Origin of the sequence: Lactonifactor longoviformis DSM 17459 (assembly GCF_900129135.1) — a bacterium.
GTDB lineage: Bacteria > Bacillota > Clostridia > Lachnospirales > Lachnospiraceae > Lactonifactor > Lactonifactor longoviformis.
In genome coordinates this window covers 114,624-172,294 of record NZ_FQVI01000007.1, presented here as the reverse complement: position 1 = coordinate 172,294, position 57,671 = coordinate 114,624, and the positions used below count along the sequence as shown (strand labels likewise).

39 protein-coding genes, 1 other RNA gene, 1 pseudogene and 1 other annotated feature (1 of these 42 only partly in view) are annotated in these 57,671 nt (G+C 47.0%); of the genes and pseudogenes, 6 read left to right on the top strand and 35 right to left on the bottom strand.

The features are described from left to right. Positions 1-10: 10 nt before the first annotated feature. From BUA56_RS09075 to BUA56_RS09060, 4 genes are all read right to left on the bottom strand, one after another. Entirely contained in the window at positions 11-1,120 is a 1,110-nt protein-coding gene (locus tag BUA56_RS09075; RefSeq protein WP_072851086.1) for a sensor histidine kinase, read from the bottom strand. 1 nt (position 1,121) lies between these two features. Next, positions 1,122-1,775 carry a response regulator transcription factor gene (locus tag BUA56_RS09070; protein ID WP_072851085.1) on the bottom strand — a complete coding sequence of 218 codons (654 nt, stop codon included), beginning with the start codon at positions 1,773-1,775 and terminating at the stop codon, positions 1,122-1,124. Between the two features lie 31 nt (positions 1,776-1,806). Beyond that, a complete protein-coding gene (locus BUA56_RS09065) occupies positions 1,807-2,373 on the bottom strand; it encodes a hypothetical protein (protein WP_072851083.1) in 567 nt (188 codons plus the stop codon). A gap of 96 nt (positions 2,374-2,469) precedes the next feature. Next, positions 2,470-3,981, bottom strand: a complete 1,512-nt coding sequence (locus BUA56_RS09060) for a PucR family transcriptional regulator (protein ID WP_072851081.1) — start codon at positions 3,979-3,981, stop codon at positions 2,470-2,472. Positions 3,982-4,166: 185 nt separating this feature from the next. On the opposite strand from BUA56_RS09060, the gene BUA56_RS09055 reads away from it, so the two are divergent. Then, the gene (locus tag BUA56_RS09055) at positions 4,167-5,108 is read left to right on the top strand and encodes a uroporphyrinogen decarboxylase family protein (protein ID WP_072851080.1); all 942 of its coding nucleotides are present in this window, start codon (positions 4,167-4,169) and stop codon (positions 5,106-5,108) included. A 119-nt stretch (positions 5,109-5,227) separates the two neighbouring features. On the opposite strand, the gene BUA56_RS09050 is transcribed toward BUA56_RS09055, so the two are convergent. The 4 genes from BUA56_RS09050 to BUA56_RS09035 form a co-directional block, all read right to left on the bottom strand. Next, positions 5,228-6,193 (bottom strand): IS3 family transposase, encoded by a 966-nt coding sequence (locus BUA56_RS09050; protein WP_072851078.1) that lies wholly within the window; start codon positions 6,191-6,193, stop codon positions 5,228-5,230. Next, on the bottom strand, positions 6,190-6,867 hold the full coding sequence (locus tag BUA56_RS09045; RefSeq protein ID WP_072851076.1) for a helix-turn-helix domain-containing protein: 678 nt from the start codon (positions 6,865-6,867) through the stop codon (positions 6,190-6,192). The genes BUA56_RS09050 and BUA56_RS09045 overlap by 4 nt, the downstream gene beginning before the upstream one ends. Positions 6,868-6,947: 80 nt before the next feature. After that, the gene (locus tag BUA56_RS09040) at positions 6,948-8,549 is read right to left on the bottom strand and encodes a hypothetical protein (RefSeq protein ID WP_072851074.1); all 1,602 of its coding nucleotides are present in this window, start codon (positions 8,547-8,549) and stop codon (positions 6,948-6,950) included. Between the two features lie 149 nt (positions 8,550-8,698). After that, positions 8,699-10,792 carry an elongation factor G gene (locus BUA56_RS09035; protein WP_072851072.1) on the bottom strand — a complete coding sequence of 698 codons (2,094 nt, stop codon included), beginning with the start codon at positions 10,790-10,792 and terminating at the stop codon, positions 8,699-8,701. Between the two features lie 322 nt (positions 10,793-11,114). On the opposite strand from BUA56_RS09035, the gene aroF reads away from it, so the two are divergent. The 3 genes from aroF to aroA are packed head-to-tail and all read left to right on the top strand — an operon-like array spanning position 11,115 to position 14,527. After that, positions 11,115-12,128, top strand: a complete 1,014-nt coding sequence (aroF, locus tag BUA56_RS09030; protein WP_072851070.1) for a 3-deoxy-7-phosphoheptulonate synthase — start codon at positions 11,115-11,117, stop codon at positions 12,126-12,128. Further along, positions 12,128-13,225 (top strand): prephenate dehydrogenase, encoded by a 1,098-nt coding sequence (locus tag BUA56_RS09025; protein ID WP_072851068.1) that lies wholly within the window; start codon positions 12,128-12,130, stop codon positions 13,223-13,225. The genes aroF and BUA56_RS09025 overlap by 1 nt, the downstream gene beginning before the upstream one ends. Before the next feature lie 21 nt (positions 13,226-13,246). Further along, complete coding sequence (gene aroA / locus BUA56_RS09020; RefSeq protein WP_072851066.1) at positions 13,247-14,527, top strand: 3-phosphoshikimate 1-carboxyvinyltransferase; 1,281 nt, start codon at positions 13,247-13,249, stop codon at positions 14,525-14,527. Positions 14,528-14,533: 6 nt separating this feature from the next. Here aroA and BUA56_RS09015 read toward each other — a convergent pair whose 3' ends face one another. The 6 genes from BUA56_RS09015 to BUA56_RS08990 all read right to left on the bottom strand — a co-directional run bounded on the left by BUA56_RS09015 (position 14,534) and on the right by BUA56_RS08990 (position 27,263). After that, positions 14,534-17,980 carry a GGDEF/HDGYP domain-containing response regulator gene (locus tag BUA56_RS09015; protein ID WP_139249480.1) on the bottom strand — a complete coding sequence of 1,149 codons (3,447 nt, stop codon included), beginning with the start codon at positions 17,978-17,980 and terminating at the stop codon, positions 14,534-14,536. A 47-nt stretch (positions 17,981-18,027) separates the two neighbouring features. Then, entirely contained in the window at positions 18,028-22,671 is a 4,644-nt protein-coding gene (locus tag BUA56_RS09010) for a hybrid sensor histidine kinase/response regulator (RefSeq protein WP_084067802.1), read from the bottom strand. Positions 22,672-22,824: 153 nt separating this feature from the next. Further along, positions 22,825-23,592, bottom strand: coding sequence for an SDR family NAD(P)-dependent oxidoreductase (locus tag BUA56_RS09005; RefSeq protein ID WP_072851062.1), 768 nt, complete (start codon positions 23,590-23,592; stop codon positions 22,825-22,827). A 144-nt stretch (positions 23,593-23,736) separates the two neighbouring features. Next, entirely contained in the window at positions 23,737-25,734 is a 1,998-nt protein-coding gene (locus tag BUA56_RS09000; RefSeq protein WP_072851060.1) for an oxidoreductase, read from the bottom strand. A gap of 118 nt (positions 25,735-25,852) precedes the next feature. After that, complete coding sequence (locus tag BUA56_RS08995) at positions 25,853-26,647, bottom strand: MerR family transcriptional regulator (RefSeq protein ID WP_072851058.1); 795 nt, start codon at positions 26,645-26,647, stop codon at positions 25,853-25,855. A 52-nt stretch (positions 26,648-26,699) separates the two neighbouring features. Then, a complete protein-coding gene (locus tag BUA56_RS08990) occupies positions 26,700-27,263 on the bottom strand; it encodes a TetR/AcrR family transcriptional regulator (RefSeq protein ID WP_072851108.1) in 564 nt (187 codons plus the stop codon). A 176-nt stretch (positions 27,264-27,439) separates the two neighbouring features. Between BUA56_RS08990 and BUA56_RS08985 the strand changes: the two genes are divergently transcribed. Next, positions 27,440-29,335: a heavy metal translocating P-type ATPase gene (locus BUA56_RS08985; protein ID WP_072851057.1), complete on the top strand. Its 1,896-nt coding sequence runs from the start codon at positions 27,440-27,442 to the stop codon at positions 29,333-29,335. Positions 29,336-29,366: 31 nt separating this feature from the next. Here BUA56_RS08985 and BUA56_RS08980 read toward each other — a convergent pair whose 3' ends face one another. The 8 genes and pseudogenes from BUA56_RS08980 to BUA56_RS08945 form a co-directional block, all read right to left on the bottom strand. Continuing rightward, positions 29,367-31,376 carry an EAL domain-containing protein gene (locus BUA56_RS08980; protein WP_341443412.1) on the bottom strand — a complete coding sequence of 670 codons (2,010 nt, stop codon included), beginning with the start codon at positions 31,374-31,376 and terminating at the stop codon, positions 29,367-29,369. 103 nt (positions 31,377-31,479) lie between these two features. Continuing rightward, on the bottom strand, positions 31,480-32,586 hold the full coding sequence (locus BUA56_RS08975; RefSeq protein ID WP_207650926.1) for a hypothetical protein: 1,107 nt from the start codon (positions 32,584-32,586) through the stop codon (positions 31,480-31,482). A gap of 112 nt (positions 32,587-32,698) precedes the next feature. Next, positions 32,699-33,340: pseudogene (locus BUA56_RS08970) on the bottom strand (ABC transporter ATP-binding protein); the annotation flags it as partial. Further along, positions 33,325-34,041, bottom strand: a complete 717-nt coding sequence (locus BUA56_RS08965; RefSeq protein WP_072851049.1) for a hypothetical protein — start codon at positions 34,039-34,041, stop codon at positions 33,325-33,327. The pseudogene BUA56_RS08970 and the gene BUA56_RS08965, both read right to left, overlap by 16 nt. Continuing rightward, positions 34,038-34,493, bottom strand: a complete 456-nt coding sequence (locus BUA56_RS08960) for an RNA polymerase sigma factor (RefSeq protein ID WP_072851106.1) — start codon at positions 34,491-34,493, stop codon at positions 34,038-34,040. Before BUA56_RS08960 ends, BUA56_RS08965 begins: the two co-directional genes overlap by 4 nt. 372 nt (positions 34,494-34,865) lie before the next feature. Then, the gene (locus BUA56_RS08955) at positions 34,866-36,647 is read right to left on the bottom strand and encodes an extracellular solute-binding protein (RefSeq protein ID WP_072851048.1); all 1,782 of its coding nucleotides are present in this window, start codon (positions 36,645-36,647) and stop codon (positions 34,866-34,868) included. A 1-nt stretch (position 36,648) separates the two neighbouring features. Continuing rightward, complete coding sequence (locus tag BUA56_RS08950) at positions 36,649-38,799, bottom strand: ATP-binding protein (protein ID WP_072851046.1); 2,151 nt, start codon at positions 38,797-38,799, stop codon at positions 36,649-36,651. Then, positions 38,792-41,554, bottom strand: coding sequence for an EAL domain-containing protein (locus BUA56_RS08945; protein WP_423241192.1), 2,763 nt, complete (start codon positions 41,552-41,554; stop codon positions 38,792-38,794). The genes BUA56_RS08950 and BUA56_RS08945 overlap by 8 nt, the downstream gene beginning before the upstream one ends. Before the next feature lie 160 nt (positions 41,555-41,714). On the opposite strand from BUA56_RS08945, the gene BUA56_RS08940 reads away from it, so the two are divergent. After that, positions 41,715-43,193 carry a GntR family transcriptional regulator gene (locus BUA56_RS08940; RefSeq protein WP_072851044.1) on the top strand — a complete coding sequence of 493 codons (1,479 nt, stop codon included), beginning with the start codon at positions 41,715-41,717 and terminating at the stop codon, positions 43,191-43,193. Between the two features lie 142 nt (positions 43,194-43,335). Here BUA56_RS08940 and queA read toward each other — a convergent pair whose 3' ends face one another. The 13 genes from queA to BUA56_RS08875 all read right to left on the bottom strand — a co-directional run. Then, positions 43,336-44,361 carry a tRNA preQ1(34) S-adenosylmethionine ribosyltransferase-isomerase QueA gene (queA, locus tag BUA56_RS08935; protein ID WP_072851042.1) on the bottom strand — a complete coding sequence of 342 codons (1,026 nt, stop codon included), beginning with the start codon at positions 44,359-44,361 and terminating at the stop codon, positions 43,336-43,338. A gap of 106 nt (positions 44,362-44,467) precedes the next feature. Continuing rightward, positions 44,468-44,968, bottom strand: a complete 501-nt coding sequence (locus BUA56_RS08930) for a YgjV family protein (RefSeq protein ID WP_072851040.1) — start codon at positions 44,966-44,968, stop codon at positions 44,468-44,470. A 20-nt stretch (positions 44,969-44,988) separates the two neighbouring features. Beyond that, positions 44,989-46,329, bottom strand: a complete 1,341-nt coding sequence (locus BUA56_RS08925) for a D-serine ammonia-lyase (RefSeq protein WP_072851038.1) — start codon at positions 46,327-46,329, stop codon at positions 44,989-44,991. Beyond that, complete coding sequence (locus BUA56_RS08920; protein ID WP_072851035.1) at positions 46,322-47,035, bottom strand: response regulator transcription factor; 714 nt, start codon at positions 47,033-47,035, stop codon at positions 46,322-46,324. Before BUA56_RS08920 ends, BUA56_RS08925 begins: the two co-directional genes overlap by 8 nt. Continuing rightward, positions 47,032-48,537 carry a histidine kinase gene (locus BUA56_RS08915; RefSeq protein WP_072851033.1) on the bottom strand — a complete coding sequence of 502 codons (1,506 nt, stop codon included), beginning with the start codon at positions 48,535-48,537 and terminating at the stop codon, positions 47,032-47,034. The genes BUA56_RS08920 and BUA56_RS08915 overlap by 4 nt, the downstream gene beginning before the upstream one ends. Positions 48,538-48,783: 246 nt before the next feature. Beyond that, the gene (locus BUA56_RS08910; RefSeq protein WP_072851031.1) at positions 48,784-49,392 is read right to left on the bottom strand and encodes a histidine phosphatase family protein; all 609 of its coding nucleotides are present in this window, start codon (positions 49,390-49,392) and stop codon (positions 48,784-48,786) included. A 9-nt stretch (positions 49,393-49,401) separates the two neighbouring features. Further along, the gene (gene pheT, locus BUA56_RS08905) at positions 49,402-51,819 is read right to left on the bottom strand and encodes a phenylalanine--tRNA ligase subunit beta (RefSeq protein WP_072851029.1); all 2,418 of its coding nucleotides are present in this window, start codon (positions 51,817-51,819) and stop codon (positions 49,402-49,404) included. A 14-nt stretch (positions 51,820-51,833) separates the two neighbouring features. After that, positions 51,834-52,853, bottom strand: a complete 1,020-nt coding sequence (pheS, locus tag BUA56_RS08900; RefSeq protein ID WP_072851027.1) for a phenylalanine--tRNA ligase subunit alpha — start codon at positions 52,851-52,853, stop codon at positions 51,834-51,836. A 36-nt stretch (positions 52,854-52,889) separates the two neighbouring features. Further along, positions 52,890-53,118 (bottom strand) — a binding site (T-box leader). Between the two features lie 55 nt (positions 53,119-53,173). Next, complete coding sequence (locus tag BUA56_RS08895; protein WP_242946748.1) at positions 53,174-54,091, bottom strand: YihY/virulence factor BrkB family protein; 918 nt, start codon at positions 54,089-54,091, stop codon at positions 53,174-53,176. Positions 54,092-54,152: 61 nt separating this feature from the next. Continuing rightward, positions 54,153-55,553, bottom strand: a complete 1,401-nt coding sequence (locus BUA56_RS08890; RefSeq protein ID WP_242946747.1) for a SpoIID/LytB domain-containing protein — start codon at positions 55,551-55,553, stop codon at positions 54,153-54,155. An 85-nt stretch (positions 55,554-55,638) separates the two neighbouring features. After that, positions 55,639-56,694 carry an aldose epimerase family protein gene (locus BUA56_RS08885; RefSeq protein WP_072851023.1) on the bottom strand — a complete coding sequence of 352 codons (1,056 nt, stop codon included), beginning with the start codon at positions 56,692-56,694 and terminating at the stop codon, positions 55,639-55,641. A gap of 85 nt (positions 56,695-56,779) precedes the next feature. Next, positions 56,780-56,962: non-coding RNA, 6S RNA (gene ssrS, locus BUA56_RS08880), on the bottom strand. Positions 56,963-57,115: 153 nt separating this feature from the next. Further along, positions 57,116-57,671, bottom strand: partial view of a phosphoenolpyruvate carboxykinase (ATP) gene (locus tag BUA56_RS08875; RefSeq protein WP_072851021.1) — the final stretch only. The gene runs 1,136 nt beyond the window's last position; only the last 556 of its 1,692 coding nucleotides appear in the window; the start codon falls outside the window, past its right edge; its stop codon occupies positions 57,116-57,118.

Here is a 57,671-nt window from a genome sequence, read left to right as displayed (position 1 = left end):
ATTCTCTGTTTTACTCCATAATTTGAATGGTAACCGTCGTGCCCTCTTCCCTGGAGGATGCATAACTCATCTTCCATCTGTGCAGTTTGATTATATCATAACACAGGGCTATGCCAAACCCATTGTTCTTGACTGTCTCCCGGGGCCACCGATGGTTTTTATTCAGATACCTGAGCTCTTCTTCCCCTATCTCTTTTCCGTCATTCCAGACTGTAATGTATTTGCCCTTTCCGGTGAGTTTCACCCGTTCGCCTGCTCTCTTCCCATTGGAAATCAAGTTTTGAAACAGACATTTTATTAGATTCGGATCCCCTGTGATCGAAATAATATCATTCTCTGTCTCCAGTCCCTCATAACTTTCTTTCAGCTCCTGAAATAAAGTATCTGCATTTATCTCCAAACAGCGGATGGTGCCTTCTCTAAGGTTTCCCATGATCAAAAGTCTGTCTACCCGTTCCGCCAGCGTGCGGGCTTCTTTTACAATCTGCTGGCCTGCAAAAAAGCAATCCTCCCCGCATATGTTTCCCATCTGGACATACTGCCCATAACCCTGGATCACGGTAAGAGGATTTCTCAGCTCATGAGCAATATGATTGACCGGCTTATAAATTTTTTTCATTGTTATATACAGCATTGTACCAATAATGGCTGCAAGCATAAGACTGACACAGGCAAGACCGGCGAGACGCTCTTTTTGTTCTTTATATACCTGACTGATATCCTCCATGTAAATAATTTCATAAAATTTCCCCTGAATCTCTTCTGTATCATGGAGCAGAACATATTTGCGGCCGCTGTACGTTACAATATCCGCACTGTATGAAAACTTCAGATCCGCGGGAACATAGTTTACAATGCTCTCACCATTTGCTAAGACAGTCATCCTGGCATTCCCTGTGTAATATCCTCTGCAGATATATTTGATCTGTTCATTGATATCCGATGTATCCTCAAACTCTGATACTGCATAGGCAAACCGCTGTTCTCCCATAAGGGCCATCTCCATCCACCGCTCCAGGTCATTTTGAAACAGCACCTGGGACAGGCAGAAAAGACCTGTATTCAGTACCAGTAAAAATAACAGGAAGGTAATCAGATAGTTTTTTTTCCATAGCTGCATCCTATACCTCCAGACGGTATCCATACTTAAAGATGGTTTTTATCTGCTGTTCCAGTCCCAATTTTCTTCTGATGCGCTGAATATGTACGTCTACAGTTCTGTCGTCACCGAAGTAATCCATTCCCCAGGCCAGATCAAGAAGCTGGGATCTGGAGAGTGCTATATTTTTATTGACAATTAAAGCCTGCAGAAGCCGAAACTCTCTGTTGGTCAGCACCACTTCTTTCCCCCTTCGATATACCACATGTTCTTCTAGGTTAACCTGAAGATCCTTCAGATAAAATAGTTTCTCTTCTTTATGAAATCTCCGCAAAACCACCTGTACCCGTGCAATCAGCTCTTCCATAGCAAATGGCTTTACAATATAGTCCTCTGCTCCGCTGTTCAGTCCCCGCACCCGGTCAGGTACCTGGTCCCTCGCCGTCACATAGATGACAGGCAGATCCCTCATCTCTTTGATCACCTGAAATCCATCCATATCCGGCAGATTGATATCCAATAATACCAAGTCTATCCTGCACCCGTTGTCCTGTGCCAGCTGCACCCCTTCCCGCCCTGTGTATGCCTGCAGGCAATGGTGCCCTGTCATTGTCAGAGTCCGTCGGATTAATTCATTAATCCCGCTCTCGTCTTCTACAATTAATATTTCTGCCACATTGGTTACCTTTCCGCACTGTCTTTTTCTTTTATTTGGGATGATCTGAGGTCTCGTAAGCCAATTCCCCGATCTTGATCAGGTCTTCCAGGGATAAATCCGATACTTTCAGCAGTGACGCATCCAGCCCCAGGGTCTCACAGTATTTTTTGATTACCTGTCCGCCTCCGTCAAAGGCATAGACATCGCTGATATACACCTCCAAAGTAAAGACTCCTTCTTTTGCATTCTCCGAAAGAAGGGGGTTGTCCCCCAAATCCTTTTTCAGATTCAGCGCCTCCTCATAATTTCTCATATCTTTGGTGATATCTTTCATCGTAACTGTCTCGTAGTCCAGTCCAAAATGGGTGCATACCTCTTTTACAATCTCCTGGTCCTCTACCGCATCCCGGTACAGAGTACTGTCATTCCAGCCCCGATAATAGGGAATCTCCTCTATTACGCCCTCGGTCAGCGATTCCGAAGCTTCTTCCGCCACTCTGCGCTCCGCAAGATTCTGGCCATATACAGCCAGGATACCCGCTGTTCCTGTCACTCCCAGAGCTGCTGCCGCTGCAATAATAATTACTTTATGCTTTCTCCATCTTTCATTCCTCATAAACAGTCCTCCTTATATCCTATCTGGTTTCCTTCTTCTCTTTCAGTGTAAGGAAGACTTATTGCAGACTTATTACAGGAGAGGAAAAACATACACTTAATTATCATTTTTCAGAACCTCCATGGATAAGATCAGATAGATTCTGTTTTTAGGATCATCCAAATCCATACATAAAAAACGCCGGATCCGCCTGAGCCGTTCCAAAAAGGTTGTCCGGTGAATAAACAGGACTTCTGCAGCTCTGCTTGTATTGCACTTTTCCCTGTAATACGTTTCCAGGGTCTGCAGATAAAAGGTCTTGTTCTGCCTGTCATATTCCTTCATGCGCAGAAGGCCTTCCGGCACCAGTTCCTTCGGGGAAAGACTGCCTGTACAGTTGTAAATCATATAGTCCAGACAGTATTCCTCAAAGTCATAATACCATTTGGTAGGGTCTTTCTTTTCTCCCGTCTCAAGCGCTGCGACCGCTTGAAGATAAGAGGCTCTGATATTGCGGATTCCCGCCGCAGCCCTCCCTTTACCTGTCTTCAGATAGTTCTCCCGAATAAAGATCCGCAATTGTTCCTCTGCCGATTCCCTGCCGCGGCCCAGAAGTGTTTGATTTACTATTGTTACAAGACAGTCTTCATATTCCAGCCCGTACGCATGCTGAAATACGTGTTCCACCTGCGTGCACTGGCTCCCCACAAAGCGGTACTTTTTTTCCAGCTCTGTAATCTTCAAGCAGTAAACCTGATAGCTGTGATCCTCCTCCCATTGCAGAGCGTCCAGCACAAGCTGAAGGCTCTCCCGATGTGTTTCTTTCCCTGTTATCAAACCTTTCAGGACAGCCGTTTTCTCCTCCTGATTCTGACACAGCTGCATATAGTTTTGGTCATAATACAGGCGGATATATTCTCCCAGATATTCTAACAAAAAGCGGTCACTCTCACGAAACAAAACCCGGCTTTCCTGGAGATTGAGACCAAGGGTATAATTTCCCCCGCACCGCACTCTGTAGCTGAGATTACGGTACGGCAGAAATTTACTTTGATACAGGAAAGCCGAGCTGCTGTTCCATAATTTTTGAAATTCTGTCTCAAAGCGGAAGCTGCACATAACATCCTGGCTGACGGTATCTGTCTCCTTTTCTCCTGATTCCAAACCGGTTAATGCTAAAAAGCGGTAATCCTGATCGCACAGAAACAAAGGATTCTCAAAAATTCCTCTGCACGCATCTATCATACTTTGTATATTTTTGCGCTTATTGATACAATTCTGCATTTCCTCTTCCCAGGCGCTGTATTTTTCAAAAATCTCCAGGATATAGTTCAGGTATGCCTCTGTCCCCTGTTCCATGACTGCCAGAACCGTCCCCTCCCGGGAATTGTAAGAGAGAGGAAGTTCCTCCAGTCTGCCTGGATAAAGCAGACAGCTTCCTTTTTTCATCTCCGGCATCTCTTCCAGTGTTTCCTTTGAAGCTATATACAAATATCCGGCTTCCAGAAAATGCTCTCCCTGGTACATACGTACCTTTGAGAGAAGAGGCTTGTGATAGCCTTCTCCTTCCACAACGCCGGCCAGCCGGCCTTCCAGCTCTTCCTTTATTAAACATGCACTTAGTCTCATCCGTATTCTCACCTTATCTTATATCTTTCTCAATTATACTTCCTGATGCCAAAGCTTTCAACGTTTTTACTTTTGAATACTACAAATTGATGTGCCGTTCATCAAAATCCGCTCTGTTTTGCGGATAGAAAAAATGGCGAAAAGCTTCTACTATTATAATAAAAAACAGATAGGGAGGCAGCTGCATGAATGCAAAAGAAAACCTGATTCGTACACTTACCGTAGACCATCCTCAATGGGTTCCTGATATGCTGAAAGATTTTCGTTATCTGATTGGTCAGGCTGAAATTGGAGAAATGGAAGAAAATGATTATGACTGGTTCGGGGTTCATTGGACCTCATCCGCCGACGGACCCGGTATGCCGGCCCCCACTCCGGGCAGAGAAGTTTTAACGGATATCACCGATTGGAAAAATACTGTTAAATTTCCGGATCTGGATGCTGTAGACTGGGATTTCATTGCTGAAAAGTGGGGTGTTCTGAAGGATCGGGACACGGTGGCGAATTACTATCTCATTCCCCAGGGTATCTTTGAACGGACCCACGCGCTGATGGGCTTTGAGCAGGCATTGATTGCCTTATATGAAGAACCCGAAGCATATGAAGAACTTGTGGAAGCCATCACCTGTTATAAAATCAAGCTATACCAGAAGCTTATAGATCATATGGGCGCGGACGCCATTGCACACAGCGATGATTTTGGCACACAAATCAGTACTTTTATATCCCCGGCAATCTTCCGCAGACTTTTCAAACCCCGTCTGAAACGGATTGCAGATGCGATCCATGAGAAGGGATGTATTGCTATTATGCACAGCTGCGGAAAAGTGGATACTTTGGTGGATGATTTTGTAGAGTGCGGTTTTGACGGCTGGGAGCCCTGTATGGTATGCAATGATCTGGACAGTCTTGTAGAAAAGCACGGGCAGCACTTTTCCTTCAGCGGAGGGCTGAATTCCCAGGCACTGAATGTTCCATCCACTGCAGAGGAAGACATACGGGAAGAGCTTCAAAGGCGGATCGGGCAGCTGGGCCGTTTTGGGGGCTATGTACCCGCATATGTATTGCTGGAGCCCAGATTCTACGACGTCTGCTCTGAGGAACTAAAAAAATATAAAATAAGGTAAGGTAAAACCGGCGATATGCCCTCTTTTAGAAGTGATATGCCCCTTGTCAAGTAGACAAGTAAAATATCTAAAATTAAGTGCTGATGAATGGCCACACCGTTTCAAGTGTGGTCATTTTTCTATGCACACCATTTCTCTTTATATTTCTCAATTCGCTTGTTCTTTGCTATAGGATACTCTGTTGGTTCATCCGAAGTTAATGCTTCAATCCGTACCTCCAATGGTGACTTGCACTGATATCTGTCCTGGGGGCGTTCTTTACTGTAAAATCGTATATAGTCCTTAATTGCAAAGCGTAAGGACGTTTCATCTGTTATCTCATACATTTGATACATCTCGGTCTTGAGGATACCCCAGAATCCCTCTGTGGGGCCATTATCAATGCAATGCCCTACTCTTGTCATCGACTGTTCCATTTTCTGTTCTTTCAGTTTTCTTTGAAATAACCTACTTGTATACTGGAATCCTCTGTCGCTGTGAAAGAGCGGCCTTGCACCTGGATTGGCAGCAATTGCTTTATCAAATGTTTTAAATACCAGTTGATTGTTATTCTTGCAGCTGATCACATAGGAAACCGGGTATCGGTCATATAGATCCAAGATCGCACTTAAATATAGTTTCTTCTTCTTTCCCGGAACTTTGAACTCCGTGACATCTGTTACCCATTTCTGGTTTGGAGCCTCTGTATAGAACTCTCTCTTTAACTTATTTTCCGCTGTTGTTTCTGGAGTGGATGCTCTATATTTCTTCTTTTTCTTTCTGATGACAGCATGAATATTCAGCTTTTTCATGATCCTATGTACTCGCTTAGGACTATAACAAGTATGGTTGAAATGATTGATCCATGATGCCATTCTGCGGTAACCAAGGATGTGACGGAACCGTTCATCATACTCTTTGATCAGCTCAGCCAGCTTTTGGTTTTCCTGCTCCTGCACAGGAATGTCCCGGTGCAGCCATTTATAGTATCCGGCTCTGGAAATCCCAAGCTGCTTACACATCCAGTTTATACTCCACTTCTTATCTTCATAGAAGTGCTTCACCGCCAGATATTTTGATCCGTAACGTACTTTTCCAATCCTCACATCCCTTCGAATTCTTTCACTTTTTTTAACAATTCGACCACCATATCTTTTTCTTCAAGCTGGCGTTTCAGACGTAGATTTTCACGCCGTAAACGCTCTAGCTCATCGACTTCACCGTCTGTTTTGTGATGACCACGCCTGTCTGACAGCCCATCTTCCCCGTCAGCATCATATTTCTTTACCCAGGAATAGACCTGGCTGTATGAAACATCATATAAACTGGCTGTTTCCTTGTAATTGCGATTATGTTCAATACAGTATCGAACGATTTCCATGCGTTCATCTATCGTTGTTTTCCTGCGTGCCTCTGCCATATAGACCTCCCGTTTCGGATTATAATCCTTAAGTTCTCTATTGGCATTATACATGCAAATCCAGTCTCGCAAAACCTTTCGGCTTGAAATATTGTATTTTGCAACAATGTCATCCACACTTCCTTGTCCGGACAAAACGGCTTCGGCGCACAAGATTTTGAACTCTGATGAATAGGGGGCGTTACCTTTTCTATTTTGAAAGGCAGACAAACCATGCTGCCTGTATTTAGCAATCCATTCACTTAGTTGTGTGCTGCCGATCTGATATTTAGCTGCCAGAGAATCATATGAGCCTAAACCGTCAAGATACTCTTGAGAAACCATTGCTCTGAACTCTGGCGTATGCGGTGATTTGGACATGAAAATACCTCCTAAGTAGACTTTTGTTATTTACTTTGTCTACTTAAGAGGCATCATATCAAAGCATATCGCCGGTTATTTTATTCTATCACTATGACTGTATTGGCAGGTGAACCTTCAGAATATTCCAGAGAAATGGTATCACCGATGTCATACCCTATGATCTGCGGAAAATCTACAACAGGAACATCAAAGATTCCCTCCTTGCCGGTCAGCGTTATATAGAAATGGGAATTCCCGTCAATAACTGCCTGGGCCATCTTCTCTATGGCACCGCTTACCTTTAGATTATCACTTCCTCCGGCATTGGAGATGCCCATCCCGGAGAGCAGCTTCGTGTATTGTTTCTGACACTCGGCCACAGTATCCCCTATAGCAACATTCTGATACTTCTGTATATTAACCATCGCATACTTTTTCACCAGTCCCGCCTCATCCTTCAGAGCCATAAAGTACGTAGGCTCATTGCTGATGTTCAGCAGAAGTGGGAAGGTTGCTTTATATCCCAGATTCTGCACCTGCCCCTGGGCAGAGTCCATAGCTGAGTACTCTTCCGCGCCGCTTACCGGGTAATATCTGGTTTCCATTGTTCTCTGATTCATGAGCACAAAGGCAACGTTAGAGCGATCCCCTGTGACAGAGGTAATGCCGGTATATACCCATACATCGTCATCCATGGCGATATAGTTAAACCCTTCTGTTGTTTTCAGGCATCCCTTCTGTCCTAATACACTGTTCAGAAAACCATTTTTCAGAGTACCATGATAATTGTACAGCTGAATCAGCAGCTCTGCCGGATAGACCCGGTCTACCCAGGTCGGACATTCATCCACAGGTACATCCACCGTCTCCCCGGTGACTGCATTGCACAGCACTACTCTTCCGATGGTCTGGCCGCCAAACAAGCCGATATTAAATTTTTTCACCGGACAGATCCAGTATGGCGTCCCTGTCTCGTCGATCTCAAAGCTCAGCTGATCGAACATATACGTAGGGTAGCGGAAACGCAGGTGCCTGTAAATATTTCTGTTAAAATACTCAGACATAGAATATTTAATGCCTTCATTGAGCTTGACCAGCTCTGTGTTCTGTGTGGTCATGTCAATGGTGATATAGGCCGGAATTCCGGCTTTTTGGTTGGTCAGCCACTTAATGGGGCTGGCATATTCCAAAGGTGTCACACGGACAGGCTTTCCCTGATAATTAATCTGTGAATACAGATCACTCACCTGAAACTGGGAAACCATATCTACCATACTTCCCATTTTACGGTTGCCCAGCAGCACCGCAGAATCCTTATCAAGAAGAGGAATTCTGTCAAAATCTGCCTGCTCAATATCCTCTGCAAAATCTCCTTCGGTCTGTGTGATTAATTTCTGATACTTTTGGGCATTTACAATGGGGGAAGAAAGAACCGATCCAATCAGGTAAATAACAGCGATCAGAATGATTACCCCGAGGCCAAATTTAATAATCTTGTTTTCTTTAATATCTTTGACGCTGTGAAAGCTGCTTCTTCTGCGGAGCCCGTAAATCACCAGAATCACTGCTACCACTGCTGCCAGGAAAAACCAGAATCCACTTTCGTGGATATTGATCGCCGGCAGTGTGACATAATAATAAATGCCCGCTAAAATGATAACTGCCAGGACAGCTATTATCTTACTTTTTTTTGTACTCATAGTATAGTCTCCTTCTTATGACTTTGATTGTTATTCTAGCAACTTTCCGGGGTAAATTCAACGGTTTTCGAAAAAAAGAAGGCAATCCTCTTCACAGAAGCCGGACTGCCTTCTCTTGCCCTTTCTTTAAAACAGCTTTTTAACCTGCATTAGTTATCTTCAGAATCTGTCAGATGGCTGGCTCTTGCTTCAATTTCCTTCTCCTGAATGTCGGAGGGAGCCTGCTCATAGCGGGCAAATTCATAGGAGAAGTCCCCGCTTCCGCCGGTCATGGATCTGAGATCTGTGGAATATCCATAGATGGACAGCATCGGCACATCTGCCTCAATCACCTGATTGCCGTTTTTATCCGGATTCATCCCCAGCACACGGCCTCTTCTCTTGTTGAGATCACCCATGACATCACCGGTAAATCTGTCGGGAACCGTTACCTTCATGGATACAATAGGCTCCAGAAGAACAGGAGATGCGTCCATAAATCCTTTTTTAAATGCCATGATGGTTGCCATCTTAAATGCCATCTCCGAAGAGTCTACGGTGTGATAAGAGCCGTCATACAGAATTGCTTTCACTCCCACAACAGGATAAGCGGCAAGAGGACCCTTCAGCACACATTCCTGCATACCTTTTTCCACTGCCGGGAAGTAATTCTTGGGAACTGCGCCTCCCACAACGATCTGTTCAAATACGAACGGAGTCTCCAGGTCTCCCGACGGTTCAAATTTCATCTTAACATGCCCGTACTGGCCGTGACCGCCGGACTGCTTTTTATACTTGCCTTCCACATCCGACATCTTTCGGATGGTTTCCCTGAAAGGTACTTTCGGCTTGGTAAGCTCGATCTCTACCCTGTACTGTTCTTTCAATTTACTCTGAATTATGTCCAGATGCTGGTCACCCATACCATAGAGAAGCGTCTGGCGATTGGCCGAATCATTCACAACCCTCATCGTAAGATCTTCCTGCATCATTTTGCCGAAGGCCTGGGAGATCTTATCCACATCCCCCTTATTCTTTGCTTTATAGCGTTTGTATGTGTACGGCACAGAGATCTCGGGTTTGCCGTATACCACGGGGGTTGCCTTGGTTGCCAGTGAGTCCCCGGTAACTAATGTATTAGCTTTGCCGATAGCGCCGATGTCTCCGGCATGAAGCTCCGGAACCTCAATGGGTTTATTGCCTTCCAGTACATATAATTTATTCAGTTTCTCTTCGGCGTCTTTTTCCACGTTATAGAGCGTGTCGTCTGATTTGATAACCCCTGAACACACTTTAATCAGAGAGTATTTTCCGATGAACGGGTCTACAATTGTTTTAAACACTCTGGCGGTTTTTGCTTTGGCAAAATCGTAATTCGCCTCATAGATTTCGTTGTTCTTCTTATTGATGCCTGCAACCTCTCTCTGATCGGGGCCCGGGAAGTATCCGCAGATATCGTCCAGCAGATTAGACACCCCCTGCAGATTAATGGTGGAACCCATACATACAGGTACAATGCTTCCGTCGCATACATTCATCTTCAGAGCTGCGGAAATCTCTGCAATGGAGAATTCTTCCCCGCCAAAATACCGGTCCATAAACTCTTCACTGATCTCTGCCACAGATTCCATCAGTGTTTCCCTGTATTTGTCCAGGTATTCCTGAGAGTAATCGGGCACCGGGCACTCTGTTTTCTTATCTTTTTCAACATAGCGCCTTCCGGCCTGTTTTACTACGTTTACATATCCTACAAATTTGCCGTCTTCACGGATCGGGAAGTGTATCGGTGCAATCTTCTTGCCGTAAAGTTCTGTCAGATCCTCAACTACCTGGCGGTAGCTGACATCATCTACATCCATTTCCGTTACAAAGAACATACGGGGAAGTTTATATTTTTCACATAAGTCCCACGCTTTTTGGGTTCCAACCTGAACCCCTGACTTTCCGGACACTACAATAATGGCAGCACCTGCAGCACTTACCGCTTCTTCCACTTCTCCCACAAAGTCAAAATATCCGGGGGTATCCAGAATATTAACTTTATTCTTGCCCCACACAATGGGCACTAATGATGTAGAAATGGAAAAATGACGTTTGATTTCTTCTTTATCAAAATCGCTGACAGTATTGCCATCGTCTACCTTCCCAAGGCGGTTTGTAATTCCTGACAGGTAAGCCATTGCCTCTGTTAAACTAGTCTTTCCGGCGCCTCCATGACCCAGCAGGACCACATTTCTTATTCGGTCTGTTCTAAAAACGTCCATATGTAATACCTCCCATTTATTAATATGTGTATATTTTACTAAAAAAAATGAGATAATTCAAGTAATTTATTCACTTTTAACAATGAATATTCGATTTTCTTTCAGAATCTTCTTTATATATCTTCGCTTTAAAGCGCAACGCTTTAAAGCAATAAATCGTTGACAATTACCGACACTTGCTTTACAATAAGAAAAGCGGTCAGAAATGACTCTTACACCTAAATGACTGCCGTACGATGAGACCGTGCGGACACCCGCGGGACCCCTGTCGCTGACCGTCCCGGGGGAAGTAAATGAATGGAACTAAAGGGAGATATGAACTATGATTATCGTTATGAAACCAAACGCTACGGATTCGGCCATCAATGACGTCATACAGAGAGTTCAGGAAAATGGCCTGGAAACCCACCTGTCAAAAGGAAAACAAGTTACTATCATCGGATGTGTGGGAGACAAGACACGTCTGGCAGACAAAAATATAGAGATCATGCCCTATGTAGACAAGCTTGTCCCGGTCACAGAGAGCTATAAACTGACAAATAAGAAGTTTCATCCCTCTCCTACTTCGGTATCTGTGGACGGATGGGCTATCGGCCCGGAAACCCTCACAATCATGGCAGGTCCCTGCGCAGTGGAGACAGAAGAACAGCTTCTTGCCATCGCACATGCGGTAAAGGAATCGGGGGCCCAGTTTGTCAGGGGCGGTGCTTACAAGCCCAGAACCAGCCCCTACTCGTTCCAGGGACTGGAGGAAGAGGGCCTGAAATATATGCAGACGGCAAAAAAAGAAACCGGACTGCGCACCATCTGTGAAGTGATCAGTGAAGATGCTATTAATGCCGCCGTAAAGTATGTGGATATGATACAGATCGGAGCACGCAACATGCAGAACTTTCAGCTGCTGAAGGAAGCCGGAAAGTCCGGGCTGCCGGTACTTTTAAAGAGAGGACTCGCCGCCACCATTGACGAGTGGCTGAACGCTGCGGAATATATCATTGCAGAGGGCAATCCCAATGTAGTTCTCTGCGAGAGAGGAATCCGTACCTTTGAGACTGCTACCAGAAATACGCTGGACATCAGTGCGGTGCCTGTATTAAAGGAAAAAACCCACCTTCCGGTCATTGTAGATCCCAGCCATGCGACCGGGGTATACAGCTATGTGCCGCCTCTGGCAAAAGCTGCCGTAGCCTGCGGAGCCGACGGACTAATGATTGAAGTGCACAACGATCCGGCACATGCCATGTCAGATGGCCCCCAGTCCCTCACCTTTGAGAACTTCCGGGAGCTTTCCGCGGAATTACAGCCCTATGTTTCGCTTGCGGGGAGGAAACTGTAATGGAACCCGCAGCTGCCGGCTTTATCGGCCTGGGACTGATCGGAGGATCCATTGCAAAAGCGCTGAAAAAGTTTTATCCCCAGTGCAGAATCTATGCCTATGACAAAGATGAGCTGTCCCTGAAAAAGGCCGAGGAAGAAGGCATCGTAGATGTCATCTGCCGGGAACAGGACGCAGGTATCAGTGAGTGCTCCATTATCTTCCTGTGTGCCCCTGTTTCCGCAAATATTTCTTACCTGAGGAGCCTGAAATCGATCCTTCGTCCGGAATGCATTCTCACGGATGTAGGCAGTGTAAAAGGAGACATTCACAAAGTTGTGAAGGCACTGAAGCTGGAGGAGTATTTTATCGGAGGCCATCCCATGGCCGGATCTGAAAAGTCAGGATACCAGAATTCTTCGGATCACCTGATAGAGAATGCCTATTTTATCCTAACACCCTCAGAGGGCGTAAGCCTTCAGAAGATCAGCGATTATTCTGAATTGGTGAACTCACTGGGCGCTATTCCCATGATTCTCACCTGGGAGGAGCATGATTATATCACAGCAGCAATCAGCCACCTTCCCCACGTTGTGGCATCGTCTCTGGTGAATCTTGTGGAACATCTGGATTCCTCTGATGAGCATATGAAAATGATTGCCGCAGGAGGTTTCAAAGATATTACGAGAATTGCCTCTTCTTCCCCTGTTATGTGGGAGCAGATCTGCCTTACCAATCAGGATAACATCTCCAGGGTACTGGATGAATATATCCGCATGATAGTACAGGCGAAATATCTAATCGATCAGGGAGACAGCGATGGTCTTTACCAGATGTTTTCGAATTCCAGAGACTACAGGAATTCTTTGGATTCCTCCCCTCTGGGTCCCATCAAAAAGGCTTATATTCTCTACTGTGATATTGTGGATGAGACCGGTGCCATTGCCACCATCGCAACAACTCTGGCTATGAATCAGATTAGTATTAAAAATATTGGTATTGTACACAACAGGGAGTTTGAAGAAGGAGTTCTCAAGATTGAATTTTATCAGGAAGACGCCATGATCAGTGCGGCGGAACTCCTGAGAAAACGTAATTATATCATTTATGAACGATAATTTTGTACTTAGGAGGGACTTATGAATATCAAGAAACTTACCTCTCCGCTTCGGGGAGAATTGAATGTCCCGGGAGATAAATCCATTTCCCACAGAGCCATAATGCTGGGGGCAATATCAATGGGCACTACCTCTGTCACAAACTTTCTTCAGGGGGCAGACTGCCTTTCTACCATCTCCTGTTTCCGCAAAATGGGAATATCTATAGAGACGGAACAGGAAGAGATTCTGGTGAAGGGGAAAGGACTGCACGGTCTTTCCAGACCTGACACAGTTTTAGACGTGGGGAACAGCGGAACCACCACCCGTCTTCTGGCCGGCATATTGGCCGGCCAGAAGTTTGACAGTGATCTCACTGGGGATGAATCCATACAATCCCGGCCAATGAAAAGGATTATTCGCCCCCTCGCGCAGATGGGAGCCGGTATAACCAGCGTCCGCGGCAATGGATGTGCTCCTCTTCATATAGAAGGACGCTCCTTAAAGGGAATCCATTATGACTCTCCTGTGGCATCTGCTCAGGTGAAATCCTGTGTGCTTCTTGCGGGACTTTATGCGGATGATATTACCAGTGTCACTGAGCCTTATCTCTCCAGAAATCATTCAGAGATTATGCTGGATTACTTTGGAGCCACCCTCACCGCGGAGGATACCACAGTAACCATCTATCCGGATCCCATTCTGGAAGGCCAGAAAGTATCTGTTCCCGGAGATATCTCATCCGCCGCCTATTTTATCGGAGCCGCCCTTCTGATACCAGGGTCAGAGATATTGATCCGCAATGTAGGGGTGAATCCTACCCGAAACGGCATCCTGCGGGTGTGTGAAAAAATGGGCGCGGATATCACGCTTATGAATGTATCTGCGGAGGAAGGTGAGCCCACTGCCGATATCCTGGTACGGCACAGTCGTCTGCACGGCATTACCATAGACGGTTCCATCATCCCCTCCCTGATCGACGAGATTCCTGTGATTGCGGTTCTGGCCGCGTTTGCCCAGGGTGAAACTGTAATAAGGGATGCGCAGGAATTAAAAGTAAAGGAATCCAACCGTATTGATGTAGTGGTCAGCAATCTAAAGGCCATGGGAGCAGATGTCACGGCAACAGATGACGGTATGATAATCCGGGGAGGACAGCCTTTAACAGGCACCCTTATTGATACAAAAAGAGACCATCGGATCGCCATGGCCTTTGCAGTGGCCGGACTGGCGGCAAAGGGAGAGACACAGCTTCTGAACGGAGAGTGTGTCACCATCTCTTACCCCGGGTTCTATCAAGATCTGGCCGCGCTCTCCAGATAAACTAATTTAGATATATCCGTCCTTCTCAGCGGGAAGAGAGTGCTGTATTCCACTCCCCTCCCGTTTTTCATTGAGAAATACTGACAGCATCTTTGCAATAAAGCTAAGCGCATAAATCTGATCCTTCAGCCAGAATCTTTTTATTTTACAGTCGTCAAAGCCTACAAATCCCGCGAATGCCCCATTTCTTCTGATTTCGCACTGCAGCAGGGACTGAATCCCCTGTGCTTTGAACATCTCCCGGTACCTCTCAGACAGCTGTTCCACATCAGGACAGTAAAACACTCCCTCCTCGTTAAACAGGGACATATAGTGCTCCCGTCCCCCAAGATTATCATACGAATAGTTCTGAAGTTTGTCCTTCTGAGATTCTATCCCTTCATTGCACCATTCAAAGGTATTGCTGGTGCTTCTTCCGTCCCTGCTGTCCTCAAAAATATAGGTGCGGCTTGCCGCAAATTCTCTTCCTACCATTTTCAGAATACAGGCAATCGCATCTTCCGGGGCAACGGATTCGTATAAAATGGTAAACGCATCTTCAATCAGACGGTACATCACCTGTGCCGGCGCTGTCTCTGATTCGATCAAAGTGTTGACCGTCGGCTTAACGGCCGGCATATTAAAGGGACAGTTCAAAATAGCAGGGGAATAAAATGAATATGTATTTTTACCTCTTTTTTTCGCATCATACAGAGCCACATCACTGTGATGGAATAAGGTTTCAAAGTCTGTACCGTCCTCTGGATAGATCCCAATGCCTACGCTGCAGGAAGGCGTATAGGATATGGCATTTTCACGAAACAGCCGGTGGGATGCCTCAATAATCTTACGAGCCCTTATACTTGCTGCCTTTTGGGGGGCATTTTCCATAAAAATCAGAAACTCATCTCCGCCTATGCGGCAGATAATATCCAGATCCCGAAACAGCTGAAGTAGTTCTCCGGCAAATTCCTGAAGCACAACATCACCGAACATATGCCCATAGGTATCGTTGATCATCTTAAAATTATCCAAATCAATGATCATCATAGCGGCCGAAGTGCCTTTTGCCTTGTCATTGAGAAGCTCTTCAATTCGTTTCCTTCCTGAGCCTTTATTATAAAGCTTTGTCAGTCCGTCCCTTTGCGCCTCATCCAAAAGGATCTGGGAAGCACGCTTTTCCTCATCAATATCTGTGACTACTCCCACCGTCTTAAAGGGGCGGCCTGCGCTGTCAAACTGGGCAGCTGCCCGTATTTTGCACCACCGGTACCTGCCGCCTGCATCTGCCACCCGGAATTCTATCTCGGAGTAAGGAATACCGCTTTTCATATCGTGAATCAGCTGGGTGAAACAGGTCTGATCTTTTGGATGTAAGTGAGGGGCTTTTGGAATTTTCTTTGTTGCCCCCTCCCTGACCGGCTGATAACCAAATTTCTTTTCCCAGTTATTTGAATAGGAGACCGTATCATGTTCTATATCCCACTCAAAAATAATGTCATTGGACCGTTCCATAATAATCTGATGACGCTCCAGGGTGAGGCGCAGCTCTTCCTGTGCTTTTTTCAGCTGGGTAATGTCAACCAGAACATAAAGGAAATACTCTTCTTCCCCGGTTCTGCTCATCAGGCATCGTTTGTCCAGGACCCACAAAGTGGATCCGTCTTTTGCAGTGATACGGTATTCCAGTTCAGCAAAGTTACCTTTTTTCAGCTGTTCCTGTATCTTTGTATGTACCATATCCCTGTCTTTGGGATATATAAAGTTAAGATACCTGTTCTGAAACTGGTTTTGTATCTCCTCCTCTGTGTATCCCAGGAGTTCCTTCAGACCGCTGTTCATCTGAAGAATCGTAAACCATTTATCATTTTTACAGGTCTGCACACCTCCCAGAAGGCTGTCCAGTATACCCACTGAAAACAGCTTATCCCTCTTCCTCTCGTCTCTGGGCAGCTCTGTTTCTTCCGCAGCACGTTTGTCCCAGATAATCATTGCCTTCCTGCTGTATGGATTATTGACTTCAATGCGTACAAGTGTAACCATGCACCAATAGTAAGCTTCATCTGCTGAGCTGTATATCCTGCAATTCACGCTGCTTTTTCTCAGGCCGTTTACAAAGAAATCCTCCATCTCTCTTCCAAAAAAAGAAAGCAGCTGCTTTTGTTCTTCCGGGTGGACAGATTCCTGAATAAAATGCAGAATCGAATTCTCAAACCGTTTGCCTGTTTTCAGTGTCTCAAACTCTCTGCCGGAGGTATATACCACATGGTACACACCATTGTCCATATCCACTTCCATAACCGTGGCATCTGTATACTGAAGCATTGCAAAATATTTAAGCTGCCCCATCTGTAAGGTCTCTTCCCGTGAAAACAGGACCGGGGAAATTGTTTTAATATCCGCAGTTTTAGGCGTATGCCCGTCAGCATACTCCCTGGTACACTCCTCAAAAAGGCCTTTAACATTCTTCAGACATTCCAGCAGCCTGGGGGAAAATGTCCCGCACTCCCCGTTCAAAATCATATTGAACGCGTGCTCCGGAGAGATTGCCTTCTTATATACCCGGTCAGTAGTCAATGCGTCATAACAGTCCGCAATGCCTACCACCTGGGCACAGATGGGAATACTGTCTCCCCTGAGCCCGTCCGGATATCCCTTACCGTCCCACCTCTCATGGTGGTAACGGCAGATATTGTACGCGTACTGCAGATACTCCTTATCACTCATCCCGTTCAGATTCGCCAGCATCTCACACCCTTTTGTTGTGTGGGTCTTCATCACAGAAAACTCCTCCTGCGTTAACCTGCCAGGCTTATTCAATATTTTATCGGGGATAGCAATCTTCCCAATGTCATGCATAGAAGAGGCGCTGACGATAATCTCAATATTTCTCTCATTCAGTCCGAACTCAGGATACGAGTATGCCACATTCTCCAGAAGTATTTTTGTGAAGATACGGATTCTCTGTATGTGCTGTCCGGTCTCCACACTTCGGTATTCAATGATGGAGGAAAGAGCATCTATCATAATTGCATTGGATTCCCTCAGTTTCGCTGCCTGTTCCTCAATCAGCTCCTGCTGATTCAGCCGGTGAAGTGTCAGTTCAATGACATTTTGAACTCTTCGTTTTACCACATAAGGTTCAAAAGGCTTCATAATAATGTCAGAAGCGCCCAGATCAAAGGCTTTCACCTCGTTTTCTGTGGAATCCTCCGCAGTAATCACAATCACAGGAAGCTCCTCCAGAAGATGTTTCCTGGCCAGTTCTTCCATTACCTTATACCCATCCATCACCGGCATAACCAGATCCAACAGAATGATTACAATGCTGGAATGATACTGTCTTGCAAGAATCACAGCCTGTTCTCCATCCTCAGCCTCTAAAAGATTATAGTCATCCTCAAATATATTTCTGAGGATTGCCCGATTCAATTCCATATCATCAACAATTAATATAGTATCTTTTTTATTCATTCTTTTGTTCCCGGGGGTCTGCCCGCGCTCCTTTATCTCATCTCTCTTCAGCAAGCCCTTGCGTTCAAAGCCTTCCTCAGCTCTGCCTTCAGCCTTTCAACATCAATTGGCTTCGCAACATGGGCATTCATGCCGGCATCGGCGGATGCCCTGACATCTTCCGCAAATGCATTTGCTGTCATAGCAATAATGGGGATTTTTTCTGCATCCGGGTGTTTCAGGCCCCGAATGACACGGGTCGCCTCGTAACCGTTCATCTTGGGCATCTGTATATCCATAAGGATAGCATCATAGGTATGTGGAGGTGCCTCACAAAAGGCCTTCACTACCTGTTCTCCATCCTTTTTAACTTCAGAATCCGCTCCATAAATCCGGAGAAGCTCACATAAAATCTCGGCATTAATTGCATTATCCTCTGCCACCAGAAACAGCCTGCCGGCGAATTCCCTGTCAACGTCTCCCCCAGCCTCCTTAGCCCAGCTTCTCACATCTTCTCTGCCATCCGTCGGCTTTGCGCACTCACATTCCAGCTCCACCTGGAATACCGTCCCCTCACAAGGCCTGCTCCTCACAGAAATCTTACCATGCATCAGCTCCACAAGCCCCTTAGCAATGCTAAGCCCAAGGCCTGTCCCTTCAATATGCAAAGTATTCGGACTTCTGGTAAATGGCTCAAATAAATGGGCCATAAATTCTTCAGACATACCAAGCCCGGTATCACTTACAGTAAACCGATAGCGCACTTTGCCGGGCGCCGCGTTCTGCAGCTCCTCTGTCAGAAAGTCTACTGTTCCGCCTTCCGGGGTGAACTTGACTGCATTGCTCAGTATATTAAGCAAAATCTGATTCAGGCGCAGAGCATCCCCATAAAAGCCATCATGGCAGATCCCCTCCGTCCGTGCAGCGAAATTCAGTCCCCCGTCCCTTGCCTGGGGCGCCATGATGGAGGTCAGTTCTTCCACCAATTGGGATATGGATATCCTCATGCAGTTCATGGTGATCTGGGATCGCTCTATCTTACTCATATCCAAAATATCATTCACCAGGCTGAGCAAATGTTTGGAGGAGATTGTTATCTTCTTCAGACAGTCGGCAACTCTCTCCTTCTCATCTAAATGGGCCACTGCAAGTGCAGTCATTCCCATAATAGCATTCATAGGCGTACGGATGTCATGGCTCATGGCTGACAAGAATTCGCTTTTTGCCTGATTTGCCTCTTTGGCCAAAACCAGCGCATTCTCCAGTTCCCGCTTTGCTCTTCTCTCCGCCGCAAGCATGTCTGTCACATCAGCCCTCACAAGGCATAAGGTTCTGTGATTTACATCTCCCCACATAACATTGAGCTGCTTATACCGTTCCTCCTTGTCCCTGCGGTAAGAAAACAGAAAATCATATCCTGCAGGTTTTTCCCTGAGACGCTCCAGGATTGTAGAAATTTGGAATTGCTCTCTGGTATATTTCCAATTTTCCTCCGGAACATAATGTTCTGTGAATCTTTCGATTGCCTCATCGTAATGCTCCAGAATATAGGGCGATAAGTTTTGCAGTACCGTCTCTCTGGTATGGAGTGTCAGCCTCCGGCTGCTCAGATCGATGAATCCGGCAAGTTCAAAGGTATAGGCAATCACGCGGAGCAGTCCCTGCTGTTCCCGGATAGAATCTGTAATGTCTGTTCTTGACAGACACACCCTGCCAAGCCTGAGATCGATTGCGGAAACCGTCATATTTTTTGTGCATATGTCTCCGTTTTCATCTGTAATTGAGAATGCAAAGGTGTAAGATCCTTCTTTTTTCAGACGCTGTGCCATCCTGCCTGGCTCCAGTGCGTCCCTGTATGTATCCTTGTCCCTGGGGACAATTTTTTCCGCTGCCATATAGGAAACCCGTTCTGAGTGGAACCCCTGTCTGGGCGGTAGGCAGCGGGCATTTTCACTGCTGGATAAAACCGTATAAGTGTTCCGCAGCAGATCAACATCCATGACGCAGTCGTATCCCGTAACAGACAATCTGCCAAGTATCATCTCCCTGATTCTCTGTTCCGTAATGTCAGTGACGGTCAGTATGCCTGTCACATCCCCTGTATCGGGGGTAGAAACCAGTGTCATCTTGATCTGGACGTGCCGGCCTCTCTTTTCTTTTGGAAATCTCAGGAAGCAGATCATTTTCTGTTCCAGTTCTCCTCTTTCAAATGCTTCCAGCGCGGGTTTGTTCAGATAGGTTTCCAAAAATTGCTGCTTTTGTCCGGGTTCCTCCACAAGACCGGAAATACCGGTAAAAAACTGTTCACGATCACTGCCGAAATTTTTCAGTAAATCAGAATCTGTATAATCGATGATCTCCAGAATTTTACTCTTCGTAACGTTACAGTGTCCTATAATCAGAGCATCGGGATCCGGGGTGCGGTAATGCTGCAGGAGAAGTTCTTTGTACTGTGTCCGGAATTTCTCCTGCTCCTCCCGTTCTTTGGTCATGTCATGATACACTGCATAAACACGCCTTTCACCGCCTTCATTCTGGATCACTGACAAACTGTTTTTTACCCATACATAACCGTCCCGCCCCTTTTTCAGCCGGTAGACGATCTCCCAGTGGGCTGCACCGCTGACAAGGTAAGACGCCATCTGCTCCCTCACAAAAACCTTGTCTTCCGGATGTACCCCCTCCATAGCGTCCTGCCGGTAAAGATCCCAGGCTTCTTCCAGCGTCATCCCGGTCATAACGGCAAAACCGTCCGAAAGAAATTCCGGCGTCATGGTTCCGTCTTTCTCGTAACGGACCACAGCAACACCGCCGGGAAGATTTTTCACCACTGTCTGGAAATACTGTTCCAAACGTTCCTTTTCTCTGCGGATAGTTACTTCCTCTGTGATATCACGGACAAATTTAATATAGGCCGGTATCCCATTCCAGACTGTCTCCCGGAACCGGGTGCTGTAATAACTTCCCGTCCCGTCCACATTCATCTCATGCTCTTCTCCGCTGGCTGTATGTGTCTTAAGGGTACAGAATTCACAAGGCTGGTTCTTTCCGTGAAGGGCCGTAAAACATTTCTGTCCGAGAATGTTTCCTCCTCTGGCAAACAGACTTTTGGATTCATTGGCATAGAGGAGATCATAATTCTCTTTTCCAATCACGTATATACCGTCTGCCATCTCATTGGCAATATTTTGAAACAAATGCGTCTCTGCAGACATCCCGGTATAAACAGCATAAAATCTTGTGGATTCTGAGAGGGGCCCCATGCGGCGCCCATTCAGATGTATCCAGATTAGATTTCCGTCCTTATGGCGCATGCGGTAATAGACATCCATACTCTCCCCGGTCGCAAGGGCGGCACGCGCCGCTGTCAAAACCCTTTCCCTGTCCGCATCATAGATAACGGCAAGGGCGTCCCGGCATACCAGTTCTCTGTATTCTTCCCGCGTATGGCCGGAGAGAGCTGCCACCCCGTCAGAGAAAAAGGTCGGCAGAAAGCGGCCGCCTTCCACCCTGTAGCTCGCGATTCCCCCTGGGATGGAATTGACCAGGTGATCCATCTCCAGCTGGGCCTCTTTAAGGTCTGAAATATTGTGAAACACACAGTGAAGAAGAGGAAATCCCTCATCTTCTCCGATCCATTTTATCCTTACCCGGACCCAGACAATATGACCGTCTCTGTGCTGCTTGCGGAACTCAAAGTTAGTAACCCCCCGGCTCTGAATTACCTCCCTTGCCCTGGATACCACCATAGCAGTATCCTCCCGATAGGTCATAGCTGCCGCATCTTGTTTTATCAGTTCCTCGTATTCTTCCACTGTATATCCAGACAGCTCCGGTACACCATCCGAAAAATAAACAGTTTCAAATATATCTGAAACCTTGTAAATAGCAACGCCTCCCGGAATTGCATTGATAATATCCTGCATTTTTTCATTTGCCTGTTTCAAATCCTGCTCCAGCCGGATCTTTTCATTCACATCACTGTATAGGACATACAGAAGCTTTGTTCCGTCGTCCTGGGCTTTCGCTGAGCCGTCCAGCTGAATCCAACGGTATTTTTTTAGAGTATCATTCCAGACACGGTAGGTATGCTGAAGGACCCCCTCCTCTGCAATCATTTTTCGGACCTTCTCCTCCAAGAGAGGCCGGTCATCCGGATGTACCCCCAGATATGCCGTCTCGCTCTCAACAGAACGGATATGCGCAGGGGAATACCCCAGGATTTTATAAAAAGCAGGGTTATGAAACACTGGTAAGATTTTTTCTCCGGTAAACCGATACACACTCAAACCGCAGGGAATATTGCTGAAGGTTTTTTTCAGTTCTTTTTTCAGCGCTTCCGATTCCTCTTCTTCTTTTTTCTTTTCTGTAATATCTATGATATATTCAATATGGGCCGGCCTGCCGTCCCAATCGATCTGCTTTCCGCTGAGCTGATAGATCCGGTGATTCCCCAGATGTTGGAATTCCCGGACAAAAAGCTCTGTGCGGCTCATTTGTTCTGCACGGCAAAAAGGACAGGGTTCGTCGAATCCTGCCAGGTAATAGCAGGTATTCACCTGCCTGTCTGGTTTCCGAAAAAATAACTTCTTAGCCATGCGATTGGCAAAAAGCAGCTCCCAATTGTCGACTGCACTGACATAAACAGCTACCGGCATATTGTCCAATACAGCCGCCGTCTGCTCCCTGGATAGAGGGCTGTCCTGTATCATATGATTCCCCCCTTAGATATGATTCAGTTACTTTTAAGGCCATTGCATTTTTCTGGTTCTGGTAATAACTCTGTCCTATAGGTATCGTTTAATTTTAGCACAGAAACAGAATAGGCGCAATAAAAAAGGTCGCAGCCCTCAGGCTGCAACCGATTAACCCACAAAGCCTCCGTCCACGGAGATAACGGCACCTGTAATATAGGAACTCATATCACTGGCCAGAAATAAGAATGCATTGGCAATATCCTGAGGCTTTCCAAGGATTTGAAGCGGAATACCGCTGGCCAGGGATTTTACAGTGTTTTGATCCAGCGCCGCAACCATATCCGTTTCAATGATTCCGGGAGCCACTGCGTTAACCCGGATACCGTCTTTACCCAATTCCCGTGCAAGAGATTTGGTCAGTCCGTTTACAGCAAACTTGCTGGTAGGATAAGCACTTCCGATACGCTGGGCATACAGACTGACCATAGAGCTGGTGTTTAATATTACACCTTTCTTCTTATCCCGCATAATGGGAGCCACAGCCTTAGACATTTCAAAGACAGAACGTAAATTAATGGTCATAACATCGTTAAAATGATCCCGTTCATAATCGTAAATAGAGCAATTGTCGCTGACTCCCGCGTTGTTGATCAGCACATCAATGCCGCCGAACTCTCTTTTGATTTCGGAAACTGTTTTTTCAATTTCTTCCGGATTAGAAAGATCGGGGTGATACCCCCTTACCGTATAAGAAGGGTTGATGACGGCCAGTTTCTCCAGAGCCTGTGCAACGGTTTCCTCCCGGGAACCGAAAAGGGCGACTTTAGAACCCTGGGCTAAGAAAGCCTGAACGGTTTCAAAGCCAATGCCGCGGGTGCCCCCTGTCACAATTACTACCTTGTCCTTGAGTGATGAAAATACGTTTCCGTTTTGCATAAGATAAAACTCCTTTTTGTTTTATGTTACCACAGGAGACCCCCAGGGCACAAAGAATTCGCCGTACCCCCATATATAGAAATCATAGGGGCACAAGTTCCGGGAATCAGTCAAGCTGTCCTGACTGCCAGGCAGCAGTTCTTCTTAAAGATTTCTCGCAAGCTCATAGGCATTCCAGACCGCATACATAATATTGCTGACCTGTTCTGCATCTCCCAGAAGATGTACAAACGGCATCTCCTCTCTCACCTGTTCGTAAAGGCTCTTTTCTGATGCATACCCTACCGCACAGATTACAGTATCAGCAGCTATTGCCTTCTCTCCCTGAGGCGTTGTTACGGCACAGCCCTCTGCCGATTTGCCCGTGACGCAGCTTCCGGTCAGGATCTCTACACCGTGGTAAGCAAGCAGGTCTCTGAGCATATCACTGTTAGCGGAGCAAAGAGGACCGCCTACACTTAAGATGTCAGGCTGCAGCTCCACAATGGTAACCTTTGTTCCCTTCTCCTTTTTCAGCCAGAGAGCCGTCTCACAGCCAACCAGACCCCCTCCGATAATAATGGTGGAAGTGCCGGGTTCTCTTTTACCGGTCAGAACCTCTTCTGCCGCCAGCAGTTCTGCTCCCGGAACCGACAGCATCTTTGGCTTAGAGCCGGTAGCAAGGATAATTTCATCTGCAGGAGACTGTCTCAGTTCCTCTGGGGAAACGGCAGTATTTACCCGTACGTGTACACCCAGCATTTTTAGCTGCAGTTCATACCAGCGGATCAGTGCATGGTCATCCTCCTTAAAGGAAGGTGCACCTCCGGGAATCAGATTGCCGCCCAGGTTTGAAGATTTCTCAAATAAAGTAACTTCATGGCCCCGGAGTGCACTGACTCTTGCAGCCTCCATACCGGCAACACCGCCCCCTACAATCCATATTTGTTTTTTATGCAGGGCAGGCGCTATGCCGTACTCATTTTCCCTGCCGCAGGCAGGATTCACTGCGCAGGAAATCTGTGCATAGGCTGCCAGTCTGCCCATACATCCCTCCTGGCAGGACAGACATGGGCGCACCTGCCGGAATTCCCCCCGCATAATTTTGTTGGGGATATCCGGATCCGCCAGGAGCGGCCTTCCCAGAGCAATCATGTCTGTCTGTTTGTTTCTCACCGCATCGCTGGCCAGATCGGGATTTTCCATACGCCCTGCTGTGATCACCGGAATGTCCACTGCCTGTTTGAGGATCTCATTATAAGGCAGATACATTCCCTTCTCATGATACATAGGGGGATGGTTCCAGTACCAGGAATCATAAGTTCCCACATCCGCATTCAGGGCATCATATCCCGCTTCTGCCAGAATTCTTGCAGCTTCCTTTCCCTCCTCGATATCGCGTCCGGCCTCTGTGAATTCTTCCCCGGGAAGTCCGCCCTTTCTCCAGTCTTTTACGAAGCTTTTCAGACTGTATCTGAGAGAGACCGGATAGTCCGCTCCGCAGGCTTCCTTTATCGCCTGGACAATCTCTATAGCGAAACGCAGCCTGTTAACCAGAGATCCGCCATATTCATCTGTTCTGTGGTTATAAAAGGAAATAGCAAACTGATCGATGAGATATCCCTCATGGACAGCATGGATCTCTACCCCATCAAATCCTGCTTTTTTACAGATTGCTGCCGCTTCCGCAAACTTTTTCACATATGTATGAATTTCCTCCACGGTTAGTTCCCTGCAGATGACGTCATCCAGAAACCGATGGGGAATCGGGGACGGCGCAACAGCTACTTTTCCTACAATGCTGGGTATACTGACGCGTCCGAATCCTCCGGAAAGCTGTGAGAAAATCTTCGCTCCATATGCGTGTACTCTCTCTGTCATTGGTTTTGCCGTTTTGATAAAATTAAGGGGATTGATGGTGGGACATGGCATGGATGGCATAACGCATTTTTCTATGTCATTTTCCACATACGTGACCCCGGTCATAATCAGGCCGGTACCGCCCTGTGCCCTCCTTACGTAATATTCCACCCCTTTTTGATTATAACATCCCTGCTCATCACAGAGACCTCCCGGTCCCATAGGAGCCATAACATACCGGTTTTTTATCTTTATCTTTCCTATGCTCACAGGCTCAAACAGAATCTTATGCTTTTCTTCCATTTTAAATCATCCCTCACTATATATGCAGAGTAATTAGTTGCAAAAAGACTGGATCCATCTCTATCATTTACTATAGCACATAAAGTTCCTTTACCTGCAAGCTTTAATTGAGAATTCTTTAACAAATGGGAAGCCATAGTTCTACATAGGTGTGAAGATGCTGTCCCTCCTCAACTTCTACCAGGAGAATCTTTCCCCAGGAAGTTCCTTCTAAATGAAATCCTCTCTCCTCCAGATAGGCTAAGGGCTTTTCAAAGCATTTCTGAGGTGCAAATGCAAAATCCTCTTCCGCCTTTACAATGGTATGGACACAGGATGCTGACGGAATTTCTTTTTTGTCCAGATCCGTACAAAGAAGCTCTTCACTGGAGCTCTTGGCAGATACCAGATAACCAAACACGGCTTCATCTCCTTCTGCCTTTTGAAGTGCCAGACAGACATTCGGCATATCTTTTACCCATTTCTGGGCTTCCATCTGTTTTTTTCTGTCTTTTGGAAGCCAGCCACCCGCTCTGTCCTGAACAAAAATGACAGCCGGCGATTTGTCAAATTCGTACTTGCCCGCAAGGCCCTCAATAAGCTCCATACTGCGCAGATGCTGTTCTATCTGGGATGCCAGTTTCCGGTAGAATTCTGCCTTCTCCAGGGCTTTGTCTTTTGCCTTCTCTACTCTCCCTTTTATTACTCTCCAGTCATTTTCCCTGCCGCTGAACTGTGTAATAATCTGCTTCATGGGAATCTCCATGGAGCGGTACTTCATATAGGACAGCAGACGGAATACATCTTCCTCATCATAATACCGGTGACCGTTTTTCTCTTTTCCGGCATTGATAAGCTGCTCCTTTTCAAAATAGCGGATCGCACTGGTGGTAATCCCCAGCATCTTCGCTATGTCAGTAATACCGTAGTGCATATTCTTACCTCCCCAGCTAAAGCTGCTTTAGCTGTTGTCTCCGCACAGCCTGTTACAGTATGGGCTGAATCACTGCCAGATACCATCCTGCCAGTTCCTCCGGGGACTGTTTCAGCCCATTTCGAATCCACCACTGCACCATGGTGACAAAACTCCCCGAGATATGATTCAGCAAAAATTCCTCCGGAACCTTTGTATTCGTTCTCTCTATACGACTGAGCAGACACTTCTCCACAAGCTGATTCAGATATTGCTTGAAATAGAATAAAAAAATCTCTCCGCTTTCACTGTTTAAGATCCCCGTAATGTTTCTCTTATTATCCCTGAGATGATAAAGGATATGAGTAATCACCACATCCGGCCCTCCCTGTGTCAGAGAAAAGTCATGGGTGCTCTCCATTCCCAGATGCTCTGAGAATACATGTCCGAACAAATCCGTACACATCTCTCCCAGCAGTTCATCCTTCGTCTGAAAATGCGCATAGAACGTGCTCCGCCCTACATTTGCCTCATCAATTATCTCCTGCACCGTTATCTTTGTATAGCTTTTTTGGGAAAGCAGCGTACCGAATGCTGTAAAAATGGCATCTCTGGATTTTTGCTGTCTTCTGTCCATAGGCATCCTTTCCTGTACAAAAACGTCGTAATGTTCGGTATCATACAGGCAGGCAGCATTGTTCATTGATTGGTTTGTCTGTCCTGACTTATAATAATATCAAACATATTGTACTATATCATATAAAGTGTACTCTATAATTCCTAAAAAAACAAGGCTAATAAAGGAGGCCGCCTATGTTAAAAAAGCTGAGTATTCTATGTTCCGGGCGGAAAGCAACTGTTATATCCGGCATTTTTCTGCTTTTCAGTCTGTTTCTCCTGCTCACCGGAACGAAATTTCCTCTGGATCCTGCCTGGATAACGGTTATTCTGTCAGGATATCCTCTCCTGTATCTTGCTCTGACCAGACTGTATTATAAAAAATGGATCTCCTCTCCGCTCCTCATCTCCATTGCCATGACAGCATCTCTGTGTATCGGAGAGCTGTTTGCTGCCGGAGAGGTAGCCTTTATTATGGCAATCGGTGCGCTCCTGGAAGATATGACCGTAAACCGTGCGAAAAAAGGGCTCTCAAGCCTCATGGCACTGGCACCGGCAGAAGGCCGGAGACTGAGAAAGGAACAGGGTGCCTGGATACAAGAGCTTGTTCCTGCCGCCCAGATCCGGACCGGCGATCTTCTCCGGGTTCTTCCCGGTGAAACCATACCGGTGGACGGCGTCATCGTCTCCGGCGATACCTCTGTGGACCAGTCTGTCATAACAGGGGAATCTCTCCCCGTCGACAAAAGCACAGGCGATGAGGTTTACTGCGGTACCGTAAGCTGCTTTGGCTCCATTGACATGGAAGCAACCTGTGTGGGCAAAGACTCCTCACTCCAGAGGCTTATCCGGATGGTAAGAGATGCCGAAGACAGCAAAGCACCCATGCAGCGCATTGCAGACCAGTGGTCTGTATGGCTGGTCCCCATCGCTCTTCTCATCGCAGCGGGTACCTTTGCCGTGAATCTGTTCCTGGGTCTCCCTGCCATGGCTGCTCTGAACCGGGGGGTAACCGTTCTGGTCGTCTTCTGTCCCTGCGCCCTTGCCCTGGCAACCCCCACCTCAGTTATGGCAGCAATCGGCCAGGCCACAAAACACGGAGTAATTATTAAATCCGGAGAGGCCCTGGAAGCAATGGGGAAGGTGGACACCATTGCCTTTGACAAAACAGGAACCCTCACCCAGGGAAAACTGGAAATCAGCGATATTATTCCATTTCAGGATACTCTGGATGAGCAAACCCTTCTGGCCATTGCAGCCTCGGCGGAGGCAAGAAGTGAGCATCCGCTGGGAAAAGCCATCGCCGCATATGCTGAGGAAAAGGGGATATCTCTCCGGAACTCTGAAAACTTTCATATGGAACCCGGAAAAGGAGTTTCCTCTGAAGTGTCGGGAAAAACCATCTACTGCGGCAGCGCATACTATTTGTCAGAACACAGTATTCTGCTCTCCTCTAAAGAAAAAATGGTACTGGAGCAGCTTGGCACCCAGGGAAAAGCCGCCGTTCTAGTGGCCGATAGGGATTCCTGTCTGGGGGTTCTCTCCCTCTTAGATGTGATGCGTCCGTCTGTCCGGAGCATGGTGTACCGGCTCTCCAAAATGGATACAGAGACCCTCCTGCTCAGCGGGGACAGCCAAAGAGCAGTTCTTTACTTTGGGACACAGGCCGGTATCGAATCCGTCTGTGGGGAATTGCTTCCGGAAGAAAAGGTGAAATACATTTCACAGCTTAAACAAAAAGGGCGGACGGTCTGCATGATTGGGGACGGGGTAAATGATGCTCCCGCCCTAAAAACAGCCGATGTAGGGGTAGCCATGGGCAGTATAGGCACCGATATTGCGGTAGAGGCTGCAGATATCGCCCTCATAAGTGATGATATCTCTAAGATTCCTTATCTGAAGCGCCTCGCCCGCTCCACACTCCGTACCATTAAGGGAAATATCGCCCTGTCAATGTGTATTAACGCTGCTGCCGTTACGCTTTCTGCCTTCGGCGTACTGAATCCGGTTACAGGGGCACTGGTGCACAACGCAGGCTCTGTTTTAGTAGTCCTCAATGCCGCACTTCTCTATGACAGAAGGTTTCTGTGACAATTCCGCAAAAAAACCACCGTCCCGCTCTCTATGCGGGATGGTGGTTTACTTGTGTGGCCCTTCGGTTATTTTCTGCTAAAAACCGCTCCATATCCTCCTCAGACAGGGGTCTGGAATAGTAATACCCCTGAATCTGATCGATTCCTGCATCAATTGCAGACATTACCTGCTCTTCTGTCTCTACCCCCTCTGCCACTACCTTCATATTCAGAGCCTTAAATGTATTTACAATATGTTTGATTGCAGCAGCTGACGTTATATTGCCCGTAGAAGCCCACATGATACTCTTGTCAATCTTGATAGTGCCAAAGGGAATACTGATAACCGTCGCAAAATTCGAATAGCCTGTCCCGAAATCATCCAATCCCATCTTAATCCCATACTTACCCATCTCAGCGGCAAACTCTGTTACCGTCTGCGGACTGTCGGCAAGGGTGCTCTCTGTAAATTCTATCTTTATGGCTGAGGCAGGGATTTTATTCTGTCTTATAATTCCCAGAACCTTTTCCTGGAGATCCGGCTGCGAAAACTGTACTCCGGAGAAATTTACGTGAATAGAACCCACCGGAATCTTTTTCTCCAGAAGCCGGTTGATAAACTTACATACTTTATCCAAAATCACATAGGTAATGTCTATGATAAGTCCTGTCTCCTCAGCGATGGGTATAAACTCTGAGGGATAAATAGGCCCTATGGGAGATTCATTTATGCGCATAAGGGATTCTGCAAATTGAAAGTTCCCTTCTTTTACAGAATAGATAGGCTGATAATACATCTCAAAGCTTTGGTCTGCCAGCTTATCCTTCAGTATCCGGACAATTTCTCCCCTTCTCCTCAGCTTCCCCAGCATTGCTTTATCACAATGACAGACCGTACCGTACTTACCGGATTTGGCCTGGGAGACTGCATACTCAATGGCATTAATTATATTTTCCAGTGTAGAGTCCACATCAGACCGGCGGATAATCCCAATGACCACTTCCGGATCAAGCCGATAATCATCCAGCTGCCAGGGCTTAGTCATACGTTCTTCTACCGCCTGCACACAGCGAATAATCATTTCATCACTTTCATGAGTAAACAAAATTGCGAACTCGTCTCCGCTGAAACGATATACTCTGCCGACGGGTCCGAACCTGCAGAGAAATCTCCCAAATTCCTGGAGGAACTTATCTCCCCGCTGCTGCCCGCAGGTATTATTAATAAGCCGGAATTCCCTGAGAGATACGACCATCAGCGTAAACGGCTCTCCGGCAGATCTCTTTAGTATCAGCTCAAGCATGTCCAGAAGCTCCCGCCGGTTTGGCAGATTTGTCAGATAATCCAGTGAAATCTGTTTGTTCTGAATGTGCAGATAAATAATCAGCAGCGCGCAGGTAGCCGCTGACCCGGACAGTATAATATTCGGATACATCTGCTGAACTATGATTACCAGAAACGCCAGCACCGGAAAGGCGGCAAGTATCCTGCGTATCTTTCGATCTGTTTTTTTATAGTTAACAACTGTTATTATTATGCTTGCCACACAGTAAGCATAAAAAATAATATAGGTTGCCACAATATAACGGCCTCTGACATAACCGCCTGCAGCCGTGATATTAAATATGTTCTTTGTGAGAGGATTCATAAAGACAATTGCTGAGTATACCGCTCCGGGTATAATGCCTAATCCCAGAATACGATTCAGTCCCCGCCCCTCTGGGTATAGAATGGAAACGGCATAGAAAAAATATGCCATTCCCATAAGCGGCGTCATAATAAAATAAACCGTGGTCACTGTCCAGATGAGCCATATGGGAACCGTATCGCTGTGATAAATCATAATAGTTGACAGGATATTCGTCAGCATAGCCCCGAAGGTAACCAGTAAGCACCACTGAAAAATCCTGTTTTTTAAAGTCGGAAGAAAGCTTCCGCTTCTGGAATAAACCCATATAATTACCAGAATGACCAGGGAAATAGCCTCCGGCGCAATATTCCACTCCAAATTCTCTACCTGCTGTTTTTCGAATAACGAATCCAGTCTTATCCTTTCCACACGCGTATAAGGCTAGTATAACATACAAATCAGGTTTTCGCGACCTTATCCCGCTGTCCAAGCCCAACCGGACCGTGCACTCCTTTCCGAAAATCTGCCGGAATCATCTTGCATTCACCTGGTATTTTTGGTATAGTTTCCCTCCTGCGGCAGCCAGAAGAACTGACATAACGGTGTATGCTATGGCCGCAGACTGATAATTTGTCAAATGCTTCCCCAGAACAGAAAGGAGTCTGTCGTCCCACAACTGCCATTTTATCAGCAGTGTTGTGGGCAGAAGATCGTAGAGCTGTGACGGGATCCTCAGCCAGTACGGAATGTCGACTAACATTGTGAATACCATGCCTCCTGCTAACACGCCCATAACTCCGGCACTGTTTTTTAAACATTCGGACAGAAACATCGTTGCAATGCTATAAAGTATGGATACGATGATAAATAATACAAACAGAGTCATAACTGCTCTGCCAACACTCACCGGCCGTGACGATAACGGCAGCACTGCTTGAAGGGCTGCATAAAACCCATCGGATCCGTAGATAAGAATGCTTGTAATAACACTCACTGAAAAAAGCAGGACCGCCAAAATCATGCCAAAAGTTATGCCTGCAAGAATTTTAGCATGGTATAGATTCTTTCTGCCACACCGGGTGCACAGGATAAGCTGATCTGTCCTGCGTACATGTTCCATAGAAAAAACATTGGAGAGGCAGACTGCAATTAACAGTAACAGCATAAAATTCAGCGCATAAATATTGTCAAACACATCTGCCCATCCGTCTGCATATGCATAAATAAATGGGGTTTCTATCTCTTTTTCCTTTCCCAGCCAATATGTGATTTCCCCATCTGTCAGCATTTGCTCCCTCCAAATCCGGGTAAGGTTATTCCTTCGGGCGCTGTACAAAGCGGCCTCATCTGCTGTCAATGCCTCTTTGCTGTCACCTGTTATTTTCTGCACATAAGAATAGACAGCGGCATACTTGTCTGCACTCTCTTCCTCCTTCCCTTCAGCTTCCTGCATTTCCGAAAGCAGGATATTGTCTATCGCTCTTCCGGATAAGTCTCTCGCATATTCTCTGCTCATTTTCATCATCTCATATCCGCTGATCTCTTCCCCGTCATCGGTAATATAGGAAGCACCCAGCAGATTACTCAAACTTATGCCCGCACAAAGAGCCAATGTAACTGCACATGCAATCCATACCATCCTCCGATGCAGAATTTTCTTAAGTTCATATATATATAAAGCACCTGTCCTATTCATCTTCCACTTCCTCAAACTGTTGTAAATAGAATTCCTCTAAATCTTTCCGGCTGCCGTCCCAGCTGCCCTGAAAAATCAGCTGTCCTTCATTCATGATTAGTACGGTATCAGCTATATGTTCAATATCCGAGACTATATGCGTAGAGAGCAGAACAATACTCTCTTTGCCCAGTTCACGAATCAAATTCCGAAACCGGACCCTCTCTTTTGGGTCAAGTCCCGCAGTAGGTTCATCCAGGATAAGAATCCGGGGTGCATTTATCAATGCCTGGGCTATCCCCAGCCGCTGCTTCATACCGCCGGAATAGGTTTTGATTTTTTTGCCCGCAGCCTCCTGCAAAGATACTGCTTTTACTAATTCCTGAGCTCTGCGCTTAGCCTGGGGCTTTGGCAAACCTTTCAGAGCGGCCAGATAGAGCAAAAAGTCCATTCCCGTAAAGTCAGGATAGTAGCCAAAGTCCTGGGGCAGATATCCCAGATTCGAACGGTATTCCTCGGTTGACGCATCAAATCCCTGAAAGGTAATGGTTCCGCTGGTGGGCTTTAAAACTCCGCAGATCATTCGCATTAATGTGGTTTTTCCTGCCCCGTTAGCTCCCAGCAGACCGTAAACACCTTTGTAAAGCTTTAATGAAATACGGTCAACTGCAATTTTATTCTGATATTGTTTCGATACTCTGTCTATGATAAGCTCCATGTCAGTTCCTCCGTCAGTTGAATCATCTTGGTTATCCCCTTTATTGTGAGTACGGCTAACAGCAGGAAAGCTGCCATCCACCAATGAAAACATCTCACATAGAAGAGTTCCGGCAGCATGGTTTGAACGAACAGATTCATTCCGCTGACAGCACCGGCTGCCCCCATGCAGCTGTAGACAGCCTCTCTTCCCTGGAACTTCCTCACTATCCAAAGCCCCGATACCGTCGTCAGTAAATAAGGCACTAAAAGATATACGCCTGCCTGTAAAATAGTGGCTGTGTTATTCCTATTTCCAAGTGGGATCAGCAGGCACAGCAGGGCAAGATGAACCATCTCCAGAATCCCCATGCGGGCAAGCACAACGCTTCTCAGGGAAAACCTGGACGCCATCTCCAGCTCAGCCATATCATAAATCCTTGACCTGCCGCTTTCTGTTGCAATAGATAATGCCAAAAATGGAAGGAGGGACGAAATCAGCCATAGAATATCCCGCTCCATAAAACATGCGCCCAGTAAAGATACGGCAAATAACCCTATGGATACTGCCCAGATCCATTTTTGAATATATCCTGCCTGAGAGATCATAAAAGAAATATTACTCATTCCGGGCTGGGGTATGGTTCTGAAAAACTCTTCCTTGTGCTGAGGCGCGGGAGCCTCAAAGGCGTCCTGCAAAGCCTTTCTCCTATCTTGTTTCACGAAAACTCCTCCTTTTCCAGCAGCTCCTGTAATTGTTTCAGAGCCTTTGTTGTTTTTCTATATACTGCAAATCTTGACATCTTAAAAATTTTACAGATGCTCATCACAGGTACTTCGTTGACATAGCGAAGAAGCAGAAGCTCGCGTTCCTCCTCCGTTAGCTGGAATAACACTTTTTTGAGGGAAATAGCAGTGAGAAGCTTCTCCTCAAGATCAGCATCTGCCATATTATCATGCAGTTCTTCTGTTGTTTTTCGTTTCCGGTATTCATCAATGCATAAATTACGGGCAATGGTATACAGATACTGTAAGGCACGTCCCCGGTCCCGGTATCCTTCACTTTCTAAAAACCGAAGAAAGGTTTCCTGGGTGACATCCTCTGCTGCTTCCCGCTGATGCAGCCTATAGTAGCAATAGCGGTATATTTTGTCATATTGTTCTTCTAAATCCATGGACACGGCTGGGAAACCTCCTTTCACTATGTATAACGCAGGAGCAGGGCCGGATGTGCGGCGAATTGAGATGTTTTGATTATTCATTATACCTAAAATAAGCGGTGCAGGGAAGTGATCCCTACACCGCTATATTTGCAATGGATAATGCTTCTTGTCACCTGCGTATGTGTTTTCAGACGCCCTTTTTCCGCGTTCCGGTAGTAAACCTCCTGCTGAGGCTTTTCAATGGGGAAGGAGGATGCTATCGCAGTCTTTCCGCTGAATTACCTCCGTATAAGACGCCCAGACGAGAGCGCTGATCCCTTCCAGAACAGCCAGACGCGTCATATTCCAGTAAAATGATTATGGCTCAATGCCGGCAGACCTTGTTTACTGTGCGCATTCGGGCGTAACGGTTCCAAGCCCCATGATGTACTCACGCCAGAAATCCTTCCAGACGATACCGCTTAAAGTCACAGCATCCTTTAAGGGGGATTTTTCTCCGCAGTCGGCAGGTGAAAAGACCACTGTGTAGGTTTCCCCGTCCTTCAGCTCTTCCGGGGCAAGCCCCGCACTGATAAAGGGCAGATAATCGGTATGCCCCGCATCGTTTGTGACATTCAGTCCTTCTTCCATGAACTGTCTGATCTGGGCGCCCGTCATGTCCTTAGTGGAAACAGGTTCGTTATAGCGGGGGCCAATGGGTATATCAATATTCGTGGTGTCCAGGTCCCCCTGATAGTATTTTCCGTTGGCAGCCGCAGCCAGATGTATGCCCGGGGTATAACGCTGCACCGTACACAGAGCAATGTCTCCAAGTCCCGTGGCATAGAGCGCGTTGGCCACCAGCCGGGTGGTCTGCTCTGTGGTCAGATCCTCGCTCACTGTGGCCAGCACGTTGCCGGAGCTCTGATTTTTAATGGTATCCTGGCGAATGGAGTCCATCAGTTCAAACGCCCCGTCCAGATCGCCGCCGGCAGTGACGGACTCCCGAAGGTATTCCCCTGTCAGGGCCAATATATCCTCATAACCAGGGTACAAAAACGGCGCGGAATGGCCCCGGTTCATAGTTTCATTGAGAGGAACAAATTCCTCGGGCAGCCTGGCGGTGGTGCCGGCAAGTGGCAAAATATCCGCTTCGCTGGAGCGCAGCAGCTCCTGGCCCTCCTCGGTGGAGAACAGCTTCAGCAGCTTCAAAGCATTTTCCAGCTTTTTCTCGTTGCCCGGATCGCCAAGACGCTTATTGAGTCCGATTTTAATGCCGTAGTTGGTAGCACAGAACCCACTGTCCCCGCCCAGGCCTTGTAAGGGGAAGGTCCCAAATTCGTCCGTAGACTCCTTGATCTCTCCCAGAAAGAAGGACTGCCCGCCCACCAGATACGTCATGGCACACTCACGGTTAATCAGCATTTTAATGCCTTGCTGATCACTCATATCTACCTGCACGGAGTCGAACACCCCGGCGTCCATCCAATCCTTCAGCAGCGCAATGCCGGTACCGAAGCCCTCCCGGGAGGATGCCTCGCCCTGTGCGAACTGCTGCGCCCAAGTAACGCCGTCCGCCGTCATCAGGAAGTTGCAGTGAGATAATTCGCTCATCAAGGTAAAGTAGGTGCCGGAATACAAACCAGGCAGCGTCATAGGCAGCATTTCGTTTTCGGAGCGAATGGTTTTTGCTAAAGAGATAAACTCCTCGTGGTTCGTTGGTACCTCCCAGCCCTTCTCCTCAAATAATGTTTTGTTATAGGCGATCCCCCGGGCAGTGGTGGGTCCCTCCAGCATATAGATCCCGCCGTCCACCGAAAGGTTAGACAAGACGCTTGCCTTATAATTCTGCACAAAGTCATAACCGGAGAGGTCCAGCAGGGTTTCCTTCCGGATACCTCCCTCCGGTGCGTAAGTTGAAAGAATAATGTCGGGCAGATCATTGTGCGCAAACCGCTCCTGGGTATGCACAGAAACAGCGGCTCCTAAATAAGGCTGCACATCAAAGGTGATCTCCGGGTCTTCCGCGGTTAGCTTGTCCATCAGCGGTTCAATGCTGTGGTTGGGGAGCAAAATGCTGAGGGATTGGTCCTCTTCCGCGCCGCTGCACCCAGATAGGGTATACGTCAGCACAGCCGCAAGCAGTGCTATGGCAAGCATGGGGAATTTGGTATACGTTTTTCTCATGTTACTCTCCTTTTTTCCTGTCAGGATGATATTTATAGAGAACGGCTTTGATCCTGCCGAGATCCAGGGGTTTTGCCAGATGGTCATTCATACCGGCCGCCCGGGTCCTCTCCACATCCTCGGCAAATGCATCTGCCGTCATCGCCACGATGGGTATGTTGGCGTCACTTCGGGGCAGGCTGCGAATGGTGCGGGCAGCGGTCAAACCGTCCATCACCGGCATACGCAGATCCATAAATATGAGATGATACTGCCCCTCTGGTGAGGCGGCAAACCGCTCCACGGCCTGCTGTCCGTCGGCGGCCGTATTCACGGTCACGCCAAGCTCCTCAAGGATGTCTGATGCAATCATCCGGTTGAGCTCGTTGTCCTCCGCCAGCAGTACGCGCATGCCAGTCCCCTGGGCCGGCGGCTCCCCGTTCTCCTCTTGGGCCTGAACCGGCAGCGAGACGGCAAGCGTAAGGGCCACAGAAAAGCAGCTCCCTTTTCCGGGGGTGCTATCCACCTGAATGTCACCCTGCAGTTTTTCCACCAGGCTTTTGACAATGGACAGCCCCAGGCCCGTGCCCTTGTACTGCGTACGGCTGCCGCTGTCTTCCTGGCTGAAGGGTTCAAACATACGGGCCACAAACTCCGGGGACATACCAATCCCGGTGTCACACACCTCAAAGGTATACAGGGCAAACCCGTCCCTTGGCTCCTCCTGGGCCGCGCGCAGGGTAATAGAACCCTTTTCCGGAGTGAATTTCACTGCGTTGCCCAGCAGGTTTGTCAGGATCTGATTAAGCAGCAGCTCATCGCTCTCCACACAACAGTCTTTCAGCCCGTCGGTCTCTACTTTTACTGCAATGTTTTTTTCTCTGGCCAAAACCTCAATGTTGGTGATACACCCATGCAGCAGTGCGTGAATGTCCAGGGGCGCTGCGTGGACCTCCACCTTGCCCTGTTCGATTCTGGACATATCCAGGATGTCGTTGATGAGCAGCATCAGCTGATGGGAGCTTTGGTTAATCTTGTTCAGATAGCCCGCCGGATCCTTGTAGTCCCGTATGGCAAGATGGCATATCCCCATAATGCCGTTAAGAGGCGTGCGGATGTCGTGGGACATATTGGAAAGGAAATCGCTCTTGGACTGGCTGGCCTGCTCTGCCGCCCTTAGGGCCGCCTGCTGTGCTTCCAGTGTTCTGCGCGCGTTCAGACGCATAAACAAGATCAGTACGATGGACAGCGCAAAAGCGATTCCCGCCATCTGCATAATTAGCTTCTGCACGAGCTCCGTTGTTCCGCCGCTTACCTTTTCCTCAGGTATAAATAAAATCATCGTCCAGCGCTCCGCAACAGGGGCACAGGACACGAAATAGCGCCTATCCTGAAGCTTGAGCTCTCCCGTAAAGAATTTCTGCGCCTCTACTGCGCCTACAAATGCCTCATAGCTGGTGTCATACAAGAATTCGGCGTTTTTCAGCGCAGTTATGACATTATAGGACGGAAGAATCTCGGTGTTTGTGGTTTGATGATACAGCCGCGTACCGTCTGTTTTTGTGATGTAGGTAGAGTTGCCTACGCCAAAGGAAGAAACCTCCAGTTCGGGGAGCAGAATGTGCATATCGATTGTAAGAGTGACATGTGTCACTGTAACTCCATCGGTCAGTACTATAGGCTGAGGCAGCCGCTGAAGAAAGAGCATCTGCTCGGTACCATCTGTAATGGATTCGCGTATTGTAATCTGATGTTCGGGAAGATCCGTTGGCAGCATTCTGGGCAGCGGCCAGCGAGTAACCGTACCGTCCCAGTTGTAGCTGTTGCTGGCGGAATCAATGCAGCCAAAAGTCCAGGGAGAATTGTCATCGCTCTTCTGGCTCATATCCACAAGGCTGTCCACAAGCTGAAGGGAACTGCTCGCCGGGAACCGCTGTATGGTATAGACCAGTTGGTGCAGCTTTTCCCATTCGCTTTTAATGGAAAGATTGACCAGCTCCGAACTCTTTTTCGCGTTCTGATCCATACTATACAGCCGCTGGGTGTATAGCTGTTCATCCAATGAGGAAGCAAAAAGCACACAAAGTGCCAGTACTAGTATGACGGCAATCAGCATCAGGGGAAGAATATAATTACGCTTACGGAAGGCAGTTTTTTTCATTTTGTCACTCACGGGCATTCTCCTTAAAACCTTGCAGACTTTCGTCCTCATTTCTCCACAAACAGCTGCTGCCCTTATGGTTTGTTTTTGCACGGTATAGTGCCATATCTGCCTGCCGGAACACTTCGTCCATCCCATTTTCCAAGTTTTCCGAGATAACGATGCCCGCAGAAGCAGACGCCTGTATGTCCTGCTCAAACGTGTTTTTTTTCAGCGCCCGGCAGATTCCTTCCACTCTTTTCACCACCACATCTGCGGACTGTATCTGCTTTAAGATGACAATGAACTCGTCCCCGCCGTATCTGGCCAGAATATCACTTTTTCTGGACTGCGCGCGAATCAGCCTGGTAATTTCTTGGATGATCCGGTCGCCTTCTGTATAGCCCAGTGTATCATTGGTCTTCTTCAAATCATCCAGATCGAACAGGCAAAAAGCGAACGGAGTATCCTCCTTTCCCATCGTATGGATCGCAGCTTCCAATCCACGGCGGTTGAGAAACCCCGTCATATGGTCCCGATTGGCCTCGTTTTGCAGCGCATGTTCCCGTTCTTGAAAGGATGACAGCCGGATCGCTTTCAGCGTCCTTTTAAGCAGGCTCTTTGCTGTGTGCGGTTTATCCGCATAATCGAAAGCTCCCAGTTCAAGCGCCCGCTCCTCCGCCTCCGAATCCTGTGCTCCCGTTACCAGAACCGGTATATTCCATACCTCCAGTTCATCCTTGAGCATCTCGAACACAGTAAATCCGTCCAGGCCCGGCAGTGACTTACTGATAAGAACAGCGGCTAGCTGATCCTTATACTGGGTGACAAAGGTTAAAGTAGAATCAGCCTCTGTACTATGTATAACCTGAAAGTGTCTGGAAAATGTTTTTTCCACTTCCTTCCGATACTCTTGATCCACATCGGCAATTAAAAGGAGCTGCCGCAGGGGTCTGAGCCTCATGCCAAAGTGCGGTGCCGCGATGCAGTCATTATCCTCCACCAGCAGTTCTGCAGCCCGTCTTTCTTTTAGCAGCGCCTCCAAATCTTGGATTGGCATGGGTTTTGCGAAATAATACCCCTGCACATAGTCGCACCCGGTTTCCGCCACCCGGTCCAGCTGCTCTTTGGTTTCCACCCCCTCTGCCACTACGCTCAGCCGCATCCGGCGCGCAAGCTCCACAATGGTCTGCAGGATGCCTTGGCCTACGCTCTTTCCAGTTTCGCCCTGAATAAATTTCATATCCAATTTCAAAATGTCAAGAGGCATTTGATTGAGCATATTGAGTGAGGAATAGCCGCTGCCGAAATCGTCCATCTCAATGATAAAGCCTAACTCACGCAGCTTTGTAATCGTCTCAATGATCTGGGCGGGCTGTTCCGTATAGGCACTTTCCGTGATTTCAAGATGAAGCCGGGATGGCCTTAGTCCATGCCTGCGGACTGTATCCATCAGGATTTCAATAATATTTATATTGTAGATATCCGCCCTGGATACATTCACCGAGATGGATATAGGCAGATACCCCTTCTCGTCCCATTCCCGCAGAGTGGAGCAGGCTTTGTCCCAGACAAATTGATCCAGTTTGGCAATAAAACCGTTCTTTTCGAATAAAGGAATGAATTCGGCTGGTAACTGGAATCCCCATATGGGATGGTTCCAGCGAATCAGTGCTTCCGCTCCCACCAGCTTATTGTCCCTGATTCTGTATTTAGGCTGCAGATAGAGCATAAACTGACCTTCCGACAGGGCGGTTTCCATGCCGTCGATAATGGCCTGCTGACGCAGCAATTCTCCACGGAGCTTATCGTCATACGCAGCAAAATGCTTTCCATATTGTCCCTTAATGCTTCGTGCCGCCAAAAGAGCCCGATCGCACATCTGCTCCACGGGCAGCGTCCGATCTTCCACATAATAGATCCCCCACTTCATGACGACGTTCTGGGCGTTGGGAAGCGCATTGACCTGTTCCAGAGTGCTGGCAAACATGTCTGCTGTGTATACCTTGTTGTTTTCCAGCAAACAGACAAATTGGTCTGCGTTCAGACGCCCGCAGATACCTTTATCCCCTACCATTTGACGATACTGACCCGCAATGCCCTGCAGGAGCCGATCTCCCGCCGCCACACCCAAGATATCGTTGATCAGCTTGAAATTTTCAATATCGGATGCAATGAGGTCGAACTGACGCTCCGGATACTGCTGAAAAATTTCACGTACCCGCTGATAGAAATACTCCTTGCTGTAAAGCCCGGTAAGGCGGTCATACTGAAACTGATTGATCATGGCTGCGGTCTCCCGCAGACGGATAATGCTGGCAACCCGGTGAAGGATAATCCGGGCTTTGTATGGCTTGGGCACAAAGTCACTGGCACCGTGGGATAAGGCACTCACTTCATCCGCCTCACTGTCACTCTGAGTTGTCACAATGACCGGGATAGAGGAGAAGGACGAATTGGCCTTAATATGTGAGAGAAACGTATATCCGTCCATCACAGGCATATTGATGTCTAATAGAATCAGCGAAATCTCCTCATGCCGGGATTGTAAAACTTCAAGTGCTGCCTGTCCATTATCCGCCTCTAAAACCTGATACGCAGAAGCCAGCAGATTGTGCAGTACCCCACGGTTGATCTCATTGTCCTCTACGATCAATACTGTCTTCAGCATTGGCATCTGTATATCACCCCCATTTTCCTCAGTAACCTCAAACGTATCTGTATATACTTTGGAATCTTTGCAGTTTGCACTCCCTGAGTCCGGCCGGTCCTTATGTTTTTTTACCATGCATTATACCCCTGCTTTCAGGTAAGAATATAAATGTGAACCTTGTCCATAACTACCTAACTTATATTATAAGGAGGATGAGGTGGATTTTCAACTGTTTTTATAGATTTTCGAGTCGAAAAATGCTAAAATTAGGGATATAATTAAGGGAGGGATAAAGATGGAGAGCGGCCAGGTTTTTGCCGATTTTATATATGAATATTTTCTCAAATGTTTTCAATTCCAGCGTTACAGATGCGGAGACGTCCTTCCTTCTATCAATACATGCTGCAAAAAATTCAATGTTGCTGACCAGACAGTGAAATCTGCCCTGAAACAGCTGCGTAAAGAAGGCTATATATCGGTACAGCAGGGAAGGCCCGCCCGGGTTATATTTCAGCAGACCGAGGAACAGAGCAACAGGTATATCCGCCAGTTCTTTTCGGAGCGATGGAATGTCTTTTCAGATTTGTGCCAAACCATAGAGGTCGTTTTCCAGCCGCTGCTTATAGAGAGTTTTCGGCGATTTGACGAGAGCGATTATGATATCCTTTCTCCTTTTGCGGAACAGGCAAATATTGAAAATATTATCCATTTTTACTGCTTTGTTCTGCAGAAAATGAAAAATCCATTGATTCTGAATCTGTTCTGGGAGTGTCTGCTGTTTTTAGGCTTTCCCTATATTAGTGACCGTACCTTGGAATACTATTCAGCAGAGATTGCGCAAAAACGTTTACAGGACATCATCCGCACAGCGAAAACAGGGGAATGGCAGCGGCTCGATGAATTTTTGTCAGCTTTTTGGAGAGAGTTTGTGGCTGCGGCATCAAACTCCATTGAACCTTATCTACTGCCCATACCGGCGGATCGGCAAATCACCTTTGTCTGGCGGATCTACCGGGGGCGCCCACAGATTTGTTATAATCTGGCTACCCGCATTATGTATGAGATTTATCTGGGGCGTTATCGGGGACAGCAGTTCCTCCCCTCTTATGAAAAGCTGGCAGAAGAATACCGTGTATCAGTTAATACGGTGCGCCGGACCATTCGCCTGCTCACGCAGCTTCGCGTGACTCTGCCTATAAGCGGGAAAGGGATTCGTATTTCTTCTTTGGGAGATAGTACTGAGCAGCCAGATTTGACTGTTCCGGCTATCGTCCGTAATCTGGCACTTTTCTTTCAGTCCTTCGAGCTGCTGCTCTATTCCTGTGAGAATGTTGTGCGCAGCACCTTGTCGTCACTGGATCAAGAGGAAAAAAGTAAAATGATCAGCCAGCTAAAGGACTATTTGGATGCCGAAAATTGTGAGCTTGCCCCCTGGTGTATCTTAATCAGTGCGGCAATGCGGGCACCTCTGCAGGGATTCCGGGAGATTTACGCAAATATTTACGGTCTCGCCCTGTGGGGGTATCCTTTAAAAGCTTCGCAGGGGAAATATCCTGCGGTTGATGACAAAGCGGTCTGGCTGACCGAATCTTTAGTTAAGTATTTAGCGGCAGATGATATTGAATCCTGTACCGCTGCTTTTAAGGAGTTTGTCTCCATCGCGCTTCCTTCCATAGAAAAATATCTCAATCTCTTTGGGATTGAACACGCAGAACTCCAAATGTCCCCGTCCGCACGGAAGTATTATCAGACCATCAGCATGACGGATGTCTAAAACGTAGCCCGGTGGGCGTTCTGCTGCTTTAACAAATATGAGAGCCGGCAAGTCTCTGCGGCCTTATATTTCTCCCAAAACAATTAGAAAAAACGGCAGCGGCATCCAATATGATGCCGCTGCCATAACATACTGATACGTTTTATAGTATCAGCATTGCGTCTCCAAATGAAAAAAATCTGTATCTTTCTCTCACCGCCTCCTCATAGGCTGCCATAATATGCTGTTTCCCTGCCAGGGCAGAAACCAGCATAAGGAGTGTGGATTCCGGAAGATGAAAATTTGTAATCAAACCGTCAATTACCTTAAACTGATATCCCGGATAAATGAAGATATCTGTCCATCCGCTCTGTGCCCTCACCATTCCATCCTCCCCTGCCGCTGATTCCAGGGTACGGCAGCTGGTCGTTCCCACAGATATTACTTTATTTCCCCGTTTCTTCGCATCGTTAATGAGCTTTGCCTGCTCCTCCTCCACCACATAATATTCAGAATGCATGTGGTGCTGGGTCACATCCTCCACTTTCACCGGGCGGAAGGTCCCAAGGCCAACGTGAAGAGTTACGTGAGCAATATGCACTCCCTTTTTTTTAATCTCCTCCAGCAGTGGTTCCGTAAAATGCAGCCCTGCCGTGGGTGCGGCTGCGGATCCCTCATGTTTGGCATACACGGTCTGGTACCGCTCTTTGTCCTGAAGCTTATGGGTAATATAGGGGGGCAGAGGCATCTCGCCTAAGCGATCCAGAATCTCCTCAAAGATACCGTCGTATGTGAAGCGGATCAGGCGGTTTCCCTCCTCCACAATGTCAATTACTTCCCCTCTCAATATTCCGTCTCCAAAAGAAATCTTGGTGCCTATTTTTGCTTTCTTTCCGGGCTTTACCAAGGTCTCCCACACATCGTCCGGCTTTCTCTTGAGCAGCAGAATCTCAATCCCTGCTTCCGTTCCCTCTTTTGTTCCGTACAGTCTGGCCGGGATCACCCTTGTGTCATTGACCACAAGGCAGTCCCCCGGATTCAGGTACTGAACCACATCTTTAAAGATTCTATGTTCAATCTCACCTGTCAGAGGATCCAGATGCAGCAGCCTGGAGGCCGAACGGTCTTCGAGGGGATCCTGAGCGATTAACTCCTGCGGTAAATCATAATAAAAATCTGATGTCTTCATACCAACTTCCTTTCTCTATGCAAAGCATATTCAGTATAACACCATTAAAAGGCGGATTCAATATCTCTTTGAATCCGCCTTTTCAGAGCATTGTCCGATTTAGTTCTCACTCCCCACGCTGCATTCTTATGATAGAAATCAAACTGAGAACCGCAGTAACTGTCTGTGTAATCCCCGAAGAAAAATCGTGGATAATCAGAGAATACACAGCCCATATCACAACATTCACAAGGAAACTTATCTTAATTGCTTTCAATCTCTGTGCGTAATAATTGCTAAGTGTAATCTGAACGGTTGCTATGACAGGCAGTAATCCCAAAAACCCTCTGTTGTTAACAGCAATACCGCAAATTATGACAAGCGCAGTACAAACAACCATCATTCTTTTATCAAATTTGCCCTTTATTACTAAGATATTTCTTATAATGGAAAGGAACAAAGTGGACACTCCCGCCCATGCCCCGAAAAAGAATGAGGAGATGAAAAGAGCTGAGCTCTCCATCAGCTGGAAAAAATACGCCTTTTTTCTGGTATTTACACAGCAGCTTACTGCGAGAAAAACTGCGCCCACAAAAGATATGATATTGCCTATAACAATCCGTTCCATACTTCCTCCTATCTCAGGTCTTACCCAAGGTACGTATTCTTATATTCTTCCCGTATTTCTTCCGGTACCAGACTTCCGCCTGTAGCCCAGGCAATATGGGAAGCCTGATCCATTTTCTCTGTAAGCTGATGAGCCGTCAGGTATTCCTTTGTCTCAGGATACTGCAGCAGTCTGGCAGGTCCCTGGAAGGCAGCACAGGCGCTGGGTTCCAGAAAAATATCTTCAGAATCCAGAAGGAGACGCATATAGTCATACAGCAGACTGTCCTTCACAGTAAAAATTCCCGATAGGAGAGGCTTCATCACTCCCCCTACAAATCCCGAAGGGCGTCCCACGGCAAGCCCGTCTGCGTGCGTAAGTCCGGTCAGGCCCAAATCCTGTACCGATATCCCGCTGTTCAGGCCAGAAGCCATGCCTGCCAGCATGCAGGGTGCCTGTGTCGGCTCTACAAAAAAGCAGTGCACATAATCTCCGAAGATCTGCTTCAATCCAAAGGATACCCCGCCCGGTGCACCCCCCACGCCGCAGGGAATATACACAAACAGGGGATGTTCTTTGTCCACGCTTACCTTCTGCTCTGCAAGCTGTCCCACCAGACGTTTTGCCGCTACCGCATATCCTAAAAACAGATTCCTGGAATTCTCATCGTCCACAAAGTAACTCTTGGGATTGGCATCGGAAAGCTTTCTGCCGTTTTTCACAGCCTCGCTGTAGTCTGACGCATACTCCATCACCGTAACTCCCCTGGATCTCAGCAGATCCTTTTTCCACTGTTTTGCGTCAGCGGACATATGTACGATTACTTCGTAACCAATTGCGGCACTCATGATCCCTATACTCATACCCAGATTACCCGTAGAACCAACCTGTATGGTATATCCTCTGAAAAATGCTTTGTTTTCCTCAGAAGCCAGAACCTCATAAGACTCTCCCTCCTTGAGAATGCCATGCTCTGCCGCCAAGTCTTCCGTGTGCTTCAGTACTTCGTAAATTCCGCCTCTGGCCTTCACAGAACCTGCAATAGCCAGATGGCTGTCCTGTTTTAAAAAGAGCCTTCCCTGCAGATGGCTGTTATAAGCTTCGTTCAGTGCCTTCTGCATTCCTGGTATTGGAGATAACACAGATTCAATCAGGCCGTTTCTGGGCTTGGTCTCAGGAAAGCATTTCATGATAAAAGGCGCAAAGCGCTCCAGTCTTCTCTCGGCATCCTCAATATCATCCATTGTAAGTTCTAATTCCGGCTTTGCAGAGGCAAACTCTGTAAGATCCGGGTTGATCCATACGAGTTCCTCTTCCCTTGCGGCACGTTTCAGAACCGGTACGGCTTCTGCTGCCTCCTTAATCTTTTCCTTGTTAAGCATCACTTGTCTCCTCCTTATTCATGCTTTTATGTTTCTGGACATACGCCGCCGGTGTCATCCCGGCATACTGTTTAAAATACTTATAAAAATTATTTAGATTGGGGTAGCCGCATCGCTCTGCAGTCTCCTGAATGTTCAAGCCTTCCTCCTGCAGCAGAAGTTTTGCCTTTTCGATCCTAACCTTGTGAATATAGGAAAGTATGGTAATTCCCATGTATTTTTTGAACAGCCTTGCTATATGGCTTTCTCCGCAGAAGGTTTCCCGCGAGAGGTCTTCCAGCTCTATCTTTTCCTTATAATGCTGGTGGATATATGCCAGTATCTGATTCACCGTAGAATTGTCCGTAAAATTCCAGCCAATCGCCCTTGTGACTGCTGACCGAAGCTGCTCCAGCTCTATGGGCTTGGCAATAATATCCGACACATCCATACGCAGAGCTCTCTGTGCATATTCAAAAGAACCGTACGCTGTCACAATAATCACTTTGCCATTTGATACTCTCTGAAGCACTTCAAATCCATCCATATAGGGCATCTGAATGTCCATAAAAATCAAATCCGGCTTTTCTCTCTGAATCAGCTCCAGTGCCTGTCTCCCATCCTCTGCTGTCCCTACCAGCTGAATAGGGAGATGTTCCTGCTGGATAAAGTAAGAGATAATCGTTAATGCCGCTTTTTCATCGTCACAGATAACCGCGCGTATCATACATTGTCCTCCTCCGTTATAGGCTGAAACGGAATATCCAGATAAAACTCTGCCCCGTTTTCCCAGGACCTCATTTCCATCCGGAAATCCTCCCCATATATGACAGACAGTTTCTGGCAAACCATGGAAAGTCCATGGGAGGTATTGCTTTTCATTCCCAGATTCACCGACTGGCATACTCTTTTATCCGGAATCTTTCCGCTGTTCATAATTTTAATGATTACCCGCCCGGCCTTGCAGAAGGCCTGCAGATACAGGCTTTTATTGGAAGTGGATTTGAAACCGTGGGTAAAAGCATTTTCTACTATTGGCTGAAGGAAGTTGAAGGGTACCCTGCAAGCCTGAACCTCCGGCTCTATATCATACACAACAGACAGGGTATCTTCGTACCTTAGCTTCTGCAGCTTGAGATAGGAATGCAGATACTCGAACTCCTGTCTCCAGCTCACCACTGTATCCTCCGTTCTGAGCGTATAGTGAAATAATTTGGACAGGTCAATGATGGACTGGTAAAGCTTTGGCAGTCCCCCGTCAAGTGCCATAGATGCCATACTGTTTAATGTGTTAAACAAAAAGTGATTGTTTATCTTCAAGTTTGTCATGGCATATTCAGCTTCTCTGAGACTTTTGGCCAGCAGCTGCTGGGATGCCAACCCGTCAAATATCTGAAGCTCCTGCTCTGCCAGCCGTTTTCTGAACTGATCGAATTCACAAAAATTGCGGATCGCTTTTGTGATCCTTCTGAGAAGATTTTTTATTCCCTGCACCGTGCTCTCCGGTGTATCATACACACCGTAAGCCTGACGGTCCGGTGTCTGTGAACGGCGCACGAACCCTCCCTTTATATATCCCAGATAATACCCTTTATAGGAGATAGGCATTGCATACACTTCCATGTCATGGGTACAGTGGTATGTCTGTTCCATACGAAGACGCTCTTTGCTGTTGGGAATCAGACAGGGAGCCGCCCCGTAGTACAGCGAGGGACTGCAGCACTCCTGGCAGTACGTAGGAAAATATTTGCTCTTAAGTACAAGCGTATTATCTCTGTCGAAAATCGCATAGGCATAGTGCATATTTTCCAGGAACTGGGTCCGGATTGCCTCCACCGCCGTATAAAGCATTTTTTTTGCCTCTACCGGCATCAGTGGTTTCTCCTCTTTCTCCCATGGATTCATAATAATCTCCTCATCCAGGCTTTCCGGATTTGAGACAAGCAGATGCCGAATGGGTTCGTCCCCGGTATTCATAATTTCATGAATCACTCCTGCCGGCCAGTGGAAGGTGTCTCCCGGCTTCAGAAGGCATTCCTTTCCGTCAATCTTATTCAGGCCAACCCCCTGAAGAAAATGAACTACCTGCTCTTCATAATGAACGTGTGCCGGCTGGTGGGTTCCTGGCTCCACAGTTACTATCCCCACATTCATTTTAAACCGGGAGGAGCCTTCCTGGTTCATCTGCAGCCATTGAACATCTCCCCAATCAGTCTTTTGTGTGCCCATACTTTCCTCCTGCATACATGATACGTATGATATCTTTTTTATTCTTATATTTACCTTATACGATTCAGAGAAATCTGTCAAACATACTCTGGAAAATATGATCATTCTTGACAATTCTATTATCCTATAAATCAAAAAAAAATAATATTACCAAATTTGATTTTTCTTTTTCCGATTTTGCCTTTTTCTTGCGCACGACACGAAAACAGAAGCAGCCGGACAAAAAGTCCGGCTGCTTCTGTACTCTTAACAGTAAACCGCATCTTCCACGATTAACTTTGCCACGCCTTTATGTGCCTCCACAATATTAACTCCACAGTTAGGAGGCACTTTGCCGTGCCAGAAATCATCCCCCCGGGGATAGACATTCTGAAGCAGAGCGCGCACTGCACAGCCGTGGGATGCAATCAGAATCGTTTTCTCCTCATAGTCGGACCTGTGAATCATTTCCAGAAAAAAATCACGCGTCCGCTTTACCACATCTGAGATCCGCTCTCCTCCCTCAGGGGGCTGATATCTCTCCGTGTGGTGAAAAAAGTTATCCAACATCTCTCCCGGAATTTCCATTGCATCGGGACGGCAGCACCGGCCCTCCCAAACCCCAAATGTTATTTCCTGTATTCTCTCATCCTCAATGATAGGAATATCCCGTCCTCTGAGAATCAGGCCGGCGGTTTCCTTTGCCCTTTGCAGCGGGCTGGTATAGCAGATGTCAAAGGGAACCTCCTGCAATGCTTCCCCGGTTTTCTCTGCGGCAAGAATCCCCTTTTCATTCAAAGGAATATCCGAGGTTCCCTGCAGCTTAAACTTTACATTCCATGGGGTTTCCCCATGGCGCACGATATATAGTTTCATGGGATTCACCTACTTACGCAGTTCAATGCCGAGATCTTCCAGTCCGTTCAGGATCTTCTTCATTGCCGAGGTAACATCCGCCTCTTCTAATGTCTTGTCTTTTGCCCGGAATGTTACGGAATAGGCAATTGACTTGAAGCCTTCTTTAATCTGGCTTCCCTCATAGATGTCAAACAGACGGTAACTTTCCAGATGTTTTCCGCCACTCTGAATGATCACGTGTTCAATCTCTCCTGCAGTGATAGCCTTTGGAACAACCATACTGATGTCACGGCTGACAGCGGGATATTTGGCAATCCCTGTATATTTCCGGTCAAAGGTAGCCATTGGAAGAATAGCCAGAATATCAAGCACCGCTACATAAGCTCTCTCTCCAATACCGTAAGACGCTGCCACAGCAGGGTGCACCTCTCCCAGAAAGCCTACTTTTACTCCCTCATAGTAGATATCTGCCTGGCGGCCCGGATGCAGGTACGGCTTTTTGTCCTCAGGAGAATACTCTTCCTTCTTATGCATCCCAACCTTATCGAAGAACTCCTCTGCCATACCTTTCATGGTAAAAAAGTCACCCTCGCCGTACATGCCCAGCGTAAACATCATCCGTTCCTCAGGAAGCTCCGTAAGAGGCAGCTGTTTCGGCAGATAAATATTACCCAGCTCATACAGTTTTACATTCTTATTTCTGCGTTTATAGTTTGTCCCCAGGGAAGTCAGCATGCCGTTTAAGGAGATTGTACGCATAATACTGAAATCTTCTCCCAGCGGGTTCATAATTGTAACGGCCTGACGAAGAGGGCTGTCCTCAGGAATTCTCAGCTTGTCAAATACCTTAGGGCTTTCAAAGGAGTAGCACATCCCCTGGGAGAATCCGTTGAATTCGGCCATATCCCTGGCTACTTCCTCTATGCGCAGCTTAAAGGGAAGTTTTCCTGTGGTTGCCTCTCCCTTTGGCAGAGTAGTAGGAATATTGTCATATCCGTAAAATCTCGCCACTTCCTCCGCCAAATCCGCGGTGCAAAAGATATCGTGCCGGAAGGTAGGCGCCACGATCTCATTGGCATCTTTGTCATATGCCAGCCCCACCCGTTCCAGATAGCCCAGCATCTCTTCCTGAGTCAGATCCGTTCCCAGCAGATCATTAATCTTTTCCGGTGCGAAGGGCACACGAACCGGCTCCTTGGGAGCGGTATAGACATCTACCATTCCTCCAACCACTTCCCCTGCCCCAAGTTCCTCCATCAGCTGGCAGGCACGGTCAATGGCAGCCTGGGCATTGTTGGGATCCAGGCCCTTTTCAAATTTTCCTGACGCATCGGTTCTAAGCCCCACTTTTTTGCTGGACAGCCGGATATTCGTACCGTCGAAACATGCTGCCTCAAAGAGGACGGTCTGCACACTGTCTGTAATCATAGAATTTTCTCCGCCCATGATCCCTGCGATGCCCACAGGCTTTTTGCCGTCGCAGATCATAAGAACAGAATCATCCATAACCCGCTCCTGTCCGTCCAGGGTAATGAACTTTTCACCTTTTTGGGCCCTTCGCACTATAATTTCTCTGCCTTCAATAGCATCCAGATCATAGGCATGCATTGGCTGTCCGAATTCTTCCATAACATAATTGGTAATATCTACAAGGTTATTGATCGGGCGGATCCCATTGGCAGCCAGGCAGCGCTGCATCCATTTGGGAGAAGGGCCGATTTTTACATTTTTCACTACTCTTGCACAGTACCGGGGACAAAGCTCTGTGTCCTCTACAGTCACTTTTATATAATCGCCGGCCTTTTCGCTGTTTCCGGTTTTTACTACATTCGGGGGAACAAATTTCTTTCCAAAGGTAGCGGCAGCCTCCCTTGCGATTCCGATGACGCTGTAGCAGTCCACGCGGTTTGAAGTGATCTCGTACTCAAAGATGACGTCATCCAGTCCGAGAGCCTTCACAGCATTCTCTCCTACTTCTGCATCCTGTGGGAATATATAGATACCGTATTCCGGCGCTTCCGGGTAAAATTCTCTGGTGGTTCCCAGCTCTTCAATTGAGCACATCATGCCAGAGGATTCCACTCCTCTTAGTTTGCCCTTTTTAATTTTCACCCCTCCGGGCGTTTTTTTGCCGTCATGTCCCCCTGCAACCCTTCCGCCGTCCAGAACCACGGGGACTTTGTCCCCTTCTTTTACATTGGGGGCGCCGGTTACAATCTGTACTACCTCTGCACCTACATTTACCTGGCAGACAATGAGTTTATCTGCATCCGGGTGACTCTCAATTTTCTCAATCTGGCCTACCACAATCTTTTCCAGATCTGCATCCAGCAGTTCATAGCCTTCCACCTTTGTTCCGGACAATGTCATGGCATCCGTATATTCCTGTGCCGTCACATCCAGATCCGGCACGTACATTTTAATCCAAGATAATGATGTATTCATTCTTTCTCTCCTCCTTAGAACTGTTTTAAGAACCGTGTATCGTTTTCATATAAAAGACGCATATCATCGATTTCATACTTCAGAAGGGCGATGCGCTCCAGTCCCACACCAAAAGCAAATCCTGAATACTCCTCGGGATCAATGCCGCACATCTCAAGCACATGTGGGTGTACCATCCCGCATCCAAGAATCTCTATCCAGCCGGATCCCTTGCAGAAACGGCATCCGCTTCCGCCGCACTTAAAACAGGTGACATCCACTTCGGCGCTTGGCTCCGTAAATGGGAAATGGTGAGGGCGGAATTTCGTCTTTGTCTCCGGGCCGAAGAGCTCTTTAGCGAATTCCTCCAGCGTTCCCTTTAAATCTGCAAATGTAATATGCTTATCCACCACAAGTCCCTCTATCTGATGGAAGGAAGGAGAGTGGGTAGCATCCACTTCGTCTGAACGGAATACCCGTCCCGGTGCAATCATACGGATGGGGAGCTTTCCCTGTTCCATCACTCTGGCCTGTACGGGAGAGGTCTGGGTGCGGAGCACGATGTCCTTATTGATATAAAAGGTATCCTGCTCATCCTTTGCCGGATGGTTGGCCGGAATATTCAGTTTTTCAAAATTATAAAGGTCATATTCTACTTCCGGTCCTTCCACTACCTCATAGCCCATACCGATAAAAATTCTCTCCACTTCCTCCAGGGCAATGGTATTTGGATGGCGGTGGCCAATCTCTGCTTTTTTGGCGGGCAGCGTCACATCAATGACTTCTTCCCTCAGTTTCTGTTCCATAAGTCTGGCTTCCAGCTTTTCCTTCGTCTGGTCTAAAAGGCTCTCGATGGCTTCCCTGGTCTCATTCACCAGCTGCCCTACCAGAGGACGCTCTTCTTTTGCCACGTCCTTCATTCCTTTTAATACAGCAGTAAGTTCGCCTTTTTTTCCCAGGAACGCTACTCTGGCCTCATTTAATTTATCCAGGGAATCGGATTCCTGAATACGTCTTACAGCTTCTGCCTGAATCTGTTGTAATTTTTCTTTCATGTTCTTCTCCTTTCGATCAAAAAAAGCTTCCTCCCAAAAAGGGACGAAGCTGACAGTTCCGTGGTACCACCCTGATTCCCGGAAAACCGGGCACTCATTACAGCTTAACGCGCCTCACACGTCATTTCCTAGTAGCAGCAGTGCTTTCAGAAATGCAGCTCCAGTGGGAAATTCAATCATTATCTGAACTTAAGGAAGCTTACAGCCGGTGACTTCCTCTCTCTGAAAGAAAATAAAGATCTACTTGCACTTTCACAGCTTTTTCATTAAATATGTCTGTTTTATATTCTAACATATAAAAGATTTCTGTCAAGAAAAATTTATTTTTCCTTTTCCTCTTCCTCTCTGCTTCCCTCAAGAAGCTGCACGTACTCTTTTCTGATACGCTCTATAGCGGCCGAATGCACCTGCCGGAACTTCTCTTCAAAATAGCAGTTAATCTCTGCACCTATCATAACAATATTCATACAGATATACATCCACAAAAGGATTAGAATCAAGCTGGTCATGCTCCCGTACATATTGGACATTCCATCATAATAATCAAAGTAAAGGGAGAAACCGAAGGAAAACAAAGACCAGGCCAGGGAAGTAAAAACAGCACCAGGAATCTGGCTTCGCAGCGTTGCCTTGCGGTTCGGCACAAATTTATACAGAAACAGAAAGACAAAAGCCAGAAGTCCCAGTGCAATTACCGTACGCAGACTGATAATCATAGCTACCAGATTAGAGAGAAAAGGCAGATGCTTTGTCAGTTCCCTCTGTATGCTGTTTCCAAACACCAGAAGCAGCAAAGTGCATATGATAGCAATCAGAAAGATCATGGTATAAAAGATTGAGCGTATCCTGGTAACCAGGTAATTTCTTGTCTCCCGTATCTGATAGATGCAGTTCAGACCATTCGTGAGGGCCTGTATTCCCTTTCCCGCAGACCAGAGAGCGGTCAGGGCAGTGATGGGAACTACTGCAAGGGACTTGTTGTACACTTCCTCTATAATACCAGTCACAAAGGATTTGAAGCTGTCCGGACACACCTTAATCACCGCATCTGCCATCTGCTGCTTGCTGATTGGAGTATACTGCACAGACGTTAGCAGAAGGAGCAGAAATGGAATAAATGATAATAACACAAAATAAGCCGCCTGGGCAGAATAGGCAGTCACATGATCTTCATTTATTTTATTCATAAATCCTCTCACTGTCCGGTAGAAACGCTTTATCATAATATAAGATCCCATTTCAGTATTTGATGACTATCATAATACCATGAATTATTCTTTCAGGCAAGTTACCGTCAACTCACGGAATCTCCCCTGCACGGTTTAAGGTTACACCATTATAAAAATACTCCAGAATTTCTTTGTATCCATTGCCCTCCTGTGCCATATGCTGAGCGCCGTTCTGGCTTAATCCCACGCCGTGTCCGTAGCCGCCCCCGTGTATGGTATACCCCTTCAATTCGTCCCCCTCCCGGAGTTCCTCCAGCGTAAAGTAGGCGCTTGGAAGAAGAGAGCCTCCATCAACCACGGATCCATCCTGCCTGGTAATTTTGAGTCCTTTCGGCGCCAGAATCTGCCGGATTGTATATTCATTCTGTACGGCAACCGTCTGTGTTGGACTATTAATCCCCATGGACAGGACTGCATCCCCCTCTCCCACTTCCAGAATCTCCAGAGAACTTATATCCGTAATCTCCGGATAGCTGCTTTGAATTCCCTTCAGCAGCTGATCTTTTGAGAAGGTAACACTCCAGCGGTACCAGGGTTCTTCTTTGTCGTACTCGCACACAACACTTTTCAGATAAGCTGCGGGGGCAGATGCCTCCCAAACCTCATCTGTACTTGTCTTTCCGTGGGAAGTAGAGAAATAATAGGCATCTATGGGGCTTCCGTTCTGACAGAGGATCTCCCCTCTGGTCGCCGCTACCGCCTCATCAGTTCTCTCATTCGTGCCGCTGTTTTGATAGACCTGGAAAGAGACACTGTCGTCCACCTGAGCCCCCAGTTCTTTTAATTTGTTCTCCCCGAGCTGGACATAGGCGTAGGTCCTGGCGCACACGGCCTGGGCCTTTAAAGCCTCCATCTCATAAGAAGAAGGCATCTCACTGGGAACAACCCCCCGCAGATAAGTCTCCACTGGAAGTTCATTCACAATCCGCAGTCCATCCCCCTCCTGATAAATAGTGAATGCCCCCTGATAAGAAGGATTGCCCTGGCCTCTGGAGACACTTAAAAGAGTAAGCTGGTTATTCTCTTCCAAGGGTTCTATCCGAAAAGAACCGTCCCTGAAATAAGGAGAATCTCTTTCCACAGTGACAGTCTCTCCCGACTGGACAGATGCTTCCTCCCCTCCCGTTATCCTGTAATCCCCATGGACGGTAAACTGAAGGGAGGTATGTTCATAGCTGCTGTAGTCATCTGTCTTTATCAACACTTGTATTACTTTATCCTCAGATACTGCCTCCTCCCCAGACTGTCCCTCCTGAGGCTCCTGCTCCTGAGTCTTCTCCACAGTTTTTGTACTCTGCCTGGCTTCCCGGATACTGGCTCTTTCATTTTCCTTTAAGATCCGCTCTTCCCTAAGATTCATATACTGGGCATTATCATCCTTTCTCTGGGAGAAAACGGCCAGTAACAGGATGCACAAAAAGCAGAGTAAAATCACAATCAGTTTCCATATAATTTTATTTTTTAGCTTCATATCATTAGTATATGCAGAAATACAAAAATAAGAAATCAGGGACACTGCTTTTTCTGCAGTATCCCTGATTTTATCCTCTTACTTCTTATTCCACTGTAAATTTATAGACGGTTGTTGTACTATAAGTCTCACCCGCCTTCAGGACAGGAGAAGGAAACGCAGGTGTATTCACCGCGTTGGGATAATACTGTGTTTCCAGGCAGAACGCACTCCTGCGAGGGTAAATCAGGCCTTCCTTGCCCACTACATTATCGATTCCATTTCCTGCATAAAACTGTATTCCCGGCAGATCTGTGTATACTGTCATCCATATTCCGGTCTCTCTGCAGTAAGCCTTTGCCGCCTCTTTTACTATTCCAGGCTCCCAGTCCAGTACATAATTGTGGTCATATCCGCCTGTATATGTCAGCTGATCGAAGTCAGCGTCAATCTCCTGTTTCATTGGTTTGAGTTCTGTAAAATCCATAGGCGTTCCGGCAACATCAGCGACCTCTCCAGTTGGTATTGATGCAGCGTCAATCACAGGATTATACTTTCTTGCATGTATCTGAAGGAGCTGACCCATGGCATAACCGCTCTCGTGCCCTCCCAGATTAAAATAGGAGTGGTTGGTGAGATTTGCCACCGTATCCTTATCACAGCTGCCTTCATAATGAATTCTAAGTTCATTCTCATCCGTAAGTTCATAGGTTACAGTGACGGAAAAGTTACCCGGGTATCCCTGTTCCATGTCCGGACTGAAATGATAAAAGGTAATACTGCTTTTCTCATCATCCAGAGCCTTCACTTCCCAGATCTTTTTCTCATATCCGTCAGGTCCGCTGTGAAGATTATTCCCATTTTCATTCTGGGGAATCTGATATTCGGTTCCATTTATCTCAAATCTGCCCCCTGCAATTCTGTTTCCGCTCCTGCCTATTGTAGAGCCGAAATAGCAGGGATTATGTAAATATTCTGTAACACTGTCGTAGCCCAGCACTACATCCTTCAGATTCTTGTCTTTATCCGGAACCAACAGAGATACCAGAATCGCTCCGAAGTTTGTAACCTTCATCACTGAACCGTTCTTATTTGTCAGTTCATACAGATATACTTCTTTTTCATCATCTGTTCTGCCAAAGCTTTTTTCAATTATTCCCATTCACTGTACCTTCTTTCCGCATGTCCTTTTCAGAAAAAGAGCCATTAAAAATGGCTCTTTTTTATCTTTTGTAACAGCTATCATTTGTAAACCCAGGATGCCGTTCCCTATCTTCTGACTCCTAGCTGCTGCTAGGTGGGTTACCGCAACACCTCTTCTGCCTTCCGCTGCGCAATGACGGCCTGACATCTGAGGAGCAATATAGGAATCCCGTTTAAAGTAAATGTAGGTTCAAAATGACAGGAGTCATCGAACATCCCAGGAATTACTTTCTTTTCTATGATTTTATTATACTCTAGTCTCCCGCATTTTTCAATATTAATACTTGAATTGATGTACCAATTTTTGTGAATATTGAGAATTTTCTACCTGAGGGCATTATAAAAGCCCCCGGTATACACCGGAGGCTCTGCTGTATGCATTAGTTTAATTCGTCTACTACTTTCTGAATAGCTGCCAGCGCATCGTCAGGAAGCTTGTTGTAGCCTTCATTCTTCTCGGAGAATGCTTTGATTTCATTTACACGGTCATTCATACGTGCCTTCAGCTGAGTTACATATTCTGTGTCGTTCATGTCCGGAACGAAGCCTTCCCATTCAAAGATTTCGATATCTGAGAACGGACCCCACTGTTTGAAATCTGCCTTTTTCTCAACAATAGCTTCCAGGATTCCTAAAGTATCTTTAGGCTGTACCTTTTTGCCCATGAAATCACCTGTGTTGATGATATAGCAGTCTACATTCTTCTCTTCCACCAGCTTTTTGAACTTTGAATAATCATCTGCTAACGGATAAGTTCTGAATGGGTTAGCGTAAGGAACAACTACCAGCTTGTTCGGATCTACCCCTGGTGCCAGACGCTCTGCTGTGGAACGTTTGGTGGCAAGAGTTGCACCCATTACAGAAGCCAGGGAAGCACCTTTTAACTTCACTACAGGAGGAATGGTCGGGTCTTTCATAATCCAGAAGATTGCATTA

What these genes read in the sequence shown, in the direction of transcription:
- BUA56_RS08895 (WP_242946748.1), bottom strand. Translation starts at nt 54,091, where the DNA reads ATGGGATCTTATATTATGATAAAGCGTTTCTACCGGACAGTGAGAGGA.
- aroA (WP_072851066.1), top strand. Translation starts at nt 13,247, where the DNA reads ATGAATATCAAGAAACTTACCTCTCCGCTTCGGGGAGAATTGAATGTC.
- BUA56_RS09055 (WP_072851080.1), top strand. Translation starts at nt 4,167, where the DNA reads ATGAATGCAAAAGAAAACCTGATTCGTACACTTACCGTAGACCATCCT.
- BUA56_RS09005 (WP_072851062.1), bottom strand. Translation starts at nt 23,592, where the DNA reads ATGCAAAACGGAAACGTATTTTCATCACTCAAGGACAAGGTAGTAATT.
- BUA56_RS09015 (WP_139249480.1), bottom strand. Translation starts at nt 17,980, where the DNA reads ATGAATAAAAAAGATACTATATTAATTGTTGATGATATGGAATTGAAT.
- BUA56_RS09000 (WP_072851060.1), bottom strand. Translation starts at nt 25,734, where the DNA reads ATGGAAGAAAAGCATAAGATTCTGTTTGAGCCTGTGAGCATAGGAAAG.
- BUA56_RS08925 (WP_072851038.1), bottom strand. Translation starts at nt 46,329, where the DNA reads ATGCTTAACAAGGAAAAGATTAAGGAGGCAGCAGAAGCCGTACCGGTT.
- BUA56_RS08885 (WP_072851023.1), bottom strand. Translation starts at nt 56,694, where the DNA reads ATGGGAATAATTGAAAAAAGCTTTGGCAGAACAGATGATGAAAAAGAA.
- BUA56_RS08890 (WP_242946747.1), bottom strand. Translation starts at nt 55,553, where the DNA reads ATGAAGCTAAAAAATAAAATTATATGGAAACTGATTGTGATTTTACTC.
- BUA56_RS09045 (WP_072851076.1), bottom strand. Translation starts at nt 6,867, where the DNA reads ATGTCCAAATCACCGCATACGCCAGAGTTCAGAGCAATGGTTTCTCAA.
- aroF (WP_072851070.1), top strand. Translation starts at nt 11,115, where the DNA reads ATGATTATCGTTATGAAACCAAACGCTACGGATTCGGCCATCAATGAC.
- BUA56_RS09075 (WP_072851086.1), bottom strand. Translation starts at nt 1,120, where the DNA reads ATGCAGCTATGGAAAAAAAACTATCTGATTACCTTCCTGTTATTTTTA.
- BUA56_RS09040 (WP_072851074.1), bottom strand. Translation starts at nt 8,549, where the DNA reads ATGAGTACAAAAAAAAGTAAGATAATAGCTGTCCTGGCAGTTATCATT.
- BUA56_RS08975 (WP_207650926.1), bottom strand. Translation starts at nt 32,586, where the DNA reads ATGGTATGGATTGCATGTGCAGTTACATTGGCTCTTTGTGCGGGCATA.
- queA (WP_072851042.1), bottom strand. Translation starts at nt 44,361, where the DNA reads ATGAAGACATCAGATTTTTATTATGATTTACCGCAGGAGTTAATCGCT.
- BUA56_RS08990 (WP_072851108.1), bottom strand. Translation starts at nt 27,263, where the DNA reads ATGGACAGAAGACAGCAAAAATCCAGAGATGCCATTTTTACAGCATTC.
- BUA56_RS08920 (WP_072851035.1), bottom strand. Translation starts at nt 47,035, where the DNA reads ATGATACGCGCGGTTATCTGTGACGATGAAAAAGCGGCATTAACGATT.
- BUA56_RS09010 (WP_084067802.1), bottom strand. Translation starts at nt 22,671, where the DNA reads ATGATACAGGACAGCCCTCTATCCAGGGAGCAGACGGCGGCTGTATTG.
- BUA56_RS08910 (WP_072851031.1), bottom strand. Translation starts at nt 49,392, where the DNA reads ATGAAACTATATATCGTGCGCCATGGGGAAACCCCATGGAATGTAAAG.
- pheS (WP_072851027.1), bottom strand. Translation starts at nt 52,853, where the DNA reads ATGAAAGAAAAATTACAACAGATTCAGGCAGAAGCTGTAAGACGTATT.
- BUA56_RS08945 (WP_423241192.1), bottom strand. Translation starts at nt 41,554, where the DNA reads ATGGTAAAAAAACATAAGGACCGGCCGGACTCAGGGAGTGCAAACTGC.
- BUA56_RS08955 (WP_072851048.1), bottom strand. Translation starts at nt 36,647, where the DNA reads ATGAGAAAAACGTATACCAAATTCCCCATGCTTGCCATAGCACTGCTT.
- BUA56_RS08995 (WP_072851058.1), bottom strand. Translation starts at nt 26,647, where the DNA reads ATGCACTACGGTATTACTGACATAGCGAAGATGCTGGGGATTACCACC.
- BUA56_RS08940 (WP_072851044.1), top strand. Translation starts at nt 41,715, where the DNA reads ATGGAGAGCGGCCAGGTTTTTGCCGATTTTATATATGAATATTTTCTC.
- BUA56_RS08960 (WP_072851106.1), bottom strand. Translation starts at nt 34,493, where the DNA reads ATGGATTTAGAAGAACAATATGACAAAATATACCGCTATTGCTACTAT.
- pheT (WP_072851029.1), bottom strand. Translation starts at nt 51,819, where the DNA reads ATGAATACATCATTATCTTGGATTAAAATGTACGTGCCGGATCTGGAT.
- BUA56_RS08930 (WP_072851040.1), bottom strand. Translation starts at nt 44,968, where the DNA reads ATGGAACGGATTGTTATAGGCAATATCATATCTTTTGTGGGCGCAGTT.
- BUA56_RS09025 (WP_072851068.1), top strand. Translation starts at nt 12,128, where the DNA reads ATGGAACCCGCAGCTGCCGGCTTTATCGGCCTGGGACTGATCGGAGGA.
- BUA56_RS09035 (WP_072851072.1), bottom strand. Translation starts at nt 10,792, where the DNA reads ATGGACGTTTTTAGAACAGACCGAATAAGAAATGTGGTCCTGCTGGGT.
- BUA56_RS08985 (WP_072851057.1), top strand. Translation starts at nt 27,440, where the DNA reads ATGTTAAAAAAGCTGAGTATTCTATGTTCCGGGCGGAAAGCAACTGTT.
- BUA56_RS09065 (WP_072851083.1), bottom strand. Translation starts at nt 2,373, where the DNA reads ATGAGGAATGAAAGATGGAGAAAGCATAAAGTAATTATTATTGCAGCG.
- BUA56_RS08915 (WP_072851033.1), bottom strand. Translation starts at nt 48,537, where the DNA reads ATGGGCACACAAAAGACTGATTGGGGAGATGTTCAATGGCTGCAGATG.
- BUA56_RS09060 (WP_072851081.1), bottom strand. Translation starts at nt 3,981, where the DNA reads ATGAGACTAAGTGCATGTTTAATAAAGGAAGAGCTGGAAGGCCGGCTG.